Below are 47151 nucleotides of genomic sequence, written 5' to 3'. Positions count from 1 at the left end.
CCTGGAGCAGTACGCCGGGCTCGGCATCGACCTGCAGGCAGGCCCGCCGCGGTCAGTGCCGCCGCGGCGGCCAGCGCCTCGGCCGGGGTCACCCGGCCCGCCGGGACGGGGCGTTCGGGCCGCTCCACGGCGTCGACCTCGCGGTCCGCGAAGTCGTTCAGGGCCATGCCGGCCCAGTAGAGCAGCACGGACGCGGCGCCGAGCCCGGCGCTGCGCGCCCCGTACGGCCACCCCGCCGCGGCCCCGCCCACCACCACGTCCCCCGGCACGGTCAGCGCCGCCGGCGCCCGCACGAGCTCCGCGTACGCCCTGAGCCTGCTCATGCGTCGTCCCTCCGCCGGGTTCGCCTCGTCCTGCGTGGTGCGGTGCGTTGCGCGACCTCGCGCCGGTGGGTGGTTGCGCGCGCAGTTCCCCGCGCCCCTTCCGCCTGGTCCTGCCTCGTGCGCCGAGTCGCGCGTCCTTCCCGCCGTGGTGGCTTGTCGCGCAGTTCCCCGCGCCCCTGAAAACGCGCACCCCAGACGAGGTCTCCGGGGAAGAACGGACCGAGCAACCACCGACCACCGCAAGCTCGCGAGTGCGCCGACGGTGGCGCGGGGGCGCGGGGAACTGCGCGCGCAACCACCCACCGGCCGGGGGCCGCGGGACGGCCGGTGCGGCAGCCCGGGGCGTGGCAAGCCACCACGGTGAGAGGTCGCGGAGCCCCCCGCGCGTGGTGGCCGGGAGCGCACGACGGGCAGCTCACCGCGGTGAGGGGGCGTGAGTCGCCCAGGCGAGGAGCTGTTCGAACTGGGGGACGAGGCGGTGCTCGTCCGCGGAGAGCGGGTCCTTGAAGAAGAAGGCGAACTGCGGCTGGACGCCCACCGCGCCGCGGGTCATCGCGAGGTCCAGGAGCCGTACGAGGTCCAGGACCAGCGGCGCGGCGAGCGCCGAGTCACAGCCCTGCCAGGTGAACTGCATCGTCATCCGCACGCCGAGGAAGCCGTCGAAGGCGATGTGGTCCCACGCGGTCTTCCAGTCGCCGAGCGCGGGCACCTCGTCGATGTGGACCTCGCCCTCGACGGGGTCGGGGAGGAGTTCGGCGAGGCTGCGCGCCTTGGACGCGTTCTTGCTCGCCGCGGCCGCGGGGTCCGCGAGCGTCGCCCCGTCGCCGCCGCCGAGCAGATTCGTGCCGGACCAGGCGCGTACCCGCAGCGCGCGGTGCGCGAACATCGGGGCGAGGGCGCTGCGGACCAGCGTCTCACCGGTCTTGCCGTCGTTGCCGGTGTAAGGGACACCGGCCGCCGCGGCGAGCTGGTCGAGCGCGGGCAGCCGCATAGCGCCCGACGGTGTGAAGTCGATGTAGCCGCAGCCCGCGCCGAGGGCCGCGTACGCGTACAGCGCGTGCGGCGGCAGGACGGGCTCGGGCCCGGCCAGTGCGGTGCGCAGGGCGGCGAGGTCGGCGTGCGCGGGGTGCGGGTCGGGCTGCGGGGCGGTCGAGGAGAGATTGACCACGACGACGTGTTCGAGCCCGTGCCGTTCACGGAAGTCGGTGAGCTGCCGGGCGAGCGCGGTGGCCTGCGGGGCCTGCCGTCCTGCCGCGGCGGCGACGCCGGGACGGATCTCCCGTTCGGCGGCGGCGAGCGCGGGTCCGACCGCGGCGGGCAGGTCGGCGGGCAGCACCCCGGCGGCGACGAGCTGTTCCGCGCGTTTGGCCAGCGGGACCCCGGTGACGTCGCAGCCGCCGAACACCAGGCCGGAGTACGGGGTGAGGCCCGCGGCGCGGAAGCCGGGGAGTTCGGTGACGCAGCCGGTGGGCGGCACGAGCCCGGCGGCGAGGGCGGCGGCGCCGACGACCGCGGTGGTGGCGACCGAGCCGCGCGCGCCGACGATCCACACCCCCAGCCGGGCGCCGTGTGCGGTGGCGGATCCCATGCCTTCACCTCCGGTTCTGGCCTGCCGCGGGCGTGCCGCGCAGGACAAGCGGGGCCGAGCGTTGCCTGGAGTTGCGGGGGAGCGGGCCGCGGCGGTGCGCGAGCGGGTCGGCGGTGGCCGCGGGACGTGCGCGTACGGAGCCGGTGCGGGGACGGTGCGGGCTGGTACGGACGGGTGCGGACGGGTGCGGGGGTGTCGCGCGGGGACGGGCGCGGCGCCGTACGCAGCCGGGACGCGCCGGGGGAGCGGGGTGGGACGGGCGGGCCGCCGGACCCGCGGTCCGGCCGTGCCGCCCGCGTCCTCGACACCGGCGTAGCGGTTCGTCAGTTCAGCAAATAAACTAATCACCCCTTCCCCCTGCGGCAAGAGGCGGTCAAGAATCCGTTGAACGCACCACGCGCCAGGGCCGGTCGGGCGACTCTGGGGACGGGTGCACGGCAACTGCCGGGGGCCGGGATGCGGGCCGCGGAAGTCGCCGCGTAAGGTGCGTTCCCGGCATCCGCAACGATCATCGCGGGCGGGCTGCGGCAGGCCGCCGTACCCCGCCGCCGTAGGCTCCCGGGAGACGGCTGTCGCTTCCTGTGAGTGTCCTGTGGGTCGTTGACCTGCCATGAAGCCTCTATTAGTTTATTGAATCAATTAATGGGCCTAAGAGGTTTCCGGGGCCGGACCGGTCGAGGTCCGCGCCCGCGGGGAAAGGTCGCAGTGTGATGAACGGCGGCGGGCAGCCGGCGAGCAAGCAGAGCATGCGCCGGCACAACCTGGCGCTGGTGCTCCGTCAGGTCGCGGCCAGTGAAAGCGCCTCGCGGGCCACTGTCGCCGCCCGGGTGGGGCTGACTAAGGCGACCGTGTCCTCCCTGGTGGAGGAGCTGCGGCTGGCGGGCCTGGTCGTCGAGCACGTGCCGGAGAACCAGGGCCGGGTGGGACGTCCGGGGGGCGCGCTCGCGCTCAACCCGCAGGGCGCCGCGGGCGTCGGGGTCGAGGTCAACGTCGACTACATCGCGGTGTGCGTCGCCGACCTCACCGGCGCGCCCCGGGTGCGGCTCACCGAACGCGCCGACAACCGCGGGCGGGACGCCGAGGAGACCCTGCACGCCGCGGGCCGGCTCGCCGGGCGGGCCATCACCGCCGCACGCCGCGCCGGGCTGACGCCGGTACTGGTCACGCTGGGGGTGCCGGGTCTGGTCCACGACGACAAGGTGCTGCACGCGCCCAACCTGGACTGGCGGCACGTGCCCGCCGCCGAGCTGCTGGGCCGGGGTCTCGGCCGGCAGCGGCTGTCGGTCGCGGTCGACAACGAGGCCAACCTCGCCGCGATCGGGGAGTTCCAGGTGCGTCCGCCGGGCGCCGGGGCGAGCTTCCTCTACGTGTCCGGCGAGATCGGCATCGGCGCCGGGCTGATGGTCGACGGCACGCTCTTCCGCGGCGGCGGCTTCGCGGGCGAGATCGGCCATGTCACGGTCATCCCGGACGGGCCCGAGTGCGGCTGCGGCGCGCGCGGCTGCCTGGAGCGGTACGCGGGCCAGGACGCGCTGCTGGAGGCCGCGGAGCTGGACACCGCGAGCGCGACCCGGCTCGGTTCGGCTCCCGTCGCGCCCGCCGCCGGGAGCCGTACCGGGGGCGGGCGGCGGCAGGCCGTGCAGGACGCCCCGGCGGAGGCGCACGCCCCGGTGGACCGGCTGGCGGCGCTGGCCGCGGACGGCGACGAGGCCGCGGTGGGGGCGCTGGCGGTGGCCGGACGGGCGCTCGGCGTCGCGCTGTCGGGCGCGGTGAATCTGCTGGACCCGCCGGAGGTGGTCATCGGCGGGATCTACGCCACGCTCGCGCCCTGGCTGGTGCCCAGCCTCCAAGTGCAGCTGCACGAGCGGGTCACCTCGGGCCGCTGGCGCTCGGACCGGCTCCAGGTGTCCGGGCTCGGCACCGAGGCGGCGGTGCGCGGCGCGGCGGTCGCGGGGGTGCAGGCGATCCTGCGCGACCCTTCCGCGTACATCGACCTGACCAGTCCGGACGCCTGACGACCCGTCGGCCGCCGACGGGTCGCGCCGTGTGCTGCCGCCCGCCCGGTGACCTCGCGGGCCGTGCGAAGGCGCCGGACGGGCCGTCAGGCCGCCCGGCGGTGGCGGCGGGAGCGGGAGCGGCCCCCGGGGGACGGGAGGCCGACGGGCATGTCTGTGACAACCCTTGACGCTCCGCTGCCGGGCAATTAGTTTTTTGACCCAACGAACCAATCCATCACCCTGCTTGTGGTTTGCGCTGATCAGCGGGCCGCGAGCAGGCTGAAAGCATCCCTTGACGGCGCAGTTTCCCCGAGGTGATGCCGCCCTACCGCGAGACGGACCCGTTGCTGCCCGATGCGAGCAGACGTGCTCCGCCGCGCCCCGGCGCGGTCCGTCGTCCCCCGCGGTACATCCCCCCATCCCGCAGCACGTGCGTTCCACGAGGAGCCGCCATGCGCACCCCCCGCACACGCACCCGCCTCGCCCTGGCCGCCGCCCTGAGCCTGACCGCGGCGGCCGTCCTGACCGCCGTCGCCCCCTCGGCGGGCGCCGCGCCAGCGAAGGCGCCCGCCGCGCACTCCGCCGCGGCGGCGGCACCGTTCAAGATCCTGGTCTTCTCCAAGACCACCGGCTTCCGCCACGACTCCATCCCGGCCGGTGTCGCCGCCATCCAGCAGCTCGGCCAGCAGAACAACTTCACGGTCGACGCCACCGAGGACGACTCGGTCTTCACCGACGCCAACCTCGCGCAGTACGCCGCCGTCGTCTTCCTGTCCGCGACCGGCGACCCGGTCACCACGCAGGCCGAGAAGGACGCCTTCCAGCGCTACATCGAGAACGGCGGCGGCTACGTCGGCATCCACGCCGCCTCCGACAGCGGATACTCCTGGGCCTGGTACGGGAACCTGGTCGGCGCGTACTTCAAGCAGCACCCCGCCATCCAGGCCGCCACCGTCGAGGTCGAGGACCACGTCCACCCCTCCACCCAGGGGCTGCCGGACACGTACACCCACACCGACGAGTGGTACGACTTCCAGACCGACCCCCGCTCCCAGGTGCACGTCCTGGCGTCGGTCGACGACAGCAGCTACACCGGCTCGACGATGGGCGACGACCACCCCACCACCTGGTGCCACGACTACGACGGCGGGCGCGCCTGGTACACCGGCATGGGCCACACCGCCGAGAGCTACAGCGAGCCCCAGTTCCTGCACCTGCTGCTCGGCGGCATCCGGACCGCCGCCGGGGTGGTGCCCGCCGACTGCTCGGTCGACTCCACCCCGCCGCCCGTCGAGCACGGCGTCAGCCTCAAGGCGCACGCCAACGGCAAGTACGTGACGGCGCCGAGCGCCACCTCGCCGCTCATCGCGAGCAGCGCCGCCGTCGGCACGCACGAGACCTTCGACGAGATCGACCTCGGCAACGGCAACGTCGCGCTGCGCGCCCACACCGACAGCCAGTACGTGACGGCGGAGAACGCCGGGGCGCAGTCGCTGATCGCCAACCGCGGCGCGGTGGCGCAGTGGGAGACCTTCCAGCTGATCCACAACGGCGACGGCAGCATCAGCCTCAAGGCCGCGGTCAACGGCAAGTACGTGACGGCCGAGAACGCCGGGGCGGCGCCGCTGATCGCCAACCGGGCGGCCATCGGCCCCTGGGAGGAGTTCGACCTCACCACCCGCTGAGGCCGCACCCCCGCCGTACCGCACAACCCCTTACCGCACGACCCCGTACCGCGTACGCCCCGCACGGGCGTACGCCGCACGCCCGCGTACGCCCCGCAGCGCGGGACCGCGGGCACCGCTCCGGCACGGCCGCACCGCCATCCGCAGCCGTGCGGAGTGTCATGCCCATGATCGCGGGCGCCCCGAACGCGTCCGCACATGACCATCCCCCTCAGCGAGGAGACCCACGTGTTGCCCGTACGACCACACCCGCGCCCCGGGCTGCGACGCCGCCTGCGCGGCTGGCTCGCCCTGCTGGTGGCGCTGCTCGCGCTGCCCGCCCTCGCGGTGCTCACCACCGCCCCGGCGAACGCCTCGGCCCCGCACGCCGCCGCCGCGAAGCCGGCCGTCGCCGGCGTCCCGGACAGCAGCTTCCAGAAGGTGCTGCTGAACAACTCGGGCGGAAACCCGCTGCAACTGGACATCGCCAGTGACGGCCGGGTCTTCTTCATCGACATGCTCGGCGACGTCAGGATCATCAACACCAACGGCACCACCGTGACCGCCGGGCACCTCGACGTCTTCACGGCGAACGAGAGCGGCCTGCTGGCGATGGCCCTGGACCCGGCCTTCGCCACCAACCACTGGATCTACCTCTACTACTCGCCCACCGCGACGAGCGTGGACCGGCTCAGCCGTTTCACCGTCAACGGCTCCACGATGGACCTCACCAGCGAGAAGGTGCTGCTGGAGCTCCCGGTGCAGCGCGCCGAGTGCTGCCACCACGGCGCCGGCATGGCCATGGACCACAAGAACGGCAACCTGTGGCTCTCGGTCGGCGACAACACCAACCCCTTCGCCTCCGACGGCTACGCCCCGATCGACGAGCAGTCCGGCCGCGCGGCCTGGGACGCCCAGCGCACCGCGGGCAACACCAACAGCCTGTCCGGCAAGGTGCTGCGCATCCACCCCGAGGCCAACGGCACGTACACCATCCCGTCCGGCAACCTCTTCCCGCCCGGCACCGCCAAGACCCGGCCCGAGATCTACGCGATGGGCTACCGCAACCCCTTTCGGCTCGCCCTGGACCCGAAGACCGGCAACGCCGTGGTCGGCAACTACGGCCCGGACGCGGGCGCGGCCAACTCCGCGCGCGGGCCGCAGAACACCGTCGAGTGGGATCTGCTGAGCAAGCCGGTCAATGCGGGCTGGCCGTACTGCATCGGCAACAACACCCCCTACATCGACTACAACTTCGCCACCAAGACCTCCGGCCAGCCCTTCGACTGCGCCGGCGGCCCGACCAACGACTCGCCGAACAACACCGGCCTGACGAAGCTGCCGCCGGCCACCCCGGCGACGGTCTGGTACCACTACAGCGCCGACCCGAACAACTTCCCGCTGCTCAGCGGCGGCGCCCCGATGGCCGGCCCGGTCTACCGCTACGACGCGAACCTGAACTCCGACCGCAAGTGGCCGCAGGCCATGGACGGACAGGCGATCTTCTCCGAGTGGAACACCAGCAAGGTCTACACCTTCCATGTGAAGTCCGACAGCAGCGGCATCGACGACATGCAGCCGTTCCTGCCGTCGGTGGCGTTCAAGAAGCCGATGGACATGAAGTTCGGCCCCGACGGCGCCCTGTACATGGTCGAGTGGGGCACCGGCTACGGCGGCAACAACGCCGACGCGGGCATCTACCGCATCGACTACCTCAACGGCGGCGCGCTGCCGGTCGCCAAGGCCGCCGCGAACAGGACCAGCGGCCCGGCGCCGCTCGCGGTGACCTTCTCCAGCAGCGGCTCCAGCGACCCGGCGGGCGGCAGCCTCGGCTACAAGTGGGACTTCGGTGACGGCGGCACCTCCACGGCCGCCAACCCCAGCCACACCTACAGCGCGGTCGGCAACTACACCGCCGTGCTGACCGTCACCAACAGCGCCGGGAAGTCCGCGACGTCCAGCGTCGACATCACGGCCGGCAACACCGCGCCCACCCTCACGATCCACTCGCCGCCGAACGGCGGACTGTTCGACTGGGGCGACAAGGTGAGCTTCTCGGTCACCGTCACCGACCCCGAGGACGGCACGGTCGACTGCAGCCAGGTCAAGATCCAGGCCATCCTGGGCCACGACACCCACGGCCACCCGCTCGACCAGTACACCGGGTGCAGCGCGACGGTGTCCACGACGCTGTCCAACGGCCACAGCGACGGCGACAACGTCTTCTACGTCATCGAGGCCAGCTACACCGACAAGGGCGGCTCCGGCGGCGCGGCCCCGCTCACCGGGCGCGCCCAGATCACCTTGCAGCCCAAGCACAAGCAGGCGGAGTTCTTCACCGACACCGGCCGCGCCGCCAACGGCCAGGGCACCGACACCCCGGGTGTCACGGTCGAGAACGGCGCCGACAGCGCGGGCGGCGGGCAGGACATCGGCTTCATCGAGGACGGCGACTACTGGACCGAGTCGCCCATCGCGCTGGACAACACCACCGCGGTGACCTTCCGGGCCGCCTCGGCGAACTCCGGCGGCCGTATCGAGGTCCGCTGGAACGCGGCCGACGGACCGCTGCTCGGCACCGCCACCGTCCCCAGCACCGGGGCCTGGCAGACGTACACCGACGTCACCGCCAACCTCAGCAACGTGCCCACCGGCAGCGGCAAGGTCTACTACGTCGCCCGCAACCCCTCGGGCAAGACCGGGCCCGGCGCGCTGATGAACGTCAACTGGATGGTCTTCACCGGCGCCGGGGTCGGCACCCCCGGAACCCCCGGCGGCACCGGCGGCATCAGCCTCAAGGCGCACGCAAACGGCAAGTACGTGACCGCCGACGACGCCGGGGCCTCACCGCTGATCGCCAACCGCGACAGCGTCGGCCCGTGGGAGACCTTCGACGAGATCGACCTCGGCAACGGCAACATCGCGCTGCGCGCCCACGCCAACAACAGCTACGTGACGGCGGAGAACGCCGGGGCGCAGTCGCTCGTCGCCAACCGGGCGACGGCCGGCTCCTGGGAGACCTTCCAGCTCGTGCACAACTCCGACGGCAGCGTCAGCCTCAAGGCGGGCGTCAACGGCAAGTACGTCACGGCGGAGAGCGCCGGGACGAAGCCGCTGATCGCCAACCGTGACGCGATCGGCCCGTGGGAGGAGTTCGACCTCGCCACCGTGTGACCCCCACCGCACGGCGAAGTGCCCCGGGCCGCAACGGCCCGGGGCACCTTCGTGCGGTGCGCCGGTCAGGTGAAGGACGTCGGCAGGTACTGGTCGACGTTGTCCTTGGTCACCGTCGCCGAGAAGAGCGTGATGAAGGTCGGCACCTCCTGCTCCACCAGGTCGCCGATGCCCTTGCTCTGCCCGATCAGCCGGGCGAGCGTCACCGCCGAGGCCGACATGCTCGACGGGTAGACCACGGTGGCCTTCAGCACCCCGCTGTCCGCCTTGATCTGCTGCATCGCGTGCTTCGACCCGGCGCCGCCGACCATGAAGAACTCGCTGCGCCCGGCCTGCTTGATGGCCGCCTCGACGCCGATGCCCTGGTCGTCGTCGTGGTTCCAGACCGCGTCGATCTTCGAGCGGGCCTGCAGCACGTTGCTCATCACCTGCTGGCCGCTGTCCGCGGTGAACTGTGCGGCCTGCCGGATGCCCACCGAGAAGCCCGCCTTGGCGAGCGCGTCCTTGAAGCCCTGGCTGCGCTGCTTGGTGAGGTCCAGGTTGTCGATGCCGGCGATCTCGGCGATCACCGGCTTGCTCACGCCCTTGGCCTTGAGCGTCTTCGCGATGTACTGGCCCGCGTTGACGCCCATGCCGTAGTTGTCGCCGCCGATCCAGGTGCGGTAGGAGAGCGAGTTGTCGAAGACCCGGTCCAGGTTGACCACCGGGATCCCCGCGTCCATCGCCTGGCCGCCGATCGCGGTGAGCGCCTTGCCGTCGAACGGCAGGACGACCAGGACGTCGACCTTCTTGTCGATGAGCGTCTGGACGGCGCTGATCTGCGCGTTGACGTCGTTGGTGCCCTCGGCCGCCTGGAAGCTGACGTCCGTGTACTGCCCGGCCTGCGCCTTGGCGTTCTTGGTGATCGCCGCCATCCACCCGTGGTCGGCGGCGGGCGCGGAGAAGCCGATCGTGACGTGCTTGCCCGGAGTGCCGGACGAGGCCGCGTCCGTCGCCTTCACATTGGCCTTGGCGTCGTCGTCGCTCGCGTTGCTGGTGCACGCCGACAGCAGCAGACCGCTGCTCAGCGCGCCCGCGCCGAGCAGCATGCTTCTGCGGCCCATCGCGGCGGATCCGGTCTCTTTCATGCGGGTGGTCCCTTCGTCGGGAAGGTCGGAGGGTGGGCGGAGGTGGCGGGAGGGGGCGACGGGCGGTCAGGTCGCCGGGGCGGCGCGGCCGGCGCGGGTGCGCTGGAGCAGCACGGCGCCGATGATGATGAGCCCCTTGGCGATCTCCTGGGTGTCCGTCGTGAGGTTGTTCAGCACGAAGATGTTGGTGATCGTGGTGAAGACCAGGACGCCGAGGATCGACCCGATCAGCGAGCCGCGCCCGCCGGCCAGCAGGGTGCCGCCGATGATCACCGCGGCGATGGAGTCCAGCTCGTAGAGGTTGCCGAGGTTGCTGGCGCCGCTGGTGGTGCGGGCGGTGAGCATGACCGCGGCGACACCGCAGCACACCCCGGACAGCAGGTAGAGCAGCATGGTGTGGCGGCGTACCGCGATCCCGGCGAGCCGGGCGGCCTCCGGGTTGCCGCCGACGGCGAAGGTACGGCGGCCGAAGGTCGTGCGGTTCAGCAGCAGCCAGCCGGCCACCACGATCGCGGCCATCAGGTAGACCAGCAGCGGGACGCCGAGGAACTTGTTTGTGGCGATCCGGTTGAACGAGTCCACCGTCACCACCTGCGACTGCCGGTCGGAGATCCGCTCGGCGACACCGCGGGCCGAGGCCATCATCGCCAGCGTGGTGATGAAGGCGACGATCTTGCCGTACGCGATCAGGAAGCCGTTGAGCAGCCCCACCACCGCGCCGACGACGACCGCGGTGAAGAGCATGCCGGCCAGCCCGTGCGACTGGGTCGCCACCGTGGTGCACCACACCGACGCCACGGCCACGATCGCGCCGACCGACAGGTCGATGCCGCCGCCGATGATGACGAAGGTCTGGCCCACCGTGATGACCCCGATGACGGCCGCGCTGGTGAGGATGTTGAGGATGTTGTTGCTCGTCAGGAAGGTCCCCGAGGTCGCGGTGCCGACCACGCCGAGCAGCAGCAGCACCACCACGAGGCCGAGGCTGTGCATCTGGCTCAGCGGCAGCAGCCGTGCCCACCGCGCCGCGCCCCCGGACGCCGTGGGCTTTCCCGGCGCGGGCTTCACCGGCGACGGCGGGCCGGTGACCGCTGCGCCGGACCCGGACGGCGGGGACGCGTCCGGCACGGGTCTCGGGGTGGTCTGGTCGCTCATGGGCGGCTCTCCTCCATCACCAGGTCGAGTACATGGGATTCCTTGAGCGAGGCGGCGGGGGCCTCGTGGACGATCCGGCCCTCGCGCAGCACCAGCGCCCGGTCGGCGAGCCCCAGCACCTCGGGCACCTCGCTGGACACGAACAGCACCGCGACCCCGGAGTCCGCCAGTTCGCGGACCAGCGCGTACAGCTCGGCGCGGGCGCCGACGTCCACCCCGCGGGTCGGCTCGTCCAGCAGCAGCACCCGGCAGCCGCGCAGCAGCCAGCGGGCCAGCACCGCCTTCTGCTGGTTGCCGCCGGACAGCGTGCCGACCGCCCGCGACGGGTCGGCCGGGCGCAGGTCGAGGGCGGCGACGCGCTCGGCGGCGGCCGCCCGCTCCCGGCGCCGGTCCAGCCAGCCGAAGCGCGCGAAGCGCCCGAGCGAGGAGATGCTGACGTTGCGGACGACGCTGTCGTGCAGGAAGAGCGCCTGACCTTTGCGTTCCTCGGGTGCGAGCCCCAGCCCGGCCCGCACCGCCGCGGTGACCCGGCCCGGCGGCAGCACCGCGCCGTCCACCCGGACGGTGCCGGACGACGGGCGGGACGCGCCGTACACCGCGTGCAGGATCTCCGAGCGGCCCGAGCCGACCAGCCCCACCAGTCCGACGATCTCGCCGGCGTGCACGGTGAAGCTGACGTCCTCGAAGCTGCCCGGCAGCGTCAGGTGCTCGACCCGCAGCAGCTCGGACCGCTGCCCGGCCGGGACTTCGGGCCGGTCGGGGAAGGCGTACGACGCCTCCCGGCCGGTCATCAGCGCCACCAGCCGGGCGGTCGGGGTGTCCGCGGGGAGCCCGGCGGCGACCGTGCGGCCGTCCTTGAGGACGGTCACCCGGTGGCCGATGGTGCGGATCTCGCCCATCCGGTGCGAGATGTAGAGGACGGCGACGCCCCTGGCGGTCAGGTCGCGGATGACCCGGAAGAGGTTGCCGACCTCGTCCTGGGTGAGCACCGCGGACGGTTCGTCCATCACGATCAGCCGGGTGTCGTGGGACAGCGCCCGCGCCATGCTGACGATCTGCTGCTGTGCGGGGGACAGGCTGCCGACCTCGGTGCCGGGGGAGATCTCCGGGTGGCCGAGGGAGCGCAGCAGGACGCGGGCCGCACCGGCGGTCTCGCCGCGGCGGGTGACGCCGAAGCGGGCCCGCTCGTGGCCCAGGAAGATGTTGTCGGCCACCGACAGGCCGTCCACCAGGTCGAGTTCCTGGTAGATCGTCGCGATGCCGTGCCGCATGGCGGCGGTCGGGCTGGGCAGCGTGACGGGCTCGCCGTCCCAGGCCAGATCGCCGCCGTCCGGCTGGTGCGCGCCGGCCAGCACCTTGATGAGGGTCGACTTGCCGGCGCCGTTCTGGCCGAGCAGGCAGTGCACCTCACCGGCCCGTACCTCCAGATCGACACCGTCCAGCGCCTTGGCGCCGGGAAATTCCTTGGTGATTCCCCGCATTCGGAGCAGAGGAGAACTCACATCGCCACCTAGGGAAGGGGGAAGTGTGCGCGAGAGATGAACTGTCCGTGCCGGAACGGGCACAAAGTGTTTGTTCGTCAGTTCAGCGAACAAACTAATGAGCGCCGTAGGTGAGGGCAAGAGCGGGGACGGCACCAGTTTGGAAACCACCGGCGTGTCAGATGCATTGTGTACGGTGTATAGTTTACGATGTATACGTAGCTGGGAGCATGCGCCGGCGCACCACCGCGAGGAGCCGATGCCGATGACTACCGAGACCTCCCCGACCACCCGCACCGTCGAACTGACCGCCGGTCAGGTCGACTACCGCGACACCGGTGGCACGGGCCCCACCGTCGTCCTGCTGCACGGCCTGCTCATGGACGGCACGCTGTGGGACGAGGTCACCGAGCGGCTGCGCACCGGCCACCGGGTGCTCGTGCCGACGCTGCCGATGGGCGCCCACACCCGCCCCGCACGCGCCGGCGCGGACCTGTCGCCCACCGGACTGGCCCGGCTCGTGGGCGAGTTCCTGGTCCGCCTCGACCTGCACGACGTCACCCTCGTCGGCAACGACACCGGGGGCGCGCTGATCCAGCTGCTCGTCGCCGAGGCCGCCGCGGGATCCGCGGACGCGGCGGCCGCGATCGAACGGGTCGGCGCGGTGGTCCTCGCCTCCTGCGACGCCTACGACAACTTCCCGCCCGGCCTCACCGGCCGCACCGTGGTCCTCACCGGCAAGCTGCCGCCCGCCCTCTTCGGGCTGTTCATGCAGCAGATGCGGCTGCGGCCGATGCGCCGGCTGCCCGTCGCCTTCGGGCAGCTCACCCGGCGCGGCGACGCCGCCACCGCCCGCTGGGTCCGCGCCCTGCTGGCCGACGCCGACGTGCGGCGGGACGCGATCGCGGTGCTGCGCGGCATCGCCGCCGACCGGCAGGCCCTGGTGCGCGCCGCCGCCGCGCTGCCCGGCCTCGACCGGCCCGCACTCGTGGTGTGGGCCGAGGGCGACCGCGTCATGCCGCCCGAGCACGGCCGCCGGCTCGCCGCGGAGATCCCGCGGGCCCGGCTGGTCGTCGTCCCCGACAGCCGCACCCTGCTGCCGCTGGACCAGCCGGGGCCGCTCGCCGACGCCGTCCGCGAGCTGACGGGCGCCCGCTGACGCTACGGGCGGGCGGGTCTCAGGTGGTCGCCTCGGCCGCGACCGGCCCGCCGCCCAGCGCGTTGCGCAGCCGCGGCTCCGGCATGGACAGGCTCGTCATCCGGCGCCAGCCGGCCAGCCGCTCGTAGCTGTACACCGCGTGGATGCCCGCCCGCAGCAGCGCGGACTTCGCCGCCGACCAGCGCAGGATCTGGCCCATGTGCGTCATCACCGCGACACTGACGTCCCGGTAGATCGCGATCTCGGCCATCGCGCACTCGCGCAGCGTCCGCTGGATCAGCCGTCCGTGGCCCTCCCCGGCCAGCCGCAGCAGCTCCTCGTGGCAGTAGGCGAGGTGGTTGTCCTCGTCACGGGCGATCTGCCGCACCGCGCGGCCGATCTCCGGGTGCGTGCCGAACAGCTTGACCAGCAGCGCCATCTGCTCCGAGGCGCGCTGCTCGGTCACCCGGCTGTGCGCCAGGTAGGTGATGACGTCCTGCTCGCTCAGCGCCTCGTCGGCCTTCAGCCGGGAGTGCGCGAGCCCGATGCCGGACCGCTCCAGCAGCATCGTGTAGTCGGTGTCGGCGGGCACCGGCGCCGGATCCAGGTGGCGGCCGTGCAGCAGGCCGTTGAAGATCCGGCCGTGCTTCTCCTCGTCGGCGCCGTGCCGGGCGATCTTCGGGGCCAGCTCCGCGAGCGCGGGCGGCACCAGGACCGCGATCCGGCCGTTCTCCCAGCCGCCCTGCGACTCCCCGCTCGCCGCGATGGAGCAGAAGAGCCGGAAGGACTCGTCGTTGTCGAGGATCTCCGTGAAAAGGCTGCGCGCCGACAGCATCGCGCTTCTCCTCTCGCCGCCACCGGATGTCACGACGAGTCAAGGCCGAGCCCGCAGGGCCCGCAACCGGGCGGTCCCCGCCCTGCGCCGTCCGGGGGAACCGGCTCGCGCCGGGCCGGTCGGGACCCCGCCAGGACCGGTCCGAGCCGCCGGCCCGGTCCTGGCGGGGAGCGCGGTCAGCGGCGGGCCTGCCGCAGGCCGGCCGCGAGGGCGGTGTAGGCGCTCTTCGGGCGGTAGTGGTCGTCCAGGATCGTCGCGTCGCCCTCGCCCCGGAAGGAGTCGGGCACCCACGAGTGCTTGTCGGTGAAGCCCCACACCGTGAAGCCGGTGCAGTGCGCGGTCCGCAGGCAGCCGTCCAGCAGCACCTGGTACGCCCGCTGCTGCGCCTCCCTCTTGCCGCTGTCGGCGGGCAGCGGGATGCGCACGTCGGCCTCGGTGATCGCGGTCCGGACGCCGAGCGCGTCGAAGCGCCCCATGGTCGCCGCGAGGTCCTGCGGCGCCGGGTAGCGGGTGTCGAGGTGGCCCTGGAAGCCGACGCCCTGTACCGGGACGCCCTTCGCCCGGAGCCTGGCGACCAGGTCGTGGAGGGCGTCGCTCTTGGGGCCCGCGCTCTCGATGCCGTAGTCGTTGATGAAGAGCTCGGCCTTCGGGTCCGCCTCGTGGGCCCAGGTGAAGGCGTCCTCGATGTAGCCGGGGCCGAGCTTTTGCAGCCACATGTCGCTGCGGTAGGAGCCGTCGTCCGCGAAGGCCTCGTTGACGACGTCCCACTGCCAGATCCGGCCCTTGAAGTGGGTGACCTCGCCGGTGATGTGGTCGTGCAGGATCCGGCGCAGCTCGTCGGCGCCGAAGTCCCCGTGGCTCAGCCAGGAGGGGAGCTGCTGGTACCAGACCAGCGCGTGCCCGCGGACCAGCTGCCCGTGCGCCTCGGCGTACGCCACCAGCGCGTCGGCGCGGCTGTAGTCGTAGCTGCCCCGGGACGGCTCGACGGCCTCCCACTTCATCACGTTCTCCGGTGTGACCGAGGAGAACTCGCTGCCGACCCTGGCCGCGTAGTCCGGCTCGTCCGCCAGCGCGTCGGCGTCGACGGCCGTACCGACGCGGATGCCCGCCTGCTGCGCCAGGACCCGCAGCGGCGGCCCGGCCGCGGTGGCTGCCCGTGACCCCCCGGCGTCGTCGCCCGACCCGGACACCAGGTGCGGCAGGGCGACGGCCAGCACGCCGGCCGTGACCGCGGCGACCGCGCCGGTCACGACGGCGCGGGTCATTCTCCTCATGGGGGTCCTTCGGGCAGGCGGAACGGCGGTGCGCGGGCGGAACGTCTCTCCGAATGTTTCGAAGTCGATCACGCAACTTGCGGACGCAACTTATGGCCTGCTCCCCGGCCGGTCAATATCCCGGACACACCCCTTTTCCGCCGGTCCCCGCGCCGGTACGTCCCGCCGCCCGCTCAGTCCAGGCCGCGGGCCTGCCGGAAGCGGGCCAGACCGTCCGGCAGCTCGACCAGCCGCTCCGGATACCCCTTGCGGTCGGCGGCCGGAAGTTTCCAGGGCTCGTGCACCGCCGGCCCGTCCACCGCGGCCAGCTCCGGCACCCAGCGGCGGACGTAGCCGCCGTCCGGGTCGTAACGGCGGGCCTGGAGCAGCGGGTTGAGGACCCGGTTCGGCCGGGAGTCCGTACCCGTGCCCGCCACCCACTGCCAGTTGAGCTGGTTGTTGGCCACGTCGCCGTCCACCAGCAGATCCAGGAAGTGCGCCGCGCCCACCCGCCAGTCCACGTACAGCGTCTTCGTCAGGAAGCTCGCGACCAGCAGCCGCGCCCGGTTGTGCATCCAGCCCTCCGCGCGCAGCTGGCGCATCCCGGCGTCCACCACCGGATAGCCGGTCGCGCCCTCCCGCCAGGCCTGCGCGTCCGCCTCGGCCGCCCGGCCGGTACGCCACCGGTCGTTCCGGGTGCGGTAGTCGGCCGCCGACACCTGCGGGCGGACGGCGAGCAGCTGCCGGTTGAAGTCCCGCCAGCACAGCTGCCGGACGAACGCGTCCGCGCCCGGACCTCCCGCCGCCCGCGCCCGGTGCACCGTCTCGACCGCCGACAGCGTCCCGAAGTGCAGATGCGGCGACAGCCGCGAGGTGCGGTCGCCCGCCAGGTCGTCCTGCCCGGTCGCGTAGTCCGTCAGCCCGCCGCGCAGCCATCCCGTCAGCCGCCGCCGGGCCGCCCGCTCACCGCCCTCCGCCGGGCCCGCGGGCACCTCGGGCAGCGCCGCCGAGCCCACCTCCTCCGGCACCGGCACCCGGCGCGGCGCGGGCAGCGTCTCCCGCAGCCGGTAGCCGGACCAGTGCCGGAAGTAGGGGGTGAAGACGGCGAAGTGGTCCGAGCTCTGCGGGGTCAGCGCACCCGGCGGCACCGCGGTGACGACCGTGTCGTGCACGTGCAGCCGGCGCCCGTCCGCCGCCAGCGCCCGCCGCAGCCGGTCCTCCCGGCGCTGCCCGAAACCGCTGTCGGCCGCCGCCAGGTGCACCTCCGCCGCGTCGCACTCGGCGGCCACCGCGCACACCTCGTGCGCCGGGTCGCCCTCGCGCAGCACCAGCCGCCCGCCGCGCTCGCGCAGCCCCGCGTCCAGATCGGCCAGGCACGCCGCGAGGAAGGCCGTCCGGTGCGGGACCGCGAAACCGGCCCGCTCCACCGCCGGGTCCCGCACGAACAGCGGCACCACCTCGTCGGCCGCCGCCAGCGCCGCCCGCAGCGGCGGATGGTCATGCAGCCGCAGATCACCCGTGAAGAGCACCACCGCGCGCCTCATCCGTCCCCGCCTCCCGCCTTCTCCTGCGCGGCCGAACGCTCCGCCGCCCGCGCGATGTTGCGTGCCATGCCGCCGAACACGGCGGCGTGGAAGGGTGCGACCCCCCACCAGTACGCGTGGCCCAGCAGCCCGCGGGGCAGGAACACGGCCCGCTGCCGGTAGCGGGTGCGCCCCTCGGCGTCCCGGTCGGCGGACATCTCCAGCCACGCCAGGCCCGGCAGCCGCATCTCGGCCCGCAGCCGCAGCAGCCGCCCGCGCTCGATCTCCTCGACCCGCCAGAAGTCCAGCGAGTCGCCGACCCGCAGCCGGTGCGCGTCCCGCCGCCCGCGCCGCAGCCCGACCCCGCCGAACAGCCGGTCGACCAGCCCGCGCACCGCCCACGCCACACCGAGCGAGTACCAGCCGTGCTCGCCGCCGATGCCCTCGATCACCCGCCACAGCGCTTCCGGACTCGCGTCGACCGGCGCCTGCCGCCGGTCGGTGTAGAGGCTGCCGCCCGCCCAGTCCGGATCCGTCGGCAGCGGGTCGCTGGGCGCGCCGGGAACGGCCGCCGACGACCAGCGGGTGTCCACCTGCGCCTCGCGCACCCGGCGCAGCGCCAGGGTCAGCGCGCGGTCCACCCCGACCGGGCCGTCCGGCGGGTCCGGGACGTAGGTCCTGATGTCGTGCTCGTGGCAGACCACCTCGTGCCGCAGCGACTCCGCCAGCGGCCGCGCCACCCCCGCCGGGACGGGGGTGACCAGGCCGATCCACAGGCCGGACAGCCGCGGGGTGAGCACCGGAACGGGCAGGATCAGCCGCTTGGGCAGGCCCGCGACCGCCGCGTAGCGCCGCATCAGGTCCCGGTAGCTGAGCACGTCGGGACCGCCCACGTCGAAACCCCGGCTGACGTCCGCGGGCATCGCGGCGCTGCCGACGAGCAGCCGCAGCACGTCCCGTACCGCCACCGGCTGCAGCCGGGTGCGCACCCAGCTCGGGGTGACCATCACCGGCAGCCGCTCGGTGAGGTAGCGCAGCATCTCGAACGACGCCGAGCCCGAGCCGATGATGACCGCCGCCCGCAGCACCGTCGTCGGCACCCCCGAGGCCAGCAGTACGTCGCCGACCTCGGCGCGCGAGCGCAAGTGCGGTGACAGCTCGGCGCGCGGCACCCCGCTCGGGGTGAGCCCGCCGAGGTAGACGACGCGCCGTACCCCGGCCGCCCGCGCCCGCTCGCCGAAGATCCGGGCCGCCCGGCGGTCGGTCGCCTCGAAGTCCCGCCCGGTGCCGAGCGAGTGCACCAGGTAGTACGCGACGTCGGCGCCCGCCATCGCGGCCGCGACCGACGCCTCGTCCGTCACGTCCCCGGCGACCACCTCGGCGCGGTCCGCCCACGGCTGGTCACGCAGCTTGACCGGCGTGCGGGCCAGGCAGCGCACCCGGTAGCCCGCGGCCAGCAGTTCGGGGACCAGCCGGCCGCCGATGTAGCCGGTCGCGCCCGTCACCAGGCACAGCCGCCCGGCGCCGGGCCCGTTGCCCGCCTCCGCGTCCCGGCCTGTTCCCGTTCCCGTTCGCGCGTCCTGGCCCGTCCCCGCACCCGTCTCCGCGTCCCGGTCCGCTCCCGGACCCGCCGGCGCGACGCCCACGTCCGCTCCCGCCTCACGTCGTCGCGGTCGCCGCCGCGCTGTCGGCCCCAGCACACCACGCCGGGCCCGCCGCCGCAGGTCGCTGCGGCGGCAGGTCACCCGAAGCGAGCAACGGCGCGCCCGGCGGGACGGGAGACGGGGAGGCGGGGGACGGGCGGCGGGGCGTGATGGGCCCGGCTCACACCTCCAGGTCGTTCTCGATGGACTTGAGCTGGTGCCGGGCCATCGCAAGGTTCGCCCGGCCGCGGTCCAGCGCCAGGTAGAGGAACAGCCCGGACTTGCCGCGGCCGTGCAGCAGCCGGATCAGGTGGTACTGCGAGCCCAGGGTGATGAGGATGTCCTCGATCTCGTCCTTGAGGCCGAGCATCTCCATGGTGCGGGCCTTGGCGCGTACCACGTCGGTGTTGCCCGCCGCCGCGACGCTCAGGTCGAGGTCCTTGCCGCCGCCGAGCGTGCCCAGCGCCATGCCGCTGGTGTAGTCGACGAGCGCCACGCCTATGACGCCCTCGATCGAGGTCATCGCGTCCTTGAGGGCGGTTTCGGTGTTGGCCATGATCTTCCTGCTTCCCTTCGACGGTGTGTCAGGTGCTTGCGGTGGGTGGGGGGTCTTCGGTTCCGGGGGCTTGCCCGGCGGCGCGGCGGCCCCCGCGCGGCCTTCCCGGGCGCGCGGCCGGGCGGCCCGGCTCCCGCGCGCCGCCCGCGGCCGCTGCTCGCCGGTCACGGCGCGCCGCCGCCGTCGGCCGGTGCCGCGGCGCCGTCCAGCAGCGCGGCCACCCGGGCGCCGCTGCGGCGGGCCTCCAGGTGCAGCCGGCCGACGTTGGTGTGTGTCCCGGCCAGGAGCAGCAGCACGGCGTCGCGTCCGGCCGGGTAGAGGGCGACGCAGCCGTCGCCGCTGCGGATCACCAGTTCGCGGAAGGACTCCTGGCCCGCCGCGTCGGTCAGCCGCAGCCCCACGCCGAGGGCGGCGGCGCTCAGGGCCGCGAAGCCCTCGGCGTGCCTGCCGGGCGCGTCGGCGGCGAGCAGCAGGCCGTCGACGGTCGCGGCGACCGCGCCGGTCAGGTCCGGCAACCGGGCCCGCAGGCCTTCCAACTCGGTACGTATCGCGGCTTCCTGGGCCATCGACCTTCTCCTCTCGGCACGCAGGGCACGCCGCTGCAGCACGCGCTTCACCACCGCGCCCCCCTCACATCCGCTCCAGGGCGACCAGCAGCCGGCGCAGCAGCGCCGCGTCCGGGGTGTCGCCGATGCTGTGCACCCACGCGGGCGCCCGGCCGGGCGGCCGGCTTCCCGCGCGGGGCGTCTCCACCAGGCCGAGCGCGGCCAGCCGGCGGATCTCCACCAGCGCGTGGAAGGCGGGCCGCCCCAGCAGCGCCGCGATGGCCGACGGGGTCCGCACCCCGTCGGCGAGGTCCAGCACCGCGGCCCGACCGCGCGGCAGGTACGGCGGGCGGGCGCCTTCCGCGCGGGCCGCGGGCGCGGGCACCACGGGCGCCGCGTCCAGCTCCGGGTGCGGCCACAGCCGCTCCAGCAGCCGGTGCCGCCGCCGTAACTCGGCCTCCACCGCGGCCACCGGCAGCCCGCCGGGCGCGCCGAACCAGTGCCGTACCCCGTGCCGGAAGCGGGTCGGGCCCGCGGCCGGTCCGAGGACGAACCAGGCCGCGTCGTGCAGCGCGCCGAGCCGGCTGATCTCCAGCTCGCCCGCCGCGATCCGGCCGCGTTCGACCAGCCGCCGTCCCACCGCGCCCTCCGCCCCGGCCTCGGCCACCGCCTCCCGCCAGGCCTCCGGGCCGAGCCGACCGCCCGCGGTGAGCAGCACCTCGATGCCGGGCGCCGCCGGGCTCTCGGCGTGCACCACCGCGCCGTCGGCGAGGTAGAGCGCGCCGGTGTCGCGTAACAGCACGCCGGTCGCGCGCTGTCCGGCGAGCCGGGCGAGCATGGGGGAGTGGCCCGCGTCCCCGCCGCCGCCCGCACCGCGGGCCGTCATGCCACGACCAGCTCCCCGGCGAGCTCCCGCATCCTGCGCAGCGCGAGCGCCAGGTTGGCCTGCGTCCGGTCGAGCCAGACGTAGAGGAAGACCCCGCCCTCGTACGGGGCGTCGAGGAAGCGGATGAGGTGGTAGCCGGTGCGGGTGAGCACCACCGCCTCCTCGGCGGCGGGGCCGGGGCCGGTGTCGCCCGCGGTGAAGACCGGGTGCTCCGCGGTGGCCCGCGCGTAGGCGGCGGTCTCGGCCGCGACGGTCTCGTGGTCGCCCGCCGCCGCCTCGCCGATCACCCCGAGCGCCAGCCCGCTGATCCACTCCACCAGGGCGGCGCCGCGCGCGCCCGGCAGCGCCATCGCCCGCAGCAGGCACTCGTCGATCCCGGACACACGACTCCCCTCGACGCACGCTGCCGCGCGACCGCCTGTCCGGCGGTGACGAGCACGTTACGCACAGTGCCGCCCGTTCCGGGGAGTTCTGGCATTTTCCTGCGGTACATGCGGGCGGCGGGCTTAAGATGCCCCGGACCTGACCGGGGCGGCGCTCCCGTACGGCCGCCGCGCACGGGCCGGCGCGCCGTCAGGAGCGGTGCCCCAGCGCGCTGACGCCCAGGTCGAGCAGGCCGTCGAGGACGAGATCGACGCCGACGGCGGCCAGCAGCAGCCCGAGCAGCCGGGCCACCAGCTCGACGACGGTGTGGTGGGTGCGCTGGAGCAGCGGCCCGAGCAGCAGCACGCACGCCAGGTCCACCGCGATGACGGTGATGAACGCCGCGACCACGGTGCCGCGCCAGCCCCAGTCGGTGCGCTCGGCGGTCTCGATGAGCAGACCCGTCATCGCCAGCGGGCTGACCACGTACGGCATCAGCAGCTGCCGCAGCCCGCTGGTCAGGTCCGGCCCGTCGTCGCCCGGCCCCTCGGGCACCGTGTGCAGTCCGAGGACCAGGCCGACCGCGTAGAGGAAGAAGATGATCCCGCCGGCCAGCGCCAGCGCGGGCGTCGAGATGTGGAACAGCTCCAGCAGCCACGGCGACGACAGGCCGGTGGCCACGCCGATCAGCACCGCGCCCGCGGACGACACCAGCGCGATGACGCGCAGATCCCGCCGCGGGTGGTGCTGGGCGAGCCCGGCGAAGGCGAGCAGGACCTTGGGCGGCCCGATCACGGAGAAGAACGTGATGAAGGCGGCGGAGTACGTCAGGCTGATCATAACCGGCATCATGCGCAACAACGGGCCGCATAACGGGTATTGACGCCCGTGCGTTCGAAGCTTCGGCCGCACGGCAGTATCGTTGCCCAGGGCAAGCAGGATCTGGAGAGAGAGACCCTATGAGCGCCCAAGCAGATGCCGCGCAGACCGGTACGGCCGCACCTCCGACAGGCTACTCGCACCGGCAGATCATGATCATCCTGTCGGGCCTGCTGCTGGCGATGTTCCTCGCCGCACTCGACCAGACGGTGGTCTCCACCGCCATCTACAAGATCGGTGAGAGCCTCAACGGGCTGACCGCGCAGGCCTGGGTGACCACCGCCTTCCTCATCACCTCCACCATCGCCACCCCGCTCTACGGCAAGCTGTCCGACCAGTACGGCCGCAAGCCGTTCTTCCTCTTCGCGATATCCGTCTTCATCGTCGGCTCCGCGCTGTGCATGCTCTCCACGTCCATGTACATGCTCGCGGCCTTCCGGGCCTTCCAGGGCATCGGCGCGGGCGGTCTGTTCTCGCTGGCCTTCGCGATCATCGGCGACATCATCCCGCCGCGCGAACGCGCCAAGTACCAGGGCTACTTCATGGCGGTCTTCGGCACCTCCAGCGTGCTCGGACCCGTCATCGGCGGCTCCCTCGCCGGCCAGGACTCGCTGCTCGGCATCGACGGCTGGCGCTGGATCTTCCTGGTCAACGTGCCGATCGGGATCGCCGCGCTCGTCGTCGTCGCCAAGGTGCTGCACATCAAGCAGGACAAGCGCCCGCACAAGGTCGACTCCTTCGGCGCCACCGCCCTCGTCGTCGCGCTGGTGCCGCTGCTGATCGTCGCCGAGCAGGGCCGCGAGTGGGGCTGGGGCAGCGGCCGTTCGCTCGGCTGCTACGTCATCGGCGCCGTCGGCGTGGTCTGCTTCCTGCTCGCCGAGCGCCGCGCGGGCGAGGAGGCGCTGCTGCCGCTGCGGCTCTTCCGCAACGGCGTCTTCGCGCTGGGCTCCGCCCAGTCCGCGATCATCGGCATCGGGATGTTCGGCGGCATCACCCTGATCCCGTTCTACCTCCAGCTGGTCAAGGGCAACTCGCCCACCAAGGCCGGTCTGCTGATGCTGCCGCTGGTGCTGGGCATCATGGTCTTCTCGGCCGTCTCCGGCATCATCACCTCGCGCACCGGCCGCTACAAGATCTTCCCCGTCATCGGCTGCGCCCTGCTCGTCGCGGGCATGCTGATGCTCTGGCAGATCGACGCCGACAGCAGCCTGCTGTACGCGGACGGGGCGATGTTCCTGATCGGCGCGGGCCTCGGCCTGAACTTCCAGACCATCGTGCTGGCCATGCAGAACGCCGTCCCGCCGCAGGACATCGGCGTGGCGACGTCCTCGACGACGTTCTTCCGGCAGATGGGCGGCACCCTCGGCGTCGCCGTCTTCCTGTCCATCGTCTACTCGGTCGTCCCCGGCAAGATCAGCTCCGCCTTCGCCGCCGCCCGCGGCACGCACGACTTCCAGCAGGCCGCGGCCGCGCACCCCGACCAGCTCAAGACGCTGACCAGCGGCGGCTCCGACCGCCTCAACGACACGTCGTTCCTGAACCACTTCGACCCGGTGCTCGGCCACCCCTTCAAGGTGGGCTTCACCGACGCCATGAACGTCGCCTTCCTGGCCTGCGGCGGCGTCCTGGTGATCGCGATGCTGCTGTCCACCCTGCTCAAGGAGGTCCCGCTGCGGACCACCGGAGCGGCCTTCGAGAAGCGCGACGAGCCGGAGCCCGGCGCCGACGAGGCGACCACCGGGGCGGGCGGCGCCGACGGGCCGGCCGCGTAGCGGCGAACACGGCGCGAGGCCGTGGGATCCGAACAGGCCGCCGCCCCGCGGGGCGGCGGCCGGGTGGTCGTCGTGGGCGTGGACGACTCCGACTCCTCCTGGCGCGCCGTCGCCTACGCCGTCGGCCTGGCCCGCCGCCAGGACGCGCTGCTCGTGCTCGTCCACGTACTGCCGCAGCACGCATCCGCGATGTTCGGCGGCGTGGCCTGGATGCTCGCCACCGACGACGTCGCGCTCGCCGCGCACCTGCGCGACCGCATCGCCCTCGGCCTCGGACCCGCCCCCGGATTGCCCGCGCCCCGCTGGGAGTTCCAGCTGCTGCGGTCGGCGAGCGTCGCCGCGGGCCTGGCGACGACGGCGGACGAGCTGCGCGCCGACACCGTCGTCATCGGCACGTCCCGCGGACTGCGCCACCGGCTGTTCGGCTCGCCGGGCGTCCGCCTCGTCAGAACCCGCCGCTGGCCGGTGATCGTGGTGCCGTGAGCCGCCCCCGGGGCACCGCCGCGGGCCGCGCGCCCGGTCGGTGTGCTGGTCGCGGGGCAGGGCGGATGCGCGGGACGTGTGTCGCACCCCGTGACAGCCGGGGCCACGGTTGCTTGAATGCGGGAGGCGCCCGGCCTGCCGCGGCGCCACCGCTGTCCGCCGACCGCTGGAGCGTCCGCCGTGCAGATGTCCCGCCGTACCCTGCTCTCGACGCTCCCCGCCGGGGCGCTGCTGGCCCTGGCCGGGCGGATACCCGCCGCGTCCGCCGCCGACCCGGACGACGCCGCCCGCGTCGTCGCCAACGCCACCGCCGTCTTCTGCGGCACCGCGGACTCCAACGCCCGCCCCGAGGTGGCCGGCAAGCTCGCCGCGATCCAGTCCGCCGCCACCTCGCACCTCGCCGCCATGGACGCCGCGGGCAGCGGCGAGCTCTTCCACGGCGTGGACCTCGGCACCAGCGACCCGCATCTGAGCACCTCCTTCCAGTACCTCTACGAGATCGCCGTCGCCACCCGTGCCCCCGGCTCCGCGCTGCTGGCCGACGCCGCCGTGCAGCAACGCGTCATCGACGGCCTGACCTGGCTCTACGACCACTACTACGGCGACCAGTCGGCCGGCTACTACGGCAACTGGTTCACCTGGGAGATCGGCATCTCCACCTACGCCAGCCGCACTCTGGTGCTGCTCGGCGACACCCTCGCCGCCACCGCGCCCGCGCTGACCGCCACCTATGTCGCCGCGATGGACGCGTACCTGCGCAACGGCAAGAACGGTGACGTCGACCTCGACTCGCGCTTTCACACCGGCGCCAACCTCGCCGACATCACCACCAACCGCGTCCTGCAGGGCGCCGCGCTCGGCGACGCCGCCCGCATCACCAAGGCCGTCACCGACCAGCTCACCGTCTACGCCACCGTCGACCCGTACGCGCTCCGGCACGGCGTCACCGACGGCTTCTACGCGGACGGCTCCTTCCTCCAGCACTCCTCCGTCGCCTACACCGGCTCCTACGGCACCGGGCTGCTCACCCGCGTCACGCAGACCGTCAAACTCCTCGACGGCACCGGTTACGCCCCCGACGGCACCGGCTACGCCCCCGACGGCGGCGGCCTCGCCGACATCGCCGCCGGATGGGTCGCCGACAGCTTCGCGCCGCTGATCGTCGAAGGCTGGATGACCGAGGCGGTCAAGGGCCGCGCCGTCTCCCGGACCGGCACCGGATACGCCGACACCGCCCCCGTCATCGAGGCCGTCACCGACCTGTCCGGCCACGCCACCGGCGAGCGCGCCACCGCCCTCGCCTCGTACGTCAAGCACCTGCGGCAGGTCACCCGGGCGGCGCCCGACCCGGCCGGCTTCGTCTCCCCGGTCAGCGTCGCCGCCTACGCCGCGATCCTCGCCGACCCCGGCGTGCCCGCACGCGACATCAACCCCGCCGCGCTGCACAGCGCCTACCCCGCCATGGACCGCAGCGTCCACCGCCGCCCCGGCTGGACCTTCGTGCTCGCCCGCAGCTCCGCGCGCATCAGCGGCTACGAGTACATGAGCGGCGAGAACCTGCTGCCCTGGCACCAGGGCGCCGGCGCCCACTACCTCTACCTCGCCGGGCAGGACCAGACCGCGGCCTTCGGCGTCGACTACTTCACCACCGTGCCGCCCGACCGGCTCGCCGGCGTCACCGCCCCCGACGAACCCCGGCTCAGCGTCCCCGAGCTGTACGGCACCCAGTGGTACGACAACCCCGCCGCCGGATTCACCTCCTCCTCGGAGTCCCAGAACACCTACGTCTACTTCCCGCGCGGCACCAACACGCACTCCGGCGGCGCCGCCCTCGGCCCCTACGGCAGCGCCGCCATGGTCTACGCGCCCGACGCGGCCTGGACCGCCGCCCAGGCGGGCCTGCTCCCCGCCGGCTTCACCGCCTACCGCGCCGCCGACGCCACCAGGTCCTGGTTCATGCTCGACGACGAGATCGTGGTGCTCTCCGCCGGGGTCGGCGACTCCGCCGGGCGCGCCGTCACCACGACCGCCGACGCGCGCATCGCCGGGGCGTCCGCCGCGATCGCCCTCACCGGCCGCACCCGCGACGGCGCCCCCGTCACCGGGCCCGGCACCGCGAGGCTGGCGTGGCTGCGGTACGCCGACACCACGCAGGGCACCGCGGTCGGCTACGCCCTCCTCGGCCCGCACCGGCCCGACGCCACGGTGGGACTCGACACCGTCACCCGCAGCCGCCGCACCGTGCGGCTGACCAACCCCGACACGGCCGTCACCAGGCAGGTCTTCACCCTCGCCTTCCACCAGGCCGCGGGCGCCCCGCACACGGCGTTCGCGTACGCCGTCCTCCCCGGCGCGAGCGAGTCCCGGCTGCGCGCGTACGCCGCGGGCGGGCCCGTCTCGGTGCTCGCCAACACCACCGCCGTCCAGGCCGTACGCCACGCCGGACTCGGCCTGCTCGGCGTCAACACCTTCACACCGGGCCGGCACCGGACCGGACGCCTCACCGTCGACGGGGCGGCCTGCGTGCTGGTGCGCGAGGCGCGCGACGGGACGGTGGAGGTGGCCGTCGCCGACCCCACCACCACCCGGGACACGGTGACCCTCCATCTCGCCGGCCGCCCCCTGCGCCCCGTCGCCCCGTCCCCCGGCATCACCGCCCGCGCGGGGGTGGGCGGCACGACGCTGCGGGTGACGACCCGCCACACGTACGGGGCGTCCCTGAGCATGACCTTGCGGTGACCTCGCCGGGGGCGCCCCGGGCTGCCCCGGGAGGTGCGTTTCGCGGCCCCGCGGCTCGCCCGTTGCCGCACGGAGGGGCTCGCGCGTACCGTGCGCGCGACCATCCACGCACCGCAAGGCCGAGGGGGCGCCCCGCGGGTCGGGCCCGGGAACCGGAGGAGTTGAGGGGGCGTCACCCCGGGTGGAGGTGACAGGAATGAGCGGACCCCATTTCCTCGCCGTCTACGCGGCGGCGTTCGTCCTCGCCGGCATCGGCACCGCCCTCGTGCGGTCGGCACAGGGCAAACGACTCCGTGCGACGGTGCCGAGCACCGTCGCGCCCGCACCCGACCCTTACACCGTCGCCGTCCTGAGCGGCGGCCGCACCCGCGTCGTGGACACCGCCGTGCACGCGCTCGTCACCGGGGGCGGGCTGCGGGTCGGGCGCGACCACCGGATCACGCCGTGCGGCACCCCCGTGCCCGCCGACGCCGTGGCCGCGGACGTCGTCGCGGCGGTCGGCGGCCCGCACGGCGCCACCCTGTCCGAGGTCCGCTCCCGGGTCGCCGACCGGGCGGCCGCCTGGCAGGTCGTCACGGACGCCACCGCGCGCGGGCTGCTGCTGGCCCCGGGCAAGCGCGCGTCGCTCGCCCTCGCTGCGCTCGCGCCGATGCTCGTGGTCTTCTGCGCCGGGCTGGGCCGGCTCGGCTACGGCGTGCACCGGCACCACCCGGTGGGCCTGCTGCTGGCGGAACTGGCGGTCAGCGCGATCATCCTGCTCGTCGTCGGCAGCTCCACGCCGCGCCGCACCGCCGCGGCCGAGCGGATGCTGGAGCAGGCCCGCGGCATGGCCCCGTCCGCCGCGGCCCCGGCGCACGCCGGGCAGCCCGCGGTGCTCGCCGACAGCCCGCTGATGCCCGCCGCGGTGATGGGCGTCGCGCTCATCGGCGCCGGGGCGGTCCTGGACGGCGATCTGCGCGACGCGCTCTTCGGCGGCCTGAGCACCGGCTCCTCCGGAGGCGGCGGCAGCGGCTGCGGCACGGACTCGGGCGGGAGCGGCGGCGGTTGCGGCGGCGGAGGGTGCGGGGGAGGCTGCGGCGGGTGCGGGGGATGACGCCCGCCCCGGCCCCCGAACTGGGCTACGGCATCGGGTGGCGCCGCCCCATCGACCTCACCGTCGAGCGCCTGCCCGGCGTCGACTTCGTCGAGGTCATCGCGGAGAACCTCGACCCGCGGCGGCTCTTCCCGTCCCTGGAGGCGCTGCGGGAGCGCGCGGTCCCGGTGGTGCCGCACGGCGTCTCACTGTCGCTGGGCGGCGCGGAGCGCCCCGACCCCGCGCGGCTCGCACACCTGGCCGCCTGCGCGAAGGCGCTGGACGCGCCACTGGTCAGCGAGCACATCGCCTTCACCCGGGCGGGACAGTGGGAGGCCGGGCACCTGATCCCGGTGCCGCGGACGCGGGACACCGTCGCCGTCGTCGCCGAGAACGTCAGGATCGCGCAGGACCACCTGCCCGTACCGCTCGCGCTGGAGAACATCGCACCGCTGCTCGCCTGGCCCGGCGAGGAGCTGACGGAGGGGCAGTTCCTCGCCGAGATCGCGGAGCGCACGGACGCGCTGCTGCTCGTGGACGTCGCCAACCTGCACACCGCCCGGGTGAACCTCGGCATCGACCCACAACGCGTCCTGCGGGAACTGCCGCTGGAACGCCTGGGGTACGTGCACGTCGCCGGGGGCGTCGAACGCGACGGGGTGTGGCACGACACCCACACCCACCCCGTGCCCGCGCCCGTACTCGACCTGCTCGCCGACCTCGCGGGCCGGACCCGGCTGCCCGGCGTCCTCCTCGAACGCGACGGCGCCTACCCGACCGACGCCGAACTCGCGGGCGAACTCGCCGCGATCCGCGCGGCCGTCGCGCGCGGGCGCCCCGCATGACCGCGGCCGAACGGGCGGCCCTGGGCGCGGCCCAGGAGGCACTGCTCGCCGCGCTCGTGGGCGGCGCGGACGCCCCGCCCGGCTTCGACCCGGAGCGCCTCCGCGTCCAGGCCGCCGTCCTGCGCGCCAAACGCCACCCCCACGCCTCGCACGCCGCCGCACCCGCACCCCGCCCCGGCCTCCTCCGCCGCCTGACCGGCCGGGGCACGCCCTAGGGAAACCGGGTGCGCCGACCACCCGCCGGGCGGAACACTGTGCGGATGAGCTCCGCGGTCTCCCTCACCCCGCAGGAACGGGCACTCGGCCACGTCGCCGGGCTGGCCTCCGGCCCGCCGCTGGACCCCGCGCTGCGGGTGACCCTCAACTTCCACCCGGACCGCACGGTGCGCGGCAGGCCCATCCTCGACGCGATGGCCGAGGACGGCGTCTACCGCTCGCAGTTCGTGACAGGCACGAGCAACGGCGGGCTGACCGCCCACCCCGGCGGCGACCGGTGGCGCTGGGAGAGCCGGATCTTCGCCGGGGCGTACGACGACGCGCCCGCCCACGAACGGCCCGTCTACGGCGCGCTCAACTTCCGCGGCAAACCCGCCGGCGCCGCGCCGCGGTTCGGCTCCGCCCACTTCCGGCTCACCGCCGAGCCACTGGCACGGACCACCTTCTGCTACCCCGACAGCTTCCACGAGCCCGCCGACTTCGGCGTGGCCGCGCGCATGCCCCTCGTCGCCCTGGCCCTCGCCGACCAGCAGGACGACCTCGACGACTACGTCGAGGCCCAGGTCCACGGCCCCGTCCGCCCGGACCGGCACGTGGAGGCGCTCGTCCTCGACCCCTGCTACCGCGGCACCCCCGTCGAGACCGCGGCACTGCGCCTGGGCTGCCCCGTCGAATGGCACGGCGGCTTCCGGCTCACCCTCACCGAACTGCGCCGCCACCCCGCCTACCGGGGCCCGCAGTACATCGACCTCGCCACCCGGATCGCCATCGACGGCCTCCTCGACCCCCGCATCCTCGGAACCGCCGCATCCTCCGGCACCCACGACCCCCAGGCCCTCAAAAAAATCTGGCACTACCTGGCCCGCTTCGGCCCCCCCACCCCCTGACCCCCCGCCATCCCACCCCCGACAGCGACCCAGCCGGGTTGCCGCCTGTGCGGGTGAGGGCGCCTTATCAGGGGCGCGTGGGGGGTACCTCCCAGGCGGAGCTCTGGGGGAGAACTGCGCGAGCGGCCACGACGGCGGGCAGGTCGGCGTCCTACCGCAGGTGGCAGCCGGGTTGCCGCTCCTGCGGGTGGGGGTGAGTGCCCCGTCAGGGGCGCGGGGAACTGCGCGAGCGGCCACGACGGCGGGCAGGTCGGCGTCCTACCGCAGGTGGCAGCCGGGTTGCCGCTCCTGCGGGTGAGGGTGAGTGCCCCGCCAGGGGCGCGTGGGGGTACCTCCCAGGCGGAGCTCTGGGGGAGAACTGCGCGATCAGCCCCGACGGCGGGCCGTTCGGCGTCCTACCGCACGTGGCAGCCCGGTTGCCGACGCCCTCGGCCCGGCAGAGGCCCCCGGGCGGCAGCCCGTTCGCCCCCCTAAGCCGCCCGCAGGGACTCGTGGAGGTGCGCCGTGAGCGCCCCCGGAGTGGGTGACGGGAAGCGGGCGGAGAGGTGGCCGTCGGGGCGGACGACGAGGGCCTCGGGCGGCACCGCCCGGTAGGCCCGGCGGAAGGCGGCGTCGCGGTCGTGGACGCGCGGCACCCCGAGCCCGTCGCCGGGCGCGCCGGGCGCGAGGACCGCGAAGACGTTGAGCCGCCCGCGCGCGGCGCTGCGCGCGGCGGTCGCGCAGGCCCGCAGCTCCTGCGCGGGGGAGTCCTCGTCGGCGTACAGCAGCAGTGTGTGGTGCGGGCTGCGCAGCAGGTCGAAGAGCCGTACCGGGTAGGCGGCGATGTCGCCGGTGAGCCCGTGGCAGTCGGGCGCCCGGTCGCCGGGCCGGGGTCCGTCGCCGCCGGGGGCAGGCGTGACGACGGGGCTGCCCGCGTAGGAGACGAGGAGTTGAGCCTCGCGCAGCACGTCCGCCTCCGCGCCGCCCTGCCGGGCGTGCAGCACCGTCCGTTCCACGACTTCCGCGCCGACCGGCCGCCGCTCCGCGCCGTAGCTGTCGAGCAGCCCGTCCGCCGCGGCGTCCTGCACGGTGAGGGCGAGTTTCCAGGCGAGGTTGTACGCGTCCTGGATGCCGGTGTTCATGCCCTGCGCGCCGGTGGGCGGGTGGATGTGGGCGGCGTCACCGGCGAGGAGGACGCGTCCGGCGCCGTAGCGTTCGGCGAGCCGGTGGCCGATGCGGAAGACGGACGACCAGCGCATCCGCCGCGCGGTGACCTCCCGCGGCGAGAGCCGGTCGAGCACGGCCTGTATGTGCCCCAGTTCCGGCGCCCGCCCGGCTTCCAGGCCGTGCGCGGCCTCCGCGTCCTGCGGGGCGCCGCCCGCCAGTTCGGCGGGCACCCGCATCGACATCCGGTAGCGGCCGCGTCCGGGCAGCGGTACGCACACCAGCAGGTCGTCGATGCCGCCCGCGGCGTCGTGGTGGAGCGAGCGGACGGCGTAGCCGGGCGGCAGGTCCCAGTCGACCTCGACGTCACCGAGCATGTACTCCTCGGGGAAGGCGTCCCCCTCGAAGGCGATGCCCAGCTCGTGCCGGGTGCGGCTGTGGGCGCCGTCGCAGCCGACCAGGTAGCGGGCCCGTACGGTCTCGGCGCCGCCGGGCGCGCCGAGCCGGGCGCGCACCCCGTCGTCGTCCTGTTCGAGGCCGAGCAGTTCGGTGCCGCGTTCGACGTGGCCGCCGTACGCCTCCAGGTGCCGGGTCAGCAGCCGCTCGGTGGCGTCCTGCGGCAGCGCCGCGAAGCCGTACGGCACGTCGGGCGGCAGGTTCAGCTCCACCCGCGGCCCGGGGCGGCCGTCGACGAAGACCAGCTGGCCGTACAGCGGTACGGCGGCGTCGAGGGCGTCGCGCACCAGCCCCATCGCGTCCCACACCTCGAAGGTGCGCGGCAGCACCCCGACCGCCCTGGCGTACGGCTGCGGTTCGGTGCGCCGGTCCACGATCCGGCAGCCGACGCCGCGGCGGCGCAGCTCCAGCGCCGTGGTCAGCCCGACCGGGCCCGCGCCCACGACCAGCACCTCGGTCTCGCCCATGCTCGCTCCCCGGCGTCGGGAGGTCCCCCGGGGGAGGGCGCGGCACGCGCCGCCACCGCCCCCGGCTGTCACTTGTTTCAGCCTGCGCCCGCCCCGCCTGCACCGCATCTTCACCCGTCCGGGGGGAACCGGCGGGCTGTCCGCGGCATCAGATATAAATGGGCCTTCACGCGCTCGGCGGCGCCGGTACGCGCGTACTTTCCGTGGGTGGGGTCCGGATTTCTCGGGGGGATGTGCCATGAGCTGGGGCCAGCAGGGCGACAACGGCGGCGGCTACGGGGGAAGCGGCGGCCACCCGGGCGGCGGTGGCGGCGGTGCCTTCGGCCCGCCCCCGCCGATGCCCCCGACCCCGCCTCCGCCCCCGCCGTTCGGCCCGCCGCCGATGCCCCCGGCTCCGCCGGTCCCGCCCGCGCCCGCCGACCCGCTGCGCGCCGTGGCCGTGGGCCTGCTGAACCTCAGCGGCCTCGGCCTGGGCTATCTGCTGACGCGCCGCTGGCTCGCCCTCGCGGTGGCGCTCATCGGCACCGGCGTCTTCCTGGTCACCGTGCTGCCCGCCGACGCGGACGGCGTGTCCGGCGGCATGCTCGTGACGTATCTGGTCTTCCTCGCGCTGACCGCCGTGCACGGCGCCCTGCGCGGACTGCGCACCCGGCTGTCCTTCCCGCCGCAGGCGCCGCTGGCCCTGCTGATGGGCCTGGTGCTGCTCGCGGTGCCGGCCGGCGCGGTCGTCTACTACAAGGGCGCCAAGGACGACGCCGTCCAGCAGCAGTTGCTGGACCGGCTGGACAAGGCCGACAAGCTCGTGCAGACGGCCAAGGCCAAACCGTTCGCGTCCGCCAAGAGCGACTTCGACTCCGCCCTCAGCACATACAACGACCTGCACACCAAGCACGCGGACTCCAAGGCCGGCAAGAAGGTCCCGGACCGGATGCAGACCTTCTACACCGCCGTCGGCGGGGCGTACGAGCAGAAGAAGTACTGCGACGCGATAGACCCGCTCACCTACCTGCGCACGACGGTCCCGCAGCACATCGACGCCAAGGCCGTCGGCACCCTCGCCGGCTGGCCCGACGACAGGCTCGCGACCTCGCTCTACGAATGCGGCTGGACCGAGCTGACGTCCTCCACCGACGGCGCCGCGAGCGAGAGCGGCAAGCTCGGCACGCTGCTCACCACCTTCCCGCACTCGCCGCAGGCCGCGAAGGTCGAGCCGGCGCTGCGCGCGGAGATCGACAGCGCCGGCAAGCTCGTCACGGGCAGCGACCCCTGCTCGGCGCTCGACAAGCTGGACACCCTCGGCTCCGACGCCGCCGACCTGCCCGGCGACAAGGCCGGTGTCGCCGGCACGCTCGACGCCGATGTCCGGAAGGCGAACGGCTACTCCGAGACCGGCATGTACAACTGCGGCGTGTCGCAGTACAAGGACGGCAGCTTCGACGACGCGCTGGACACGCTGAACAAGTTCAAGGACAAGTACCCGAAGGACAAGAACCGCGCCTCCGCCCAGAAGATCGCGATCGCCGCGGAGATAGCCACCAAGATCCCCGCGGCGGGCAAGAAGATGCCCGGCAACGGCAGCGGCGGCTCCATCAGTGTGACCTTCACCAACGACAGCCCCGACCCGATCCAGATCCTCTACACGGGCAAGATCACCGGCAGCTTCACCCTCAAGGGGTGCAGCGGGTGCAGCGCCTACCTGAGCGACTCCCTCGCGCAGAGCCTGGCCTGCAAGGACAGCAAGGCGCACTACGCCAAGCACACCCTGCACCTGCCCGCCGGGACGTCGTACATCATGCAGAAGCCGCTCGACGCGAGCGACGACACGACGCCGGTCGCCGACACCCGCAACTTCCAGGGCGGCTACATCTACACCCAGTGCGCGTACGTCCTCCAGTCGTACGGCAGCCTCTGACGTTCCGACGCCCGCGCCTCTGACGGCGGCACCTGACGGCCGCGCCCCCCGGATCTCCGGCGGGCGCGGCCGTCGGCGTGAAACCGGCCGTGGTCCGTCCCCCGGGCGGCCGACCACGGCGCGCGGCCGGGCCGCGCGGGACGCAGTCTGACCGGGAGGCGGCCGCACCGGCGCCACGGCGGGACGAGTGACGACGAGGTGAAGGAGCCCGCGATGCCGAGCCCCGTGCTGGAGTGGACCGCCCGCGTGCTGGCCGCCGCCGGGCTGGCGGTCGACGCGTACGTCCACGCCGACCTCGCCCCGCAGTACGACGCGGTGAAGGCCACCTTCAGCCAGGGCGACCTCTTCCGCATCGAGGCGGCGATCTCCGCGCTGGCCGCTCTTCTCGTCCTGGTCTGGCGGCGGCTGCCCTCCGCCGTCTTCGGCTGGCTCGTCGCGGCGGGCGGCTTCGCGCTCATCATGATCTACCGCTACGTGGACGTCGGAAAGCTTGGTCCGGTGCCGGACATGTACGAGCCGGTCTGGTACACGGAGAAGTGGGTCGCCGCGGTGGCCCAGCTGGTGGCCGTCGCGGCCTGCCTGGTGCTGATCCCGCTCGACCTGCTGGCGCTGCGCGCCCGGCGGCACCGCAGGTCGGTGCGCTGATCCGCGCACCGCAGGTCGGTGCGCCGATCCGTCAGCGCGGGCCGAGCGAGCCGCCGTGCAGCACCAGCAGGGCCACGGCGGTGACGGCGAGGACCAGCGTCGTCAGGAACGGCAGCCGGCTCGCGGCCGCCGGGCCCGCGGGTGCGGCGGTCGTCGCCGCCGCGAGGACGCCGGTCAGGGCGAGCGCCGCCCAGCCCGCCGGCCCCACCGGTCCCGGTGGCCCGAACACCAGCACCGCCGACGCGGCGAGCAGCGGCAGCGGGCCCAGCACCCGGCAGCGCCGGGCGCCCAGCCGCTGTGGCAGGCCGCGGACCCCCGCGGCCAGATCCGCGTCGATGTCCGGCAGCACGTTCGTGACGTGCGCGCCCACACCGAGCAGCGCGCCCGCTGCGAGCGCCCACCCCGGCGGCCACGGACGACCCGGCAGGCCCAGCGTCACGAACGCCGGGAGCAGGCCGAAGGCGAGCGCGTACGGCAGCCACGAGGCCGCCGTGCGCTTCACCCCGAGGTTGTACGCCCACGCCGCCGCCACCCCCGTGAGGTGGGCGGCACCGGCGAGGCGGCCCACCGCGAGGGAGAGCGGGACGCACGCGGCGAGCGCGAGGCCCGCGGCGGTGGCGATCGTGCCCCGGGACGCCCCGCCCGCCGCCAGCGGCTTGTCGCGGCGGGCGGCCGCGGTGTCCCGCGCGGCGTCTACGGCGTCGTTGCACCAGCCGACCGACAGCTGGCCGCTCAGCACCGCGGCGGCGAGCAGCACGCAGTGGCCGGTGTCCGCGCCGGAAGCCGCTGCGAGGACGCCCATCACACCGGTGACGGCGGCGCACGCCTCCGGATGACTCGCCCTCACCACGCCCCACACCCTCCCCACTTTGCCCCGCCGCTCTCCCGGCCCCCCGCTCCCACGCCGGTCCGCCCCTCCCGGGGGGCGACACGACCGGGCGGCGGGGTAAATCGGGTGAAGTCATACGTATGCTGAGCAAATGACCCGAATCGGCGCCGTCCACACGGCGCTTCCGCCGTACCGGTACGAGCAGTACGAGATCACGGAAGCGCTCGCGAGCATGGCGCCGGACGGCGCGGCGGGGCGGACGCCGCAGGGCCGCACCCGCGCACCCGGGCGGGACGTCCTCGCGCGGATGCACGCCGCGTCCGGTGTGCGGACCCGCCACCTCGCCCTTCCCCTTGAGCGCTACGCGCGGCTCACGAGCTTCGGCGAGGCCAACGACCTGTTCATCGAGCAGGCCCAGGTGCTGGGCGGCGAGGCGGTGCGGGGCGCGCTGGACGCGGCCGGTGTCGCGCCGGACGAGGTGGATCTGGTGATCTCCACCTCGGTCACGGGCGTGGCCGCCCCGTCCGTGGAGGCGCGGCTCGCGGGGCGGCTGGGGCTGCGGCCGGACGTGAAGCGGCTGCCGCTGTTCGGGCTGGGGTGCGCGGGCGGGGCCGCGGGCCTCGCGCGGCTGCACGACTACCTCCAGGCGCGCCCGCGCGCGGTGGCCGTGCTGCTGTCGGTGGAACTGTGCTCGCTGACGCTGCAGCGCGGCGACACCTCCGCGGCCAACGCCGTGGCGGGCTCGCTGTTCGGCGACGGCGCCGCCGCGGTCGTCGCGGTGGGACGGGACCGCGCGGCGTCCGGGCCGGAGGTGGTGGCGGCCCGCAGCAGGCTCTACCCGGACACCGGGGACCTGCTCGGCTGGCACATCGGCGCGGGCGGCTTCCGTATCGTGCTGGGCGGCGAGCTGCCCCGCCTGGTGCGCCGTCATGTGGGGCCGGAGGTCGAGGACTTCCTCGCCGGGCACGGGCTGAAGCCGCGGGACGTGACCGGCTGGGTGTGCCATCCGGGCGGCCCGCGCGTGCTGGAGGCGGTGCGCGAGGCACTGGACCTGCCGGCCCGCGCGCTGGAGGCGTCCTGGCGCTCGCTCGCCGAGGTCGGCAACCTCTCCTCGGCGTCGGTGCTGCACATCCTGCGGGACGTGCTCGCGGGGGAGCGCCCGCTGCCCGGCAGCCCGGGGCTGGTGCTGGCGATGGGGCCGGGCTTCTGCTCCGAGACCGTCCTGCTGCGCTGGTAGCCGCCGATGTCCGGGTACACCCTGCTGGTGCTGCTGGTCGCCGCCGAGCGGCTGGTCGAACTGGCCGCGGCGCGCCGCGGCGCGCGCTGGAGCTTCGCGCGCGGCGGCACCGAGTACGGCGCCGGGCACTACCCGGTGATGGTGCTGCTGCACACCGGGCTGCTGGCCGGCTGCCTGGCCGAGGTCCACGCCATGGGACGGCCCTTCGTCCCTGCGCTGGGCTGGCCGATGCTGGGGCTCGCGCTCGGCGCGCAGGTGCTGCGCTGGTGGTGCATCGGCACGCTGGGGCCGCGCTGGAACACCCGGGTGATCGTCGTCCCCGGCCTGCCGCTCGTGGACCGCGGACCGTACCGGGTGCTGCGGCACCCCAACTACCTGGCCGTGGTGGTGGAGGGCGCGGCGCTGCCGCTGGTGCACGGGGCGTGGCTGACGGCGCTGTGCTTCGGCCTGGCGAACACCGCGCTGCTCGCGGTGCGGCTGCGGTGCGAGAACGCCGCGCTCGCGGCGGCGGCCCCCGCGTGATCGACCTGCTGGTGGCGGGCGGCGGCCCGGCGGGCCTGGCCACCGCGATCCACGCCGCCCGCGCGGGCCTCGACGTGGTCGTCGCGGAGCCCCGGCCGGGGCCGGTGGACAAGGCGTGCGGGGAGGGCCTGATGCCCTCGGCGGTACGGCGGCTGGCCGCGCTGGGCGTGGACGTGCCAGGAGCCGCGCTGCACGGCATCGCCTATCTCGACGGGCGGCACCGCGCCGAGGCCCGCTTCCGCGGCACGCCCGGCCGGGGCGTGCGCCGCACCGCGCTGCACACCGCGCTCGCGGCCACCGCGGCGGGCCTGGGCGTACCGGTCCTGCCGCTGCGGGTCGACGGAGTGCGGCAGGACGCCCGCAGCGTCACCGCCGCCGGGATCACCGCCCGCTATCTGGCCGCGGCCGACGGCCTGCACTCGCCGCTGCGGCGCGCGCTGCGGCTCGGCGCGGACACCGGCCCGGCGGCGCCGGGGGAGCGGCCCGCCCGCTACGGGCTGCGCCGGCACTTCGCGGTGCCGCCGTGGAGCGACGTCGTCGAGGTGCACTGGTCGGCGCGCGCCGAGGCGTATGTGACGCCGGTCGGGCCGGACCTGGTGGGCGTCGCGGTGCTGACCGCCGACCGCGGCCCGTTCGCCGCGCAGCTCGCCGCCTTCCCCCGGCTGCTGGAGCGGCTGCCCGCGCAGGCCGCGACCGCCGCCCGCGGCGCGGGTCCGCTGCGGCAGCGGGTACGGACCCGGGCGGCGGGCCGGGTCCTGCTGGTCGGCGACGCGGCGGGCTACGTCGACGCGCTGACCGGCGAGGGCATCGCGGTCGCCCTGGCGGCGGCCGAGCAGCTGGTGCGCTGCGTGCTGGCGGACCGCCCGCAGGACTACGACGCGGCGTGGCGCCGCGTCTCCCGCGACTACCGGATGCTGACCGGCTCCCTGCTGTGGCTGCGCGCCCGCCCGTGGTCGGCCCGCCGCATCGTCCCGGCCGCCGCCCGCTGCCCGGCCCTGTTCACCTCCGCGGTCAACCGGCTGTCCTGAGCCCGCGGCCCGGGGTCCGGTGCCGGGGACGCCCCCCTCAAGGCGTCCCCGGCGGTGGCGCCGTACGCCCGGCCCACGCGCCGGGCGTACGGCTCTCCCTCCCCGCACCGGCGGCGGGGTCCATGGGGGGAGTGGCTATCCGGCCGCGGGGCCGTAACGGAACCAGTCGTAGTCGGCGTGGCCCGTGCCGCCCGCGGGGCCGGTCGCGTACGGGCCGAGGTAGACGCCGGTGAAGCCGCCGGCCACCTGGCTGCTGAGGAAGCGGCCGTCGACGGTGCCGACGTCGCGGCGGCCGTCGGGGGACTGGGTGACGGAGAAGGTGTAGTGCTGTCCGCGGGTGCGCAGGCCCAGCCTCAACGGACCTGGGCCGACCGGGAGTTCGCCGCGTACCGTGCCGGTTCCGGCGTTGTGCTCGGTGAGCCGCACCACCGTGCCCCCGTCCGCGGCGGTCGTGACCAGCAGCGTGATGTGGTGGGTGTCGTTCTGGAGCACCGCGAGCCCGGCGGCCTCGCCGGGCGCGCCCGGTGTGAAGTCCAGCTCGGTCTCGGCGGCGCAGTCGATGTGCTGCTGGCGGCGCCCGGCGAAGGCGGGGGTGCTGCGTTCGGCGAGGGTCTGCGGGAGCAGCCGCAGCCGCAGGTGGCCGGGCCGCTCGGTGAGGCTGTACGCGTCGGTGGCGGGGCCGCGCAGCAGGTTCCAGACGGCGGTGTCGAGCGTGCCGGCGTCGAAGTGGTCGGTGGTGTCCGGCACCGGCCAGGGGTGCGCGGGCAGCGCGACCTCGACGTGGTCGGTGAGCCGTCCCTCGCCGGGGTTGAAGACCGGCCAGCCGTGCTCCCACTCGACGCGGGCCAGGAACGTCTCGCGGCCCAGGTTGGAGTGCGGGCCGCCGTAGACGCGGGAGGCGAGCGCCAGCGCGTACCAGTCGCCGGCCGGGGTCCGCACGAGGTCGGCGTGGCCCACGCCGGACACCGGGTAGGAGCGGCCGAGGTGGCGGTGGGTGAGCACCGGGTTGCCGGGGTGGTTCTCGTACGGGCCGGTCAGCTCGCTGCTGCGGGCCACGGTCACGGCGTGCTCGTGCTCGGTGCCGCCTTCCGCGAGCAGCAGCACGTACCGGCCCTCGACCTTGTACAGGTGCGGGCCCTCGGCCCAGCGGGCGTCGACCAGGGCGCCGCGGAAGAGCACGTGCTCGGGGCCGGTGAGCTTGCCGGCCTCCAGGTCCAGGGCGCGCAGCCAGATCTCGGTGCGGCCGCCGGTGCCGGGGATCTCGCGCGTGCCGAGCAGATGGGCCGAGCCGTCGTCGTCGAAGAAGAGCGAGGGGTCGAAGCCGGGGGCCTCGGGCAGCCACACCGGGTCGGACCAGTCGCCCGCCGGGTCGTCGGCGCTGAGCAGGAAGTTGCCGGAGGCGCCGCGCCCGTCGACGACCGTGCAGACGAGGTGGAAGCGCCCGTCGGCGTACCGCAGGGTCGGCGCGTAGATGCCGCCGCTCGCCCGGATGCCGCCGAGGTCGATCTGGTCGGCGCGGTCCACGGCGTGGCCGATCGGCCGCCAGTGGACGAGGTCGCGGCTGTGGTGCAGCGGGATGGCGGGGTGGTAGGCGAAGGACGAGCTGGCCAGGTAGTAGTCCTGCCCGACGCGGACGACCGAGGGGTCGGGGAAGCAGCCGGGGAGGACCGGGTTGGTCGCCGTGAGGGTCATGGGTGATGCGTGTCCTTCGCTGGCCGAAACGTTTCGGGCGCACAGCGCAGACCGCGCCAGGTCTGCGGCCGGGTCGCCGGAGACCCGGTCAACGCTCTCGTGGTCATCGGCGCTGACCACGAGAACGCCGCCGTGCCCGCCGCGGCGGGCGGGAAGGTGCCCGCGCGGAGGTCGTGGTGGGACGCCCCGGAGCGTCGAAACTTGCGAAATGCTTTCGGAAGTTTCAGCGTGACGTTAGAAGCGGGGACCGGTCCCGTCAACCCTCCCGCCGCAACTCGCCCGCGCCGCGGGCCCGTCCGTCCGCCGTACGGCCGCGGCCGGACCGCGTCCGCCGCGCACCCGTGCTGCGGGCCCTGGGCGTTGCCTATGCTGGGAGCCCACCTGCGACAGGAGGCACCGGTGGCGGCAGACAGCGCGGGCCGGGTCACGATCGCCGACATCGCCCGCGAGGCCGGGGTGTCCCTGCCCACGGTCTCCCGGGTGCTCAACGGGCGCAGCGACGTGGCCGCGGCGACCCGGCGCCGTATCGAGGACCTGCTGGCCGAACACGGCTACCGGCGCCGCGCCGGCAGCGGCACCGGCCGCGCCAACCTCGTCGACCTGGTGTTCAACGACCTCGACAGCCCCTGGGCGGTGGAGATCCTGCGCGGTGTGGAGAAGGTCGCGCACGCCGCCGGGGTCGGCGCGGTGGTCTCCGCGGTGCACCACCACGCGGCCTCCATGCAGCAGTGGCTGGTCGGGGTGCGCTCGCGCAACTCCGACGGCGCGATCCTCGTCACCTCGCAGCCCGCGCCGCAGCTGAACGCCGAACTGCGGCGGCTCGGCATGCCGCTGGTGGTGATCGACCCCGCCGGTGTGCCGACCTTCGACATCCCGACCATCGGCGCCACCAACTGGGCCGGCGGACGCAGCGCGGTGCTGCATCTGCTGGGCCTGGGCCACCGCCGGATCGGCATCATCACCGGGCCGCCCGCCCTGCTGTGCAGCCGGGCCCGGCTGGACGGCTACCGCGCCGCCCTGGAGTCGGCGGGCGCCGAGGTGGACGACGCCCTGGTGCGGGAGGGGGACTTCTCGCACGAGTCGGGCTTCGCCCTCGGCGCCGAACTGCTGGCCGCCGACCGCCCGCCGACCGCCGTCTTCGCCTCCAGCGACCAGATGGCGCTGGGTGTCTACGAGGCGGCCCGGCAGCGCGGGCTGCGGGTGCCGGACGACCTGAGCGTGGTCGGCTTCGACGACCTCCCGCAGGCCCGCTGGTCGCCGCCGCCGCTGACGACGGTGCGGCAGCCGCTCGCCGAGATGGGCGCGGCCGCCGCCGACATGCTGCTGCAGCTCGTCCAGGGCCGTACCCTCGACGTGCTGCGGGTGGAGCTGTCCACGTCCCTGGTGGTCCGGGACAGCTCCGCCCCGCCGCGTCAGGACTCCGACGCCGGCACCCGGCCCGGCGGCTCGGGCTCGGCGGTGGGCAGGAACCGCCCCACGAAGATCTTGTAGATCGCCCCGCCCAGCACCCCGCCGACCAGCGGTCCTGCGATCGGCACCCACCAGTAGAGATTGCCCCATTGGTCCCGCCAGGCGGTGTGGTAGCCGGTGATGAAGCTGGCCAGCCGGGGGCCGAGGTCACGGGCCGGGTTGATGGCGTAGCCCGCGTTGGCGCCGTAGGCCATGCCGATCGCCACCACGATCAGGCCGATGATGAAGGCGCCGAGGTTGGCGCCCGGCGGGGTGTTGAGCACGTCGGTGACGGCCAGGATCAGGATCAGCAGGATCGCGGTGCCGATCACCTGGTCGCGGAAGGCGCCCCACTCGTGCACCCCGGCGTTCAGCGAGCCGTTGCCGGGCAGCGTGGAGAAGACGATCTGCGTCTTGAAGGTGTGCCCGGGGTCGGCGTGCCCGAGGATCTCGCTGTAGTTCCAGCGCACGATCAGCGCCGCGACGAAGGCGCCCGCGGTCTGCGCGAGCGCGTACGGCAGCACCTTGCGCCAGGGGAAGCCCTTGAAGGTCGCGAGCGCCACCGTCACCGCGGGGTTGAGGTGCGCGCCGCTGAGCCGGGCGGCCACGTACACGCCCAGCGTCACGCCCAGGCCCCAGGCCCAGGCGATCGCGTCGTGCCCGCCGAGGCCGCCCTTGGGCTGGGTCAGCTCGCCGCCCGCGACCACCTGGGCGACCACCCCGGCGCCGATCAGCAGCAGGATCATCGTCCCGGCGAATTCCGCCGCCAGCTCGCCGACCAGTCCTGAGCCCCGTGCACGTGACGCCATGGCTACCGCTTCCCGCCGGCCCCCGCGGGCCGACTGTGGTCGCTGTCGGTGCGCGCACCGCTCCGGTGCGTGAGGGCTCCACCGAAACACGGTCGCGGCGCGCGGGCGCGCGGGATTAGCCCGTCCGGTCGGAGCGCGGCCGGGTCGTGTGGGCGGACGAGGGGGCGCGCCGCCGTGGGTGCGCCCCCTCGTCGTGCTCCCGACGGCAACGGGATATCTTGATATCAAGCAATGTTCTCGATGCCGGCAACGTAGTGCTGGAAACTGGAGCGGAGTAACCGGTGGCTGACTCGACCATCATCTATACGCACACCGACGAGGCGCCGGCCCTGGCGACGTATTCGTTCCTGCCGGTGATCGAGGCCTACGCCTCGACGGCCGGCGTCACGGTCGAGAGCCGTGACATCTCGCTCGCGGGCCGGATCATCGCTGCCTTCCCGGAGTACCTCCAGGAGGAGCAGCGGATCGACGACGCGCTGGCGGAGCTGGGCCGGCTGGCCCGCACCCCGGGTGCCAACATCATCAAGCTGCCGAACGTCTCGGCGTCCATCCCGCAGCTCAAGGCCGCCGTCGCCGAGCTCCAGCAGCAGGGCTACGCGCTGCCCGACTACCCGGACGACCCGGCGTCGGACGAGGCGCGCGACATCCGCGCCCGCTACGACAAGGTCAAGGGCAGCGCCGTCAACCCGGTGCTGCGCGAGGGCAACTCCGACCGCCGCGCCCCCGCCTCGGTCAAGAACTACGCCAAGGCCCACCCGCACCGCATGGGCGCGTGGACGCCGGAGTCCAAGACCAACGTGGCGACCATGTCGGCCGACGACTTCCGCAGCACCGAGAAGTCCGCGGTGATCGCCGCCGACGGCGCCCTGCGCATCGAGCTGGCCGGTGACGACGGCAGCACCACCGTGCTGCGCGAGTCGGTGCCGGTGCTGGCCGGCGAGGTCGTCGACGCCTCCGTGATGCGGGTCGCCGCGCTGCGCGAGTTCCTGGCCGCCCAGGTCGCCCGCGCCGCGGCCGAGGGCGTGCTGTTCTCGGTGCACCTGAAGGCCACCATGATGAAGGTCTCCGACCCGATCATCTTCGGCCACGTCGTCCGCGCCTTCTTCCCGAAGACCTTCGCCGAGTACGGCGCCGCGCTCGCCTCCGCCGGGCTCACCCCGAACGACGGCCTCGGCGGCATCCTCAAGGGCCTGGAGTCGCTGCCCGAGGGGGACAGGGTCAAGGCGTCCTTCGAGGCCGAGCTCGCCGCCGGTCCGCGGCTGGCCATGGTCGACTCCGACCGCGGCATCACCAACCTGCACGTGCCCAGCGACGTCATCGTGGACGCCTCGATGCCGGCCATGATCCGCACCTCCGGCCACATGTGGGGCCCGGACGGCAACGAGGCCGACACCCTCGCCGTCATCCCGGACAGCAGCTACTCCGGCGTCTACCAGACCGTCATCGACGACTGCCGCGCGCACGGCGCCTTCGACCCGGCCACCATGGGCTCGGTGCCGAACGTCGGCCTGATGGCGCAGGCCGCCGAGGAGTACGGCAGCCACGACAAGACCTTCGAGATCCCCGTCACCGGCACCGTCCGGGTCCTGGACGGCAGCGGCGAGGCGGTCCTGGAGCAGGTCGTCAGCGCCGGCGACATCTTCCGGATGTGCCAGACCAAGGACGTGCCGATCCGCGACTGGGTCAAGCTCGCCGTCACCCGGGCCCGCGCCACCGGCGTCCCGGCGGTCTTCTGGCTGGACGAGACCCGCGCGCACGACGCCAACCTGATCGCCAAGGTCCGCGCGTACCTGCCCGAGCACGACACCGACGGCCTCACGATCGAGATCATGACGCCGCAGGCCGCCACCGCCTACTCGCTGGAGCGCATCCGCCGCGGCGAGGACACCATCTCGGTGACCGGCAACGTGCTGCGCGACTACCTGACCGACCTCTTCCCGATCCTGGAGCTGGGCACCAGCGCCAAGATGCTCTCGGTCGTCCCGCTCATCAACGGCGGCGGCCTGTTCGAGACCGGCGCCGGCGGCTCCGCGCCCAAGCACGTCCAGCAGCTGGTCAAGGAGAACTACCTGCGCTGGGACAGCCTGGGCGAGTTCTTCGCGCTCGCCGCGAGCTTCGAGCACCTGGCGAACGCCACCGGCAACGCCAGGGCGCAGATCCTCGCCGACACCCTGGACCGCGCGACCGGCACCTTCCTCAACGAGGACAAGTCGCCGAGCCGCCGCCTCGGTGGCATCGACAACCGCGGCAGCCACTTCTACCTCGCCCTGTACTGGGCGCAGGAGCTGGCGTCGCAGTCCGACGACCCGGCCCTCGCGGCTGCCTTCGAGGGGCTCGCGAAGACGCTCGCGGAGCAGGAGGAGGCCATCGTTACCGAATTGATCGCTGTCCAGGGCGAGCCCGCGGACATCGGCGGCTACTACCAGCCCGACCCCGCGAAGGCGGCCGCCGTGATGCGCCCGTCGGCCACGTTCAACCAGGCCATCGCCTCCCTGGGCTGATCGCACGCCCTTTCGGACACCTGTCCGCAACACCCCCGTCACCCCGGCCGGTCGTCACCGAGCCGGGGTGACGGCGTCTCGGTGCGTTATCCCTCCGATGATTTACTTCTTGACGCGCAGCCAGGGTGCCGAGTTGACTTCGCGGCACATGGGCCGCGTCGTGGCGGCCTTATCAGGGGAGGCACCGCCGCAATGAACACGACTGCCCGCCGAATAGTCGTAGGAACCGCAGTGGCCGCGCTGGCGCTCACCATGGGCGCGTGCGGCAAGGCCGGTGACAAGAAGTCCGACAGCAAGGACAGCAGCTCCAGCAGCGACGGCGGCAACAAGTCGATCGGTCTGCTCCTGCCGGACACCGTCACGGCCCGCTACGAGAAGTTCGACAAGCCGCTCATCGAGCAGAAGATCCAGGAGCTGTGCTCCGACTGCCACGTGGAGTACGCCAACGCGGGCGGCGACCCGGCCAAGCAGGCGCAGCAGGTCAGCGCGATGATCGCGAAGGGCGTCAAGGTGCTGATCCTCGACGCGCAGGACTACGTCGGCATCAGGTCCTCGGTCCAGGCGGCGGTGGACAAGGGCATCAAGGTCGTCGCGTACGACCGTCTGGCGCAGGGCCCGGTGTCGGCCTATGTCTCCTACGACAACGAGAAGGTCGGCGAGCTCCAGGGCCAGGCGCTGCTGGACGCGATGGGCGCGAGTGCCACCCCGCAGTCCAAGATCATCATGATCAACGGCGACGACGCCGACCCCAACGCGGCGGAGTTCAAGCAGGGCGCGCACAAGGTCCTGGACGGCAAGGTGACCGTCGCCTACGAGCAGACGGGCCTGTGGAAGGGTGACGTCGCCAACCAGAAGGTCACCGCGGCGATCCAGTCCGTCGGCAAGAAGAACGTCAAGGGCGTCTACTCCGCCAACGACACGATGGCCGGCGGTATCGCCACCGCCCTGCACGCCGCGGGTATCAGCGTGCCGCTGACCGGCCAGGACGCCGACCTCGCCGCGATCCAGCGGATCCTGGTGGGCACCCAGACCTCCACGGTCTACAAGGCCGCCAAGCCGGAGGCCTTCGCGACCGCCGAGATCGCGGTGGACCTGCTCCTGGGGAAGGACTTCAAGTCCGTCGCCGACACCACCAAGAAGAGCGGGTCCGGCGAGATGGTGCCGGCCAAGCTGCTCGACGCGGTCTCGGTGACCAAGACCAACATCAAGGACACCGTGCTCGCCGACGGCACCTACACCGCCGCGCAGATCTGCACCGGTGACGCCGCCTCCGCCTGCGCCGCGGCCGGCATCAAGTAACCCCGCCGTACCACCGCACCACCCGAGCGGGATTCACGCGTTCAGCGCGTGAATCCCGCTCTTCTTCTTGACGGCATGCCATGGGCCCCTTGACACTGCCTTACGGATTCAGGGGTTCTCCTATCCGCAGACTGAGAGCGTTTTCAACCAGCTGAATCCAAGGGTCATGGTCGTGACGTGACCTGAAATGCGCAGTGCTGAGCGCGATTTACCCCCCACACCCGCGCTGACCTGGCGTTCACTTCACGAAGCCAGGGAAAGGACCCCACCATGCGCAGAACCCTCCCACCGGGCCCGTCCCGGCAGCGCTCCTACCGGCGCCCCGTCGCACTGCTGGCCGCGCTGGTCCTCGCCCTCGCCGGGCTGCTGGGCCTGATCGGCACCGCAGGAAGCGCCTCGGCGGCCGACGACTACACCCAGAGCGTGTCCGAACCCTCCTCCACGCAGGCGAAGTTCACCTTCACACCCACCTCGCCCGCGAGCTACGTGATCATCCACTACCAGGTCGGCACCGCCGGCCAGCAGAACGTCCAGATGACCGCCTCCGGCAGCAGCTGGACGTACACCGTCTCGCCGGTGTCCGTCGGCACCGTCGTGACGTACTCGTTCACGTACACCAAGAACGGCCCGCAGTACGACAGCCCGCAGTTCACCCACACCCAGGGCAGCGGCGGCGCCACCAGCACGGGCACGAGCACCGGCACCAGCACGGGGACCAGCACCGGAACCAGCACCGGAACCAGCGGCGGCAGCACCGGCGGCACGACGCCGCCCGCGGGCAACTGCACCGGGCAGTCCGACACCCCGAACTTCGGGCCCAACGTGCACGTCTTCGACCCGTCGATGGGCAACGCCGCCATCCAGGCGCAGCTGGACGCGCAGTTCAACCAGATGAAGGACACCAACACCGCGCAGTTCAGCGAGAACCGGGTCGCCGACCTGTTCAAGCCGGGCACCTACAACGTCGAGGACAACGTCGGCTTCTACACCTCCGTCGCGGGCCTGGGGCAGAACCCCG

General features: G+C 73.9%; 38 protein-coding genes (1 of these 38 running past the window's edge). 20 read left to right on the top strand and 18 right to left on the bottom strand.

Going from position 1 to position 47151, the window contains the following annotated elements:
* Positions 1-323: UbiA family prenyltransferase (locus ACWERV_RS04200; protein ID WP_452928494.1), on the bottom strand; the 323-nt coding region annotated here is incomplete at its 3' end.
* Between the two features lie 415 nt (positions 324-738).
* A complete protein-coding gene (locus ACWERV_RS04195) occupies positions 739-1911 on the bottom strand; it encodes an inositol-3-phosphate synthase (RefSeq protein ID WP_452928491.1) in 1173 nt (390 codons plus the stop codon).
* A 710-nt stretch (positions 1912-2621) separates the two neighbouring features.
* Between ACWERV_RS04195 and ACWERV_RS04190 the strand changes: the two genes are divergently transcribed.
* The 3 genes from ACWERV_RS04190 to ACWERV_RS04180 all read left to right on the top strand — a co-directional run bounded on the left by ACWERV_RS04190 (position 2622) and on the right by ACWERV_RS04180 (position 8746).
* A complete protein-coding gene (locus tag ACWERV_RS04190) occupies positions 2622-3926 on the top strand; it encodes an ROK family transcriptional regulator (protein ID WP_452928488.1) in 1305 nt (434 codons plus the stop codon).
* Between the two features lie 434 nt (positions 3927-4360).
* Positions 4361-5593, top strand: a complete 1233-nt coding sequence (locus ACWERV_RS04185; protein ID WP_452928485.1) for a ThuA domain-containing protein — start codon at positions 4361-4363, stop codon at positions 5591-5593.
* A gap of 231 nt (positions 5594-5824) precedes the next feature.
* A complete protein-coding gene (locus ACWERV_RS04180) occupies positions 5825-8746 on the top strand; it encodes a PQQ-dependent sugar dehydrogenase (protein ID WP_452928482.1) in 2922 nt (973 codons plus the stop codon).
* A 65-nt stretch (positions 8747-8811) separates the two neighbouring features.
* Here ACWERV_RS04180 and ACWERV_RS04175 read toward each other — a convergent pair whose 3' ends face one another.
* The 3 genes from ACWERV_RS04175 to ACWERV_RS04165 all read right to left on the bottom strand — a co-directional run bounded on the left by ACWERV_RS04175 (position 8812) and on the right by ACWERV_RS04165 (position 12509).
* A complete protein-coding gene (locus ACWERV_RS04175) occupies positions 8812-9873 on the bottom strand; it encodes a substrate-binding domain-containing protein (RefSeq protein ID WP_452928479.1) in 1062 nt (353 codons plus the stop codon).
* A 66-nt stretch (positions 9874-9939) separates the two neighbouring features.
* Positions 9940-11028 (bottom strand): ABC transporter permease, encoded by a 1089-nt coding sequence (locus ACWERV_RS04170; RefSeq protein WP_452928476.1) that lies wholly within the window; start codon positions 11026-11028, stop codon positions 9940-9942.
* Complete coding sequence (locus ACWERV_RS04165; protein WP_452928474.1) at positions 11025-12509, bottom strand: sugar ABC transporter ATP-binding protein; 1485 nt, start codon at positions 12507-12509, stop codon at positions 11025-11027. The genes ACWERV_RS04170 and ACWERV_RS04165 overlap by 4 nt, the downstream gene beginning before the upstream one ends.
* A 265-nt stretch (positions 12510-12774) precedes the next feature.
* Here ACWERV_RS04165 and ACWERV_RS04160 point away from each other — a divergent pair, with 265 nt between their 5' ends.
* Entirely contained in the window at positions 12775-13668 is an 894-nt protein-coding gene (locus ACWERV_RS04160) for an alpha/beta fold hydrolase (RefSeq protein ID WP_452928471.1), read from the top strand.
* A gap of 19 nt (positions 13669-13687) precedes the next feature.
* Here the strand turns inward: ACWERV_RS04160 and ACWERV_RS04155 are convergent, their stop codons facing one another.
* The 9 genes from ACWERV_RS04155 to ACWERV_RS04115 all read right to left on the bottom strand — a co-directional run bounded on the left by ACWERV_RS04155 (position 13688) and on the right by ACWERV_RS04115 (position 22091).
* Complete coding sequence (locus tag ACWERV_RS04155; protein WP_452928468.1) at positions 13688-14482, bottom strand: ferritin-like domain-containing protein; 795 nt, start codon at positions 14480-14482, stop codon at positions 13688-13690.
* A gap of 176 nt (positions 14483-14658) precedes the next feature.
* Positions 14659-15756 carry an endo-1,4-beta-xylanase gene (locus ACWERV_RS04150; protein ID WP_452928465.1) on the bottom strand — a complete coding sequence of 366 codons (1098 nt, stop codon included), beginning with the start codon at positions 15754-15756 and terminating at the stop codon, positions 14659-14661.
* A 173-nt stretch (positions 15757-15929) separates the two neighbouring features.
* Positions 15930-17279 (bottom strand): cryptochrome/photolyase family protein, encoded by a 1350-nt coding sequence (locus ACWERV_RS04145; RefSeq protein ID WP_452928462.1) that lies wholly within the window; start codon positions 17277-17279, stop codon positions 15930-15932.
* A complete protein-coding gene (locus tag ACWERV_RS04140; RefSeq protein ID WP_452928516.1) occupies positions 17276-18772 on the bottom strand; it encodes an SDR family oxidoreductase in 1497 nt (498 codons plus the stop codon). Before ACWERV_RS04140 ends, ACWERV_RS04145 begins: the two co-directional genes overlap by 4 nt.
* 310 nt (positions 18773-19082) lie before the next feature.
* Positions 19083-19457 carry a hypothetical protein gene (locus ACWERV_RS04135; protein WP_398190673.1) on the bottom strand — a complete coding sequence of 125 codons (375 nt, stop codon included), beginning with the start codon at positions 19455-19457 and terminating at the stop codon, positions 19083-19085.
* 164 nt (positions 19458-19621) lie between these two features.
* Positions 19622-20023 (bottom strand): roadblock/LC7 domain-containing protein, encoded by a 402-nt coding sequence (locus ACWERV_RS04130; RefSeq protein ID WP_452928458.1) that lies wholly within the window; start codon positions 20021-20023, stop codon positions 19622-19624.
* 64 nt (positions 20024-20087) lie between these two features.
* Positions 20088-20888: a transcriptional regulator gene (locus tag ACWERV_RS04125; protein ID WP_452928455.1), complete on the bottom strand. Its 801-nt coding sequence runs from the start codon at positions 20886-20888 to the stop codon at positions 20088-20090.
* Positions 20885-21271, bottom strand: a complete 387-nt coding sequence (locus ACWERV_RS04120; RefSeq protein WP_398190664.1) for a hypothetical protein — start codon at positions 21269-21271, stop codon at positions 20885-20887. Before ACWERV_RS04120 ends, ACWERV_RS04125 begins: the two co-directional genes overlap by 4 nt.
* Before the next feature lie 190 nt (positions 21272-21461).
* Complete coding sequence (locus ACWERV_RS04115) at positions 21462-22091, bottom strand: MarC family protein (RefSeq protein WP_398190661.1); 630 nt, start codon at positions 22089-22091, stop codon at positions 21462-21464.
* Between the two features lie 119 nt (positions 22092-22210).
* Here ACWERV_RS04115 and ACWERV_RS04110 point away from each other — a divergent pair, with 119 nt between their 5' ends.
* From ACWERV_RS04110 to ACWERV_RS04080, 7 genes are all read left to right on the top strand, one after another.
* The gene (locus ACWERV_RS04110; RefSeq protein WP_398190658.1) at positions 22211-23902 is read left to right on the top strand and encodes an MDR family MFS transporter; all 1692 of its coding nucleotides are present in this window, start codon (positions 22211-22213) and stop codon (positions 23900-23902) included.
* A 21-nt stretch (positions 23903-23923) separates the two neighbouring features.
* Positions 23924-24385: a universal stress protein gene (locus tag ACWERV_RS04105; RefSeq protein ID WP_452928451.1), complete on the top strand. Its 462-nt coding sequence runs from the start codon at positions 23924-23926 to the stop codon at positions 24383-24385.
* Between the two features lie 180 nt (positions 24386-24565).
* A complete protein-coding gene (locus ACWERV_RS04100; protein ID WP_452928448.1) occupies positions 24566-27124 on the top strand; it encodes a polysaccharide lyase family 8 super-sandwich domain-containing protein in 2559 nt (852 codons plus the stop codon).
* Between the two features lie 196 nt (positions 27125-27320).
* Complete coding sequence (locus ACWERV_RS04095; RefSeq protein ID WP_452928445.1) at positions 27321-28217, top strand: TIGR04222 domain-containing membrane protein; 897 nt, start codon at positions 27321-27323, stop codon at positions 28215-28217.
* Positions 28214-29041, top strand: a complete 828-nt coding sequence (locus tag ACWERV_RS04090) for a DUF692 domain-containing protein (RefSeq protein ID WP_452928442.1) — start codon at positions 28214-28216, stop codon at positions 29039-29041. Before ACWERV_RS04095 ends, ACWERV_RS04090 begins: the two co-directional genes overlap by 4 nt.
* Complete coding sequence (locus ACWERV_RS04085) at positions 29038-29256, top strand: hypothetical protein (protein ID WP_452928439.1); 219 nt, start codon at positions 29038-29040, stop codon at positions 29254-29256. The genes ACWERV_RS04090 and ACWERV_RS04085 overlap by 4 nt, the downstream gene beginning before the upstream one ends.
* A gap of 45 nt (positions 29257-29301) precedes the next feature.
* Positions 29302-30144: a DUF3626 domain-containing protein gene (locus ACWERV_RS04080; RefSeq protein ID WP_452928436.1), complete on the top strand. Its 843-nt coding sequence runs from the start codon at positions 29302-29304 to the stop codon at positions 30142-30144.
* Between the two features lie 470 nt (positions 30145-30614).
* On the opposite strand, the gene ACWERV_RS04075 is transcribed toward ACWERV_RS04080, so the two are convergent.
* On the bottom strand, positions 30615-32210 hold the full coding sequence (locus ACWERV_RS04075; protein ID WP_452928433.1) for an FAD-dependent monooxygenase: 1596 nt from the start codon (positions 32208-32210) through the stop codon (positions 30615-30617).
* Positions 32211-32448: 238 nt separating this feature from the next.
* On the opposite strand from ACWERV_RS04075, the gene ACWERV_RS04070 reads away from it, so the two are divergent.
* Both ACWERV_RS04070 and ACWERV_RS04065 read left to right on the top strand, forming a co-directional pair.
* Entirely contained in the window at positions 32449-34122 is a 1674-nt protein-coding gene (locus ACWERV_RS04070; RefSeq protein WP_452928430.1) for a hypothetical protein, read from the top strand.
* A gap of 213 nt (positions 34123-34335) precedes the next feature.
* Positions 34336-34767 (top strand): hypothetical protein, encoded by a 432-nt coding sequence (locus tag ACWERV_RS04065; RefSeq protein ID WP_398190631.1) that lies wholly within the window; start codon positions 34336-34338, stop codon positions 34765-34767.
* Between the two features lie 31 nt (positions 34768-34798).
* On the opposite strand, the gene ACWERV_RS04060 is transcribed toward ACWERV_RS04065, so the two are convergent.
* Complete coding sequence (locus ACWERV_RS04060; protein WP_452928427.1) at positions 34799-35617, bottom strand: UbiA family prenyltransferase; 819 nt, start codon at positions 35615-35617, stop codon at positions 34799-34801.
* Positions 35618-35747: 130 nt separating this feature from the next.
* Between ACWERV_RS04060 and ACWERV_RS04055 the strand changes: the two genes are divergently transcribed.
* From ACWERV_RS04055 to ACWERV_RS04045, 3 genes are read left to right on the top strand one after another with little or no spacing between them, the layout of a single operon-like run.
* Positions 35748-36833: a type III polyketide synthase gene (locus ACWERV_RS04055; protein WP_452928424.1), complete on the top strand. Its 1086-nt coding sequence runs from the start codon at positions 35748-35750 to the stop codon at positions 36831-36833.
* Positions 36834-36839: 6 nt separating this feature from the next.
* On the top strand, positions 36840-37355 hold the full coding sequence (locus ACWERV_RS04050; RefSeq protein WP_452928421.1) for an isoprenylcysteine carboxyl methyltransferase family protein: 516 nt from the start codon (positions 36840-36842) through the stop codon (positions 37353-37355).
* Complete coding sequence (locus tag ACWERV_RS04045) at positions 37352-38383, top strand: NAD(P)/FAD-dependent oxidoreductase (protein ID WP_452928418.1); 1032 nt, start codon at positions 37352-37354, stop codon at positions 38381-38383. The genes ACWERV_RS04050 and ACWERV_RS04045 overlap by 4 nt, the downstream gene beginning before the upstream one ends.
* Before the next feature lie 135 nt (positions 38384-38518).
* Here the strand turns inward: ACWERV_RS04045 and ACWERV_RS04040 are convergent, their stop codons facing one another.
* Positions 38519-40075, bottom strand: a complete 1557-nt coding sequence (locus tag ACWERV_RS04040; protein ID WP_452928416.1) for a glycoside hydrolase family 43 protein — start codon at positions 40073-40075, stop codon at positions 38519-38521.
* Positions 40076-40441: 366 nt separating this feature from the next.
* Between ACWERV_RS04040 and ACWERV_RS04035 the strand changes: the two genes are divergently transcribed.
* Positions 40442-41566 carry a LacI family DNA-binding transcriptional regulator gene (locus tag ACWERV_RS04035; RefSeq protein ID WP_452928413.1) on the top strand — a complete coding sequence of 375 codons (1125 nt, stop codon included), beginning with the start codon at positions 40442-40444 and terminating at the stop codon, positions 41564-41566.
* On the opposite strand, the gene ACWERV_RS04030 is transcribed toward ACWERV_RS04035, so the two are convergent.
* Positions 41488-42333, bottom strand: coding sequence for an MIP/aquaporin family protein (locus ACWERV_RS04030; RefSeq protein ID WP_452928411.1), 846 nt, complete (start codon positions 42331-42333; stop codon positions 41488-41490). The genes ACWERV_RS04035 and ACWERV_RS04030 overlap by 79 nt on opposite strands.
* Before the next feature lie 281 nt (positions 42334-42614).
* Here ACWERV_RS04030 and ACWERV_RS04025 point away from each other — a divergent pair, with 281 nt between their 5' ends.
* The 3 genes from ACWERV_RS04025 to ACWERV_RS04015 all read left to right on the top strand — a co-directional run.
* Positions 42615-44834, top strand: coding sequence for an NADP-dependent isocitrate dehydrogenase (locus ACWERV_RS04025; protein WP_452928409.1), 2220 nt, complete (start codon positions 42615-42617; stop codon positions 44832-44834).
* Between the two features lie 192 nt (positions 44835-45026).
* Positions 45027-46133, top strand: coding sequence for a sugar ABC transporter substrate-binding protein (locus tag ACWERV_RS04020; protein WP_452928405.1), 1107 nt, complete (start codon positions 45027-45029; stop codon positions 46131-46133).
* A gap of 270 nt (positions 46134-46403) precedes the next feature.
* Positions 46404-47151 carry the 5' portion of a coagulation factor 5/8 type domain-containing protein gene (locus ACWERV_RS04015; protein ID WP_452928403.1) on the top strand. Its footprint extends 1448 nt past the window's final position, so the window shows 748 of its 2196 coding nt (coding positions 1-748); its start codon is at positions 46404-46406; the stop codon falls past the right edge of the window.

Source organism: Streptomyces sp. NPDC004031 (assembly GCF_053604375.1).
Note: the sequence above shows the minus strand (reverse complement) of the source record. Positions and strands in the feature narration are given on the sequence as shown.

What these genes read in the sequence shown, in the direction of transcription:
- ACWERV_RS04195 (WP_452928491.1), bottom strand. Translation starts at nt 1,911, where the DNA reads ATGGGATCCGCCACCGCACACGGCGCCCGGCTGGGGGTGTGGATCGTC.
- ACWERV_RS04190 (WP_452928488.1), top strand. Translation starts at nt 2,622, where the DNA reads ATGAACGGCGGCGGGCAGCCGGCGAGCAAGCAGAGCATGCGCCGGCAC.
- ACWERV_RS04185 (WP_452928485.1), top strand. Translation starts at nt 4,361, where the DNA reads ATGCGCACCCCCCGCACACGCACCCGCCTCGCCCTGGCCGCCGCCCTG.
- ACWERV_RS04175 (WP_452928479.1), bottom strand. Translation starts at nt 9,873, where the DNA reads ATGAAAGAGACCGGATCCGCCGCGATGGGCCGCAGAAGCATGCTGCTC.
- ACWERV_RS04170 (WP_452928476.1), bottom strand. Translation starts at nt 11,028, where the DNA reads ATGAGCGACCAGACCACCCCGAGACCCGTGCCGGACGCGTCCCCGCCG.
- ACWERV_RS04165 (WP_452928474.1), bottom strand. Translation starts at nt 12,509, where the DNA reads ATGCGGGGAATCACCAAGGAATTTCCCGGCGCCAAGGCGCTGGACGGT.
- ACWERV_RS04160 (WP_452928471.1), top strand. Translation starts at nt 12,775, where the DNA reads ATGACTACCGAGACCTCCCCGACCACCCGCACCGTCGAACTGACCGCC.
- ACWERV_RS04155 (WP_452928468.1), bottom strand. Translation starts at nt 14,482, where the DNA reads ATGCTGTCGGCGCGCAGCCTTTTCACGGAGATCCTCGACAACGACGAG.
- ACWERV_RS04150 (WP_452928465.1), bottom strand. Translation starts at nt 15,756, where the DNA reads ATGAGGAGAATGACCCGCGCCGTCGTGACCGGCGCGGTCGCCGCGGTC.
- ACWERV_RS04145 (WP_452928462.1), bottom strand. Translation starts at nt 17,279, where the DNA reads ATGAGGCGCGCGGTGGTGCTCTTCACGGGTGATCTGCGGCTGCATGAC.
- ACWERV_RS04135 (WP_398190673.1), bottom strand. Translation starts at nt 19,457, where the DNA reads ATGGCCAACACCGAAACCGCCCTCAAGGACGCGATGACCTCGATCGAG.
- ACWERV_RS04130 (WP_452928458.1), bottom strand. Translation starts at nt 20,023, where the DNA reads ATGGCCCAGGAAGCCGCGATACGTACCGAGTTGGAAGGCCTGCGGGCC.
- ACWERV_RS04125 (WP_452928455.1), bottom strand. Translation starts at nt 20,888, where the DNA reads ATGACGGCCCGCGGTGCGGGCGGCGGCGGGGACGCGGGCCACTCCCCC.
- ACWERV_RS04115 (WP_398190661.1), bottom strand. Translation starts at nt 22,091, where the DNA reads ATGATCAGCCTGACGTACTCCGCCGCCTTCATCACGTTCTTCTCCGTG.
- ACWERV_RS04110 (WP_398190658.1), top strand. Translation starts at nt 22,211, where the DNA reads ATGAGCGCCCAAGCAGATGCCGCGCAGACCGGTACGGCCGCACCTCCG.
- ACWERV_RS04095 (WP_452928445.1), top strand. Translation starts at nt 27,321, where the DNA reads ATGAGCGGACCCCATTTCCTCGCCGTCTACGCGGCGGCGTTCGTCCTC.
- ACWERV_RS04090 (WP_452928442.1), top strand. Translation starts at nt 28,214, where the DNA reads ATGACGCCCGCCCCGGCCCCCGAACTGGGCTACGGCATCGGGTGGCGC.
- ACWERV_RS04085 (WP_452928439.1), top strand. Translation starts at nt 29,038, where the DNA reads ATGACCGCGGCCGAACGGGCGGCCCTGGGCGCGGCCCAGGAGGCACTG.
- ACWERV_RS04080 (WP_452928436.1), top strand. Translation starts at nt 29,302, where the DNA reads ATGAGCTCCGCGGTCTCCCTCACCCCGCAGGAACGGGCACTCGGCCAC.
- ACWERV_RS04075 (WP_452928433.1), bottom strand. Translation starts at nt 32,210, where the DNA reads ATGGGCGAGACCGAGGTGCTGGTCGTGGGCGCGGGCCCGGTCGGGCTG.
- ACWERV_RS04070 (WP_452928430.1), top strand. Translation starts at nt 32,449, where the DNA reads ATGAGCTGGGGCCAGCAGGGCGACAACGGCGGCGGCTACGGGGGAAGC.
- ACWERV_RS04065 (WP_398190631.1), top strand. Translation starts at nt 34,336, where the DNA reads ATGCCGAGCCCCGTGCTGGAGTGGACCGCCCGCGTGCTGGCCGCCGCC.
- ACWERV_RS04055 (WP_452928424.1), top strand. Translation starts at nt 35,748, where the DNA reads ATGACCCGAATCGGCGCCGTCCACACGGCGCTTCCGCCGTACCGGTAC.
- ACWERV_RS04050 (WP_452928421.1), top strand. Translation starts at nt 36,840, where the DNA reads ATGTCCGGGTACACCCTGCTGGTGCTGCTGGTCGCCGCCGAGCGGCTG.
- ACWERV_RS04040 (WP_452928416.1), bottom strand. Translation starts at nt 40,075, where the DNA reads ATGACCCTCACGGCGACCAACCCGGTCCTCCCCGGCTGCTTCCCCGAC.
- ACWERV_RS04035 (WP_452928413.1), top strand. Translation starts at nt 40,442, where the DNA reads ATGCTGGGAGCCCACCTGCGACAGGAGGCACCGGTGGCGGCAGACAGC.
- ACWERV_RS04030 (WP_452928411.1), bottom strand. Translation starts at nt 42,333, where the DNA reads ATGGCGTCACGTGCACGGGGCTCAGGACTGGTCGGCGAGCTGGCGGCG.
- ACWERV_RS04020 (WP_452928405.1), top strand. Translation starts at nt 45,027, where the DNA reads ATGAACACGACTGCCCGCCGAATAGTCGTAGGAACCGCAGTGGCCGCG.